48 protein-coding genes, 1 tRNA gene, 8 rRNA genes, 1 other RNA gene and 1 other annotated feature (2 of these 59 cut by a window edge) are annotated in these 57,671 nt (G+C 40.4%); of the genes, 49 read left to right on the forward strand and 9 right to left on the reverse strand.

Annotated elements, in window-relative coordinates; all coding sequences use genetic code 11:
- The 9 genes from MKY88_RS00055 to asnB form a co-directional block, all read left to right on the forward strand.
- Window positions 1-2,571: ribosomal RNA gene (locus tag MKY88_RS00055) — 23S ribosomal RNA — on the forward strand (it extends 357 nt beyond the left edge of the window).
- A gap of 111 nt (window positions 2,572-2,682) precedes the next feature.
- Window positions 2,683-2,798: ribosomal RNA gene (gene rrf / locus MKY88_RS00060) — 5S ribosomal RNA — on the forward strand.
- Window positions 2,799-3,138: 340 nt separating this feature from the next.
- Window positions 3,139-4,032, forward strand: a complete 894-nt coding sequence (locus MKY88_RS00065; RefSeq protein ID WP_193834089.1) for a patatin-like phospholipase family protein — start codon at window positions 3,139-3,141, stop codon at window positions 4,030-4,032.
- Window positions 4,033-4,329: 297 nt separating this feature from the next.
- Window positions 4,330-5,881: ribosomal RNA gene (locus MKY88_RS00070) — 16S ribosomal RNA — on the forward strand.
- 180 nt (window positions 5,882-6,061) lie between these two features.
- A 23S ribosomal RNA gene (locus tag MKY88_RS00075) occupies window positions 6,062-8,989 on the forward strand.
- 111 nt (window positions 8,990-9,100) lie between these two features.
- A 5S ribosomal RNA gene (rrf, locus tag MKY88_RS00080) occupies window positions 9,101-9,216 on the forward strand.
- The 16S, 23S and 5S rRNA genes sit together here, the layout of an rRNA operon.
- Before the next feature lie 298 nt (window positions 9,217-9,514).
- A complete protein-coding gene (gene guaB / locus MKY88_RS00085; RefSeq protein ID WP_008179648.1) occupies window positions 9,515-10,978 on the forward strand; it encodes an IMP dehydrogenase in 1,464 nt (487 codons plus the stop codon).
- Between the two features lie 142 nt (window positions 10,979-11,120).
- Window positions 11,121-12,452: a D-alanyl-D-alanine carboxypeptidase family protein gene (locus tag MKY88_RS00090; protein ID WP_083244759.1), complete on the forward strand. Its 1,332-nt coding sequence runs from the start codon at window positions 11,121-11,123 to the stop codon at window positions 12,450-12,452.
- Between the two features lie 100 nt (window positions 12,453-12,552).
- A complete protein-coding gene (asnB, locus tag MKY88_RS00095) occupies window positions 12,553-14,388 on the forward strand; it encodes an asparagine synthase (glutamine-hydrolyzing) (RefSeq protein WP_340812815.1) in 1,836 nt (611 codons plus the stop codon).
- Window positions 14,389-14,405: 17 nt separating this feature from the next.
- On the opposite strand, the gene pdxR is transcribed toward asnB, so the two are convergent.
- Window positions 14,406-15,833 (reverse strand): MocR-like pyridoxine biosynthesis transcription factor PdxR, encoded by a 1,428-nt coding sequence (gene pdxR / locus MKY88_RS00100; protein ID WP_340812816.1) that lies wholly within the window; start codon window positions 15,831-15,833, stop codon window positions 14,406-14,408.
- A 103-nt stretch (window positions 15,834-15,936) separates the two neighbouring features.
- Here pdxR and pdxS point away from each other — a divergent pair, with 103 nt between their 5' ends.
- The 6 genes from pdxS to MKY88_RS00130 all read left to right on the forward strand — a co-directional run bounded on the left by pdxS (window position 15,937) and on the right by MKY88_RS00130 (window position 19,819).
- Window positions 15,937-16,821: a pyridoxal 5'-phosphate synthase lyase subunit PdxS gene (gene pdxS / locus MKY88_RS00105; protein WP_069483088.1), complete on the forward strand. Its 885-nt coding sequence runs from the start codon at window positions 15,937-15,939 to the stop codon at window positions 16,819-16,821.
- A 1-nt stretch (window position 16,822) separates the two neighbouring features.
- On the forward strand, window positions 16,823-17,386 hold the full coding sequence (pdxT, locus tag MKY88_RS00110) for a pyridoxal 5'-phosphate synthase glutaminase subunit PdxT (protein ID WP_340812817.1): 564 nt from the start codon (window positions 16,823-16,825) through the stop codon (window positions 17,384-17,386).
- A 49-nt stretch (window positions 17,387-17,435) separates the two neighbouring features.
- Window positions 17,436-17,652 (forward strand) — a binding site (T-box leader).
- Window positions 17,653-17,806: 154 nt separating this feature from the next.
- Window positions 17,807-19,087 (forward strand): serine--tRNA ligase, encoded by a 1,281-nt coding sequence (serS, locus tag MKY88_RS00115; protein WP_340812818.1) that lies wholly within the window; start codon window positions 17,807-17,809, stop codon window positions 19,085-19,087.
- Window positions 19,088-19,227: 140 nt separating this feature from the next.
- Entirely contained in the window at window positions 19,228-19,353 is a 126-nt protein-coding gene (locus MKY88_RS00120) for a hypothetical protein (protein WP_328205609.1), read from the forward strand.
- Window positions 19,328-19,684 carry a hypothetical protein gene (locus MKY88_RS00125; protein WP_328205607.1) on the forward strand — a complete coding sequence of 119 codons (357 nt, stop codon included), beginning with the start codon at window positions 19,328-19,330 and terminating at the stop codon, window positions 19,682-19,684. The genes MKY88_RS00120 and MKY88_RS00125 overlap by 26 nt, the downstream gene beginning before the upstream one ends.
- Window positions 19,685-19,729: 45 nt before the next feature.
- Window positions 19,730-19,819, forward strand: a complete 90-nt coding sequence (locus tag MKY88_RS00130) for a sigma 54-interacting transcriptional regulator (protein ID WP_340812819.1) — start codon at window positions 19,730-19,732, stop codon at window positions 19,817-19,819.
- Between the two features lie 88 nt (window positions 19,820-19,907).
- Here the strand turns inward: MKY88_RS00130 and MKY88_RS00135 are convergent, their stop codons facing one another.
- From MKY88_RS00135 to tadA, 3 genes are all read right to left on the reverse strand, one after another.
- Window positions 19,908-20,150, reverse strand: a complete 243-nt coding sequence (locus MKY88_RS00135) for a TM2 domain-containing protein (protein WP_204162659.1) — start codon at window positions 20,148-20,150, stop codon at window positions 19,908-19,910.
- A gap of 230 nt (window positions 20,151-20,380) precedes the next feature.
- Window positions 20,381-21,517, reverse strand: a complete 1,137-nt coding sequence (locus MKY88_RS00140) for an SPFH domain-containing protein (RefSeq protein WP_340812820.1) — start codon at window positions 21,515-21,517, stop codon at window positions 20,381-20,383.
- Between the two features lie 179 nt (window positions 21,518-21,696).
- Complete coding sequence (gene tadA, locus MKY88_RS00145; protein WP_193833513.1) at window positions 21,697-22,209, reverse strand: tRNA adenosine(34) deaminase TadA; 513 nt, start codon at window positions 22,207-22,209, stop codon at window positions 21,697-21,699.
- Between the two features lie 168 nt (window positions 22,210-22,377).
- Between tadA and MKY88_RS00150 the strand changes: the two genes are divergently transcribed.
- From MKY88_RS00150 to MKY88_RS00195, 10 genes are all read left to right on the forward strand, one after another.
- Window positions 22,378-22,707, forward strand: coding sequence for an ArsR/SmtB family transcription factor (locus MKY88_RS00150; protein WP_025117719.1), 330 nt, complete (start codon window positions 22,378-22,380; stop codon window positions 22,705-22,707).
- Window positions 22,708-22,725: 18 nt separating this feature from the next.
- Entirely contained in the window at window positions 22,726-23,673 is a 948-nt protein-coding gene (locus tag MKY88_RS00155) for a cation diffusion facilitator family transporter (protein WP_193833514.1), read from the forward strand.
- Between the two features lie 69 nt (window positions 23,674-23,742).
- Window positions 23,743-24,075, forward strand: a complete 333-nt coding sequence (locus MKY88_RS00160; RefSeq protein WP_008179668.1) for a metal-sensitive transcriptional regulator — start codon at window positions 23,743-23,745, stop codon at window positions 24,073-24,075.
- Between the two features lie 34 nt (window positions 24,076-24,109).
- Entirely contained in the window at window positions 24,110-24,316 is a 207-nt protein-coding gene (gene copZ, locus MKY88_RS00165) for a copper chaperone CopZ (protein ID WP_036121975.1), read from the forward strand.
- A gap of 81 nt (window positions 24,317-24,397) precedes the next feature.
- Window positions 24,398-26,809, forward strand: a complete 2,412-nt coding sequence (locus MKY88_RS00170) for a heavy metal translocating P-type ATPase (protein ID WP_193833515.1) — start codon at window positions 24,398-24,400, stop codon at window positions 26,807-26,809.
- Window positions 26,810-27,002: 193 nt separating this feature from the next.
- Window positions 27,003-27,638 (forward strand): deoxynucleoside kinase, encoded by a 636-nt coding sequence (locus MKY88_RS00175; protein ID WP_193833516.1) that lies wholly within the window; start codon window positions 27,003-27,005, stop codon window positions 27,636-27,638.
- Window positions 27,638-28,306 (forward strand): deoxynucleoside kinase, encoded by a 669-nt coding sequence (locus MKY88_RS00180; protein ID WP_008179676.1) that lies wholly within the window; start codon window positions 27,638-27,640, stop codon window positions 28,304-28,306. Before MKY88_RS00175 ends, MKY88_RS00180 begins: the two co-directional genes overlap by 1 nt.
- An 89-nt stretch (window positions 28,307-28,395) precedes the next feature.
- Complete coding sequence (locus tag MKY88_RS00185; protein ID WP_445669159.1) at window positions 28,396-28,923, forward strand: LOG family protein; 528 nt, start codon at window positions 28,396-28,398, stop codon at window positions 28,921-28,923.
- Window positions 28,924-28,987: 64 nt separating this feature from the next.
- Window positions 28,988-29,896 carry a methyl-accepting chemotaxis protein gene (locus MKY88_RS00190; RefSeq protein ID WP_328205603.1) on the forward strand — a complete coding sequence of 303 codons (909 nt, stop codon included), beginning with the start codon at window positions 28,988-28,990 and terminating at the stop codon, window positions 29,894-29,896.
- Window positions 29,897-30,031: 135 nt separating this feature from the next.
- Window positions 30,032-30,652, forward strand: coding sequence for an RraA family protein (locus MKY88_RS00195; protein ID WP_328205601.1), 621 nt, complete (start codon window positions 30,032-30,034; stop codon window positions 30,650-30,652).
- A gap of 44 nt (window positions 30,653-30,696) precedes the next feature.
- Here MKY88_RS00195 and MKY88_RS00200 read toward each other — a convergent pair whose 3' ends face one another.
- The 4 genes from MKY88_RS00200 to MKY88_RS00215 form a co-directional block, all read right to left on the reverse strand.
- Window positions 30,697-31,971 (reverse strand): cation:dicarboxylate symporter family transporter, encoded by a 1,275-nt coding sequence (locus MKY88_RS00200; RefSeq protein WP_008179685.1) that lies wholly within the window; start codon window positions 31,969-31,971, stop codon window positions 30,697-30,699.
- A gap of 90 nt (window positions 31,972-32,061) precedes the next feature.
- Window positions 32,062-32,940 carry a response regulator gene (locus MKY88_RS00205; protein WP_008179686.1) on the reverse strand — a complete coding sequence of 293 codons (879 nt, stop codon included), beginning with the start codon at window positions 32,938-32,940 and terminating at the stop codon, window positions 32,062-32,064.
- The gene (locus MKY88_RS00210; protein ID WP_193833519.1) at window positions 32,941-34,200 is read right to left on the reverse strand and encodes a sensor histidine kinase; all 1,260 of its coding nucleotides are present in this window, start codon (window positions 34,198-34,200) and stop codon (window positions 32,941-32,943) included. It abuts the gene before it with no gap.
- Window positions 34,201-34,328: 128 nt separating this feature from the next.
- Window positions 34,329-34,421: transfer RNA gene (locus MKY88_RS00215), tRNA-Ser, on the reverse strand.
- A gap of 165 nt (window positions 34,422-34,586) precedes the next feature.
- Here MKY88_RS00215 and ffs point away from each other — a divergent pair.
- The 20 genes from ffs (at window position 34,587) to rsmI (ending at window position 51,837) form a co-directional block, all read left to right on the forward strand.
- Window positions 34,587-34,854, forward strand: an RNA gene (ffs, locus tag MKY88_RS00220) — signal recognition particle sRNA large type.
- Between the two features lie 143 nt (window positions 34,855-34,997).
- Window positions 34,998-36,785: a DNA polymerase III subunit gamma/tau gene (gene dnaX, locus MKY88_RS00225; RefSeq protein WP_193833520.1), complete on the forward strand. Its 1,788-nt coding sequence runs from the start codon at window positions 34,998-35,000 to the stop codon at window positions 36,783-36,785.
- Window positions 36,786-36,805: 20 nt separating this feature from the next.
- On the forward strand, window positions 36,806-37,120 hold the full coding sequence (locus MKY88_RS00230; protein ID WP_069483075.1) for a YbaB/EbfC family nucleoid-associated protein: 315 nt from the start codon (window positions 36,806-36,808) through the stop codon (window positions 37,118-37,120).
- A gap of 11 nt (window positions 37,121-37,131) precedes the next feature.
- Window positions 37,132-37,728: a recombination mediator RecR gene (gene recR, locus MKY88_RS00235; RefSeq protein WP_036122001.1), complete on the forward strand. Its 597-nt coding sequence runs from the start codon at window positions 37,132-37,134 to the stop codon at window positions 37,726-37,728.
- 13 nt (window positions 37,729-37,741) lie between these two features.
- On the forward strand, window positions 37,742-37,957 hold the full coding sequence (locus tag MKY88_RS00240) for a YaaL family protein (RefSeq protein WP_036122003.1): 216 nt from the start codon (window positions 37,742-37,744) through the stop codon (window positions 37,955-37,957).
- A 73-nt stretch (window positions 37,958-38,030) separates the two neighbouring features.
- Window positions 38,031-38,303, forward strand: coding sequence for a pro-sigmaK processing inhibitor BofA family protein (locus MKY88_RS00245; RefSeq protein WP_008179699.1), 273 nt, complete (start codon window positions 38,031-38,033; stop codon window positions 38,301-38,303).
- A gap of 282 nt (window positions 38,304-38,585) precedes the next feature.
- A 16S ribosomal RNA gene (locus MKY88_RS00250) occupies window positions 38,586-40,137 on the forward strand.
- A gap of 180 nt (window positions 40,138-40,317) precedes the next feature.
- Window positions 40,318-43,245, forward strand: a 23S ribosomal RNA gene (locus tag MKY88_RS00255).
- A 188-nt stretch (window positions 43,246-43,433) separates the two neighbouring features.
- Window positions 43,434-43,549: ribosomal RNA gene (gene rrf, locus MKY88_RS00260) — 5S ribosomal RNA — on the forward strand.
- A gap of 113 nt (window positions 43,550-43,662) precedes the next feature.
- A complete protein-coding gene (locus tag MKY88_RS00265) occupies window positions 43,663-44,103 on the forward strand; it encodes an SRPBCC family protein (protein WP_258270515.1) in 441 nt (146 codons plus the stop codon).
- 195 nt (window positions 44,104-44,298) lie between these two features.
- The gene (locus MKY88_RS00270; RefSeq protein WP_445669160.1) at window positions 44,299-45,723 is read left to right on the forward strand and encodes an aminotransferase class I/II-fold pyridoxal phosphate-dependent enzyme; all 1,425 of its coding nucleotides are present in this window, start codon (window positions 44,299-44,301) and stop codon (window positions 45,721-45,723) included.
- A gap of 18 nt (window positions 45,724-45,741) precedes the next feature.
- Window positions 45,742-46,371 carry a dTMP kinase gene (gene tmk / locus MKY88_RS00275; protein WP_340812821.1) on the forward strand — a complete coding sequence of 210 codons (630 nt, stop codon included), beginning with the start codon at window positions 45,742-45,744 and terminating at the stop codon, window positions 46,369-46,371.
- A gap of 146 nt (window positions 46,372-46,517) precedes the next feature.
- Complete coding sequence (locus MKY88_RS00280; protein ID WP_004229230.1) at window positions 46,518-46,847, forward strand: cyclic-di-AMP receptor; 330 nt, start codon at window positions 46,518-46,520, stop codon at window positions 46,845-46,847.
- Window positions 46,848-46,968: 121 nt separating this feature from the next.
- The gene (locus MKY88_RS00285; RefSeq protein WP_008179711.1) at window positions 46,969-47,409 is read left to right on the forward strand and encodes a YaaR family protein; all 441 of its coding nucleotides are present in this window, start codon (window positions 46,969-46,971) and stop codon (window positions 47,407-47,409) included.
- A 299-nt stretch (window positions 47,410-47,708) separates the two neighbouring features.
- Window positions 47,709-48,713, forward strand: coding sequence for a DNA polymerase III subunit delta' (holB, locus tag MKY88_RS00290; RefSeq protein WP_069483071.1), 1,005 nt, complete (start codon window positions 47,709-47,711; stop codon window positions 48,711-48,713).
- Window positions 48,706-49,521 (forward strand): PSP1 domain-containing protein, encoded by an 816-nt coding sequence (locus MKY88_RS00295; protein WP_008179715.1) that lies wholly within the window; start codon window positions 48,706-48,708, stop codon window positions 49,519-49,521. The genes holB and MKY88_RS00295 overlap by 8 nt, the downstream gene beginning before the upstream one ends.
- A 27-nt stretch (window positions 49,522-49,548) precedes the next feature.
- Window positions 49,549-49,905 carry a DNA replication initiation control protein YabA gene (gene yabA, locus MKY88_RS00300; RefSeq protein WP_025116340.1) on the forward strand — a complete coding sequence of 119 codons (357 nt, stop codon included), beginning with the start codon at window positions 49,549-49,551 and terminating at the stop codon, window positions 49,903-49,905.
- Between the two features lie 63 nt (window positions 49,906-49,968).
- The gene (locus tag MKY88_RS00305) at window positions 49,969-50,718 is read left to right on the forward strand and encodes a tRNA1(Val) (adenine(37)-N6)-methyltransferase (RefSeq protein ID WP_328205594.1); all 750 of its coding nucleotides are present in this window, start codon (window positions 49,969-49,971) and stop codon (window positions 50,716-50,718) included.
- Window positions 50,702-50,965, forward strand: a complete 264-nt coding sequence (locus MKY88_RS00310) for a GIY-YIG nuclease family protein (protein ID WP_069483069.1) — start codon at window positions 50,702-50,704, stop codon at window positions 50,963-50,965. Before MKY88_RS00305 ends, MKY88_RS00310 begins: the two co-directional genes overlap by 17 nt.
- Entirely contained in the window at window positions 50,962-51,837 is an 876-nt protein-coding gene (gene rsmI / locus MKY88_RS00315; RefSeq protein WP_328205591.1) for a 16S rRNA (cytidine(1402)-2'-O)-methyltransferase, read from the forward strand. Before MKY88_RS00310 ends, rsmI begins: the two co-directional genes overlap by 4 nt.
- Window positions 51,838-52,021: 184 nt before the next feature.
- Here the strand turns inward: rsmI and MKY88_RS00320 are convergent, their stop codons facing one another.
- On the reverse strand, window positions 52,022-52,300 hold the full coding sequence (locus MKY88_RS00320; protein WP_004229214.1) for an AbrB/MazE/SpoVT family DNA-binding domain-containing protein: 279 nt from the start codon (window positions 52,298-52,300) through the stop codon (window positions 52,022-52,024).
- Window positions 52,301-52,634: 334 nt separating this feature from the next.
- On the opposite strand from MKY88_RS00320, the gene metG reads away from it, so the two are divergent.
- The 4 genes from metG to rnmV all read left to right on the forward strand — a co-directional run.
- On the forward strand, window positions 52,635-54,626 hold the full coding sequence (gene metG, locus MKY88_RS00325) for a methionine--tRNA ligase (protein WP_445669161.1): 1,992 nt from the start codon (window positions 52,635-52,637) through the stop codon (window positions 54,624-54,626).
- A gap of 253 nt (window positions 54,627-54,879) precedes the next feature.
- A complete protein-coding gene (locus tag MKY88_RS00330; protein ID WP_193833526.1) occupies window positions 54,880-55,650 on the forward strand; it encodes a TatD family hydrolase in 771 nt (256 codons plus the stop codon).
- A gap of 135 nt (window positions 55,651-55,785) precedes the next feature.
- Window positions 55,786-56,997 (forward strand): G5 and 3D domain-containing protein, encoded by a 1,212-nt coding sequence (locus MKY88_RS00335; protein WP_069483065.1) that lies wholly within the window; start codon window positions 55,786-55,788, stop codon window positions 56,995-56,997.
- A gap of 194 nt (window positions 56,998-57,191) precedes the next feature.
- On the forward strand, window positions 57,192-57,671 hold the 5' portion of the coding sequence (rnmV, locus tag MKY88_RS00340) for a ribonuclease M5 (RefSeq protein WP_069483064.1). Its footprint extends 87 nt past the window's final position; only the first 480 of its 567 coding nucleotides appear in the window; the start codon lies at window positions 57,192-57,194; the stop codon falls past the right edge of the window.

A 57,671-nucleotide genomic window follows, 5' to 3' on the forward strand; every position in this document is an offset into this window, starting at 1 on the left:
CCGCCAGAGCAGGTAAAAGCCCTGTAGTCGAAAGTTCGTTCTCTCCTGAGTGGATCCTGAGTACGGCGGAACACGTGAAATTCCGTCGGAATCCGGGAGGACCATCTCCCAAGGCTAAATACTACCTAGTGACCGATAGTGAACCAGTACCGTGAGGGAAAGGTGAAAAGCACCCCGGAAGGGGAGTGAAAGAGATCCTGAAACCGTGTGCCTACAAGTAGTTAGAGCCCGTTAATGGGTGATAGCGTGCCTTTTGTAGAATGAACCGGCGAGTTACGATTACGTGCGAGGTTAAGCTTTAGAAGGCGGAGCCGCAGCGAAAGCGAGTCTGAATAGGGCGAAATAGTACGTGGTCGTAGACCCGAAACCAGGTGATCTACCCATGTCCAGGGTGAAGGTAAGGTAACACTTACTGGAGGCCCGAACCCACGCACGTTGAAAAGTGCGGGGATGAGGTGTGGGTAGCGGAGAAATTCCAATCGAACTTGGAGATAGCTGGTTCTCTCCGAAATAGCTTTAGGGCTAGCCTCGTGATGAGAATACTGGAGGTAGAGCACTGTTTGGACTAGGGGGCCATCCCGGTTTACCGAATTCAGACAAACTCCGAATGCCAGATATTTATACACGGGAGTCAGACTGCGAGTGATAAGATCCGTAGTCAAAAGGGAAACAGCCCAGACCACCAGCTAAGGTCCCAAAGTAATCGTTAAGTGGAAAAGGATGTGGCGTTGCACAGACAACCAGGATGTTGGCTTAGAAGCAGCCATCATTTAAAGAGTGCGTAATAGCTCACTGGTCGAGTGACGCTGCGCCGAAAATGTATCGGGGCTAAACGATTCACCGAAGCTGTGGATTGACATCTACGATGTCAGTGGTAGGAGAGCGTTCTAAGTGCGTTGAAGTCAGACCGGAAGGACTGGTGGAGCGCTTAGAAGTGAGAATGCCGGTATGAGTAGCGAAAGACGGGTGAGAATCCCGTCCACCGTATGACTAAGGTTTCCTGAGGAAGGCTCGTCCGCTCAGGGTTAGTCGGGACCTAAGCCGAGGCCGATAGGCGTAGGCGATGGACAACAGGTTGATATTCCTGTACCACCTCCTCACCGTTTGAGAAATGGGGGGACGCAGTAGGATAGGGTAAGCGCGCTGTTGGTTATGCGCGTCCAAGCAGTAAGGCGTGTGTGTAGGCAAATCCGCACACTGTAACGTTGAGCTGTGATGGCGAGTCCGTATGGACGAAGTTCCTGATTTCACACTGCCAAGAAAAGCCTCTATCGAGGTGAGAGGTGCCCGTACCGCAAACCGACACAGGTAGTCGAGGAGAGAATCCTAAGGTGTGCGAGAGAACTCTCGTTAAGGAACTCGGCAAAATGACCCCGTAACTTCGGGAGAAGGGGTGCTCTTGAGCGTGCAAGCGCATGAGAGCCGCAGTGAATAGGCCCAGGCGACTGTTTAGCAAAAACACAGGTCTCTGCAAAACCGTAAGGTGACGTATAGGGGCTGACGCCTGCCCGGTGCTGGAAGGTTAAGAGGAGTGGTTAGCGCAAGCGAAGCTGCGAATTGAAGCCCCAGTAAACGGCGGCCGTAACTATAACGGTCCTAAGGTAGCGAAATTCCTTGTCGGGTAAGTTCCGACCCGCACGAAAGGCGTAACGATCTGGGCACTGTCTCAACGAGAGACTCGGTGAAATTATAGTACCTGTGAAGATGCAGGTTACCCGCGACAGGACGGAAAGACCCCGTGGAGCTTTACTGTAGCCTGATATTGAATTTTGGTACAACTTGTACAGGATAGGTAGGAGCCAGAGATCTCGGAGCGCCAGCTTCGAAGGAGGCGTCGGTGGGATACTACCCTGGTTGTATTGAAATTCTAACCCATGCCCCTTAGCGGGGCAGGAGACAGTGTCAGGCGGACAGTTTGACTGGGGCGGTCGCCTCCTAAAAGGTAACGGAGGCGCCCAAAGGTTCCCTCAGAATGGTTGGAAATCATTCGTAGAGTGTAAAGGCACAAGGGAGCTTGACTGCGAGACCTACAAGTCGAGCAGGGTCGAAAGACGGGCTTAGTGATCCGGTGGTTCCGCATGGAAGGGCCATCGCTCAACGGATAAAAGCTACCCCGGGGATAACAGGCTTATCTCCCCCAAGAGTCCACATCGACGGGGAGGTTTGGCACCTCGATGTCGGCTCATCGCATCCTGGGGCTGTAGTCGGTCCCAAGGGTTGGGCTGTTCGCCCATTAAAGCGGTACGCGAGCTGGGTTCAGAACGTCGTGAGACAGTTCGGTCCCTATCCGTCGTGGGCGTAGGAAATTTGAGAGGAGCTGTCCTTAGTACGAGAGGACCGGGATGGACACACCGCTGGTGTACCAGTTGTCTTGCCAAAGGCATCGCTGGGTAGCTATGTGTGGACGGGATAAGTGCTGAAAGCATCTAAGCATGAAGCCCCCCTCAAGATGAGATTTCCCATTACGCAAGTAAGTAAGATCCCTCAAAGACGATGAGGTAGATAGGTTCGAGGTGGAAGTGTGGTGACACATGGAGCTGACGAATACTAATCGATCGAGGACTTAACCAAAAAAAGTTTGAAACATTCAATGAACCGTTTATCCAGTTTTGAAAGAACAATTCTTTCAACAAGAGAGCTTCTAGACACAGCAATACGCCGTGTATGGAAGGTCGACCATAGTCTAGTGATGATGGCAAAGAGGTCACACCCGTTCCCATACCGAACACGGAAGTTAAGCTCTTTAGCGCCGATGGTAGTTGGGGGCTTCCCCCTGTGAGAGTAGGACGTCGCTAGGCAATAAAAACAGTCAGCTGTGTGCTGGCTGTTTTTTTTATTTCATATTAAATGCTTTTATTTTTAGTATTTGATATGAAGTAGTTTATATAGATCTCCACTTATTTATATAGCATAAATCATGAAACGAATGTCAAAATTAATAAGTTGGAAGTGTTAATGGGAACTATATAACCGATTGTAAAAGAGGACACCAATCTATGAAATTGTACCATTATCCTAAATACTATAATAATTCTTTTTAAGCAATAGTTTGATTTCGACACTAAAATACAAATTTTAGTTCTAATCGTCTATTTTGATTCTTATAATGTAAAGATTACGAAAAAAAGGAGAGGGAGTATGTGGATTGATGGTGTGTTTTCTGGTGGAGGTTTGAAGGGCTTTGCACTTGTAGGAGCATATCAAGTACTAGAAGCTGAAAATTTTCGTTTTAAACGTGTGGCTGGTACAAGTGCTGGAGCAATTTTAGCTGCGTTCATTGCTGCAGGATATAGCGGTAGTGAAATTGAAACTATGCTAGAAGAGTTAGATGTACCTTCATTACTCGATTCTAGAAGAACAATATTACCTTTCCCTTTTATGAAATGGATAAATGTTTATAACCATTTAGGTCTGTATAAAGGAAAGGCATTAGAAAAGTGGTTCTTCAAAAAATTGGCCGAAAAAGGAGTCTATACTTTTGGAGATCTACCTAAAGATTCACTAAAGCTAGTCGCATCAGATATAACCAATGGTAGAATAATTGTATTACCAGACGATTTACACAAATATCAAATAGAAGCCAATAATTTTTCAGTTGCTTGTGCTTTACGTATGAGCTGCGGTATACCATTTTTCTTTGAACCGGTTACATTAAAGACAGGAAAAGGTGAATCGGTAATTGTAGATGGAGGTGTTTTAAGTAATTTCCCTTTATGGATTTTTGACGATAGGGAGGGGAGAAAAGTACGACCCATTTTAGGACTTAAGTTAAGTAGAAGGAGAGAGGAACAGTGTCCTCATGAAATTAAAAATGGATTAAATTTATTTGAAGCATTATTTTCAACTATGAAAGATGCACATGATGAAAGATATATATCAAGAAGACATGAAAGAGATATTATTTTTATTCCTGTAGAAGATTACAGTGCTACGCAATTTGATTTAAATGAAGAAACAAAAGAAACGCTCTTAGAAATAGGAAGAAATCGTACCATTCAATTTTTACGAAACTGGCCACGATTAAGATTATAAAAAAGATTATAAAAACTATTGACCATTAAAAATAAGCATGTTATTATATAAAAGTTGCTGTTGAGATATGCAGCTACTAAAATATAAAAAAAAATAACTGTTTGACAAACATTATAAAACATGTTATTATATAAAAGTTAGCTCTTAACAAAGTAGCGAACTTCAAAATGAACCTTGAAAACTGAACAAGCAAAACGTAATCAATAAATTTTTTAGTAGCTAGCTTGCTAGTGAACGAAACAAAATTTGGACATCAAAATTGATGCCAGCAAAACAATTTGAGCTAATCAAATTTCTTTTATGGAGAGTTTGATCCTGGCTCAGGACGAACGCTGGCGGCGTGCCTAATACATGCAAGTCGAGCGAACAGAGAAGGAGCTTGCTCCTTTGACGTTAGCGGCGGACGGGTGAGTAACACGTGGGCAACCTACCTTATAGTTTGGGATAACTCCGGGAAACCGGGGCTAATACCGAATAATCTGTTTCACCTCATGGTGAAACACTGAAAGACGGTTTCGGCTGTCGCTATAGGATGGGCCCGCGGCGCATTAGCTAGTTGGTGAGGTAACGGCTCACCAAGGCGACGATGCGTAGCCGACCTGAGAGGGTGATCGGCCACACTGGGACTGAGACACGGCCCAGACTCCTACGGGAGGCAGCAGTAGGGAATCTTCCACAATGGGCGAAAGCCTGATGGAGCAACGCCGCGTGAGTGAAGAAGGATTTCGGTTCGTAAAACTCTGTTGTAAGGGAAGAACAAGTACAGTAGTAACTGGCTGTACCTTGACGGTACCTTATTAGAAAGCCACGGCTAACTACGTGCCAGCAGCCGCGGTAATACGTAGGTGGCAAGCGTTGTCCGGAATTATTGGGCGTAAAGCGCGCGCAGGTGGTTTCTTAAGTCTGATGTGAAAGCCCACGGCTCAACCGTGGAGGGTCATTGGAAACTGGGAGACTTGAGTGCAGAAGAGGATAGTGGAATTCCAAGTGTAGCGGTGAAATGCGTAGAGATTTGGAGGAACACCAGTGGCGAAGGCGACTATCTGGTCTGTAACTGACACTGAGGCGCGAAAGCGTGGGGAGCAAACAGGATTAGATACCCTGGTAGTCCACGCCGTAAACGATGAGTGCTAAGTGTTAGGGGGTTTCCGCCCCTTAGTGCTGCAGCTAACGCATTAAGCACTCCGCCTGGGGAGTACGGTCGCAAGACTGAAACTCAAAGGAATTGACGGGGGCCCGCACAAGCGGTGGAGCATGTGGTTTAATTCGAAGCAACGCGAAGAACCTTACCAGGTCTTGACATCCCGTTGACCACTGTAGAGATATGGTTTCCCCTTCGGGGGCAACGGTGACAGGTGGTGCATGGTTGTCGTCAGCTCGTGTCGTGAGATGTTGGGTTAAGTCCCGCAACGAGCGCAACCCTTGATCTTAGTTGCCATCATTTAGTTGGGCACTCTAAGGTGACTGCCGGTGACAAACCGGAGGAAGGTGGGGATGACGTCAAATCATCATGCCCCTTATGACCTGGGCTACACACGTGCTACAATGGACGATACAAACGGTTGCCAACTCGCGAGAGGGAGCTAATCCGATAAAGTCGTTCTCAGTTCGGATTGTAGGCTGCAACTCGCCTACATGAAGCCGGAATCGCTAGTAATCGCGGATCAGCATGCCGCGGTGAATACGTTCCCGGGCCTTGTACACACCGCCCGTCACACCACGAGAGTTTGTAACACCCGAAGTCGGTGAGGTAACCTTTTGGAGCCAGCCGCCGAAGGTGGGATAGATGATTGGGGTGAAGTCGTAACAAGGTAGCCGTATCGGAAGGTGCGGCTGGATCACCTCCTTTCTAAGGATATTTTCGGAATACAAACCTTGGGTTTGTAAGATTACGTTTTGCGTTCAGTTTTGAAGGTTCATTCTTTCTGAATGAAATACTTCAAAACTTGTTCTTTGAAAACTGGATAAAACGACATTGAAATTGTAACAAACACATTTATTTTTAAGTTTTTTATAGGCTTAATAACTTGGTTAAGTTATTAAGGGCGCACGGCGAATGCCTTGGCACTAGGAGCCGAAGAAGGACGGCACTAACACCGATATGCTTCGGGGAGCTGTAAGTGAGCTTTGATCCGGAGATTTCCGAATGGGGGAACCCACTACGTTTAATCGCGTAGTATCTTGACGTGAATACATAGCGTCTTGAAGGCAGACCCAGGGAACTGAAACATCTAAGTACCTGGAGGAAGAGAAAGAAAAATCGATTCCCTGAGTAGCGGCGAGCGAAACGGGAAGAGCCCAAACCAAGAGGCTTGCCTCTTGGGGTTGTAGGACACTCAATACGGAGTTACAAAAGAGCGAGTTAGATGAAGCGACTTGGAAAGGTCCGCCAGAGCAGGTAAAAGCCCTGTAGTCGAAAGTTCGTTCTCTCCTGAGTGGATCCTGAGTACGGCGGAACACGTGAAATTCCGTCGGAATCCGGGAGGACCATCTCCCAAGGCTAAATACTACCTAGTGACCGATAGTGAACCAGTACCGTGAGGGAAAGGTGAAAAGCACCCCGGAAGGGGAGTGAAAGAGATCCTGAAACCGTGTGCCTACAAGTAGTTAGAGCCCGTTAATGGGTGATAGCGTGCCTTTTGTAGAATGAACCGGCGAGTTACGATTACGTGCGAGGTTAAGCTTTAGAAGGCGGAGCCGCAGCGAAAGCGAGTCTGAATAGGGCGAAATAGTACGTGGTCGTAGACCCGAAACCAGGTGATCTACCCATGTCCAGGGTGAAGGTAAGGTAACACTTACTGGAGGCCCGAACCCACGCACGTTGAAAAGTGCGGGGATGAGGTGTGGGTAGCGGAGAAATTCCAATCGAACTTGGAGATAGCTGGTTCTCTCCGAAATAGCTTTAGGGCTAGCCTCGTGATGAGAATACTGGAGGTAGAGCACTGTTTGGACTAGGGGGCCATCCCGGTTTACCGAATTCAGACAAACTCCGAATGCCAGATATTTATACACGGGAGTCAGACTGCGAGTGATAAGATCCGTAGTCAAAAGGGAAACAGCCCAGACCACCAGCTAAGGTCCCAAAGTAATCGTTAAGTGGAAAAGGATGTGGCGTTGCACAGACAACCAGGATGTTGGCTTAGAAGCAGCCATCATTTAAAGAGTGCGTAATAGCTCACTGGTCGAGTGACGCTGCGCCGAAAATGTATCGGGGCTAAACGATTCACCGAAGCTGTGGATTGACATCTACGATGTCAGTGGTAGGAGAGCGTTCTAAGTGCGTTGAAGTCAGACCGGAAGGACTGGTGGAGCGCTTAGAAGTGAGAATGCCGGTATGAGTAGCGAAAGACGGGTGAGAATCCCGTCCACCGTATGACTAAGGTTTCCTGAGGAAGGCTCGTCCGCTCAGGGTTAGTCGGGACCTAAGCCGAGGCCGATAGGCGTAGGCGATGGACAACAGGTTGATATTCCTGTACCACCTCCTCACCGTTTGAGAAATGGGGGGACGCAGTAGGATAGGGTAAGCGCGCTGTTGGTTATGCGCGTCCAAGCAGTAAGGCGTGTGTGTAGGCAAATCCGCACACTGTAACGTTGAGCTGTGATGGCGAGTCCGTATGGACGAAGTTCCTGATTTCACACTGCCAAGAAAAGCCTCTATCGAGGTGAGAGGTGCCCGTACCGCAAACCGACACAGGTAGTCGAGGAGAGAATCCTAAGGTGTGCGAGAGAACTCTCGTTAAGGAACTCGGCAAAATGACCCCGTAACTTCGGGAGAAGGGGTGCTCTTGAGCGTGCAAGCGCATGAGAGCCGCAGTGAATAGGCCCAGGCGACTGTTTAGCAAAAACACAGGTCTCTGCAAAACCGTAAGGTGACGTATAGGGGCTGACGCCTGCCCGGTGCTGGAAGGTTAAGAGGAGTGGTTAGCGCAAGCGAAGCTGCGAATTGAAGCCCCAGTAAACGGCGGCCGTAACTATAACGGTCCTAAGGTAGCGAAATTCCTTGTCGGGTAAGTTCCGACCCGCACGAAAGGCGTAACGATCTGGGCACTGTCTCAACGAGAGACTCGGTGAAATTATAGTACCTGTGAAGATGCAGGTTACCCGCGACAGGACGGAAAGACCCCGTGGAGCTTTACTGTAGCCTGATATTGAATTTTGGTACAACTTGTACAGGATAGGTAGGAGCCAGAGATCTCGGAGCGCCAGCTTCGAAGGAGGCGTCGGTGGGATACTACCCTGGTTGTATTGAAATTCTAACCCATGCCCCTTAGCGGGGCAGGAGACAGTGTCAGGCGGACAGTTTGACTGGGGCGGTCGCCTCCTAAAAGGTAACGGAGGCGCCCAAAGGTTCCCTCAGAATGGTTGGAAATCATTCGTAGAGTGTAAAGGCACAAGGGAGCTTGACTGCGAGACCTACAAGTCGAGCAGGGTCGAAAGACGGGCTTAGTGATCCGGTGGTTCCGCATGGAAGGGCCATCGCTCAACGGATAAAAGCTACCCCGGGGATAACAGGCTTATCTCCCCCAAGAGTCCACATCGACGGGGAGGTTTGGCACCTCGATGTCGGCTCATCGCATCCTGGGGCTGTAGTCGGTCCCAAGGGTTGGGCTGTTCGCCCATTAAAGCGGTACGCGAGCTGGGTTCAGAACGTCGTGAGACAGTTCGGTCCCTATCCGTCGTGGGCGTAGGAAATTTGAGAGGAGCTGTCCTTAGTACGAGAGGACCGGGATGGACACACCGCTGGTGTACCAGTTGTCTTGCCAAAGGCATCGCTGGGTAGCTATGTGTGGACGGGATAAGTGCTGAAAGCATCTAAGCATGAAGCCCCCCTCAAGATGAGATTTCCCATTACGCAAGTAAGTAAGATCCCTCAAAGACGATGAGGTAGATAGGTTCGAGGTGGAAGTGTGGTGACACATGGAGCTGACGAATACTAATCGATCGAGGACTTAACCAAAAAAAGTTTGAAACATTCAATGAACCGTTTATCCAGTTTTGAAAGAACAATTCTTTCAACAAGAGAGCTTCTAGACACAGCAATACGCCGTGTATGGAAGGTCGACCATAGTCTAGTGATGATGGCAAAGAGGTCACACCCGTTCCCATACCGAACACGGAAGTTAAGCTCTTTAGCGCCGATGGTAGTTGGGGGCTTCCCCCTGTGAGAGTAGGACGTCGCTAGGCAACAAAAACAGTCAGCTGTGTGCTGGCTGTTTTTTTATTATCTTAAGAATATCCTTCATAAATTACAGGATTTTATACAAAAATTATTCATTATAAAAAGATTTAATTGTAAGATTTCATATAACTATAGTATGGTCGCTAGTAGTTTTTTATATAGCTATTTATTTGGATTTTCAATTAAAATTTGCTATGATTAAAAGTCTGAATTGTCTTTCTTTTATAAGTTTCTTGACAGTAGCAGTCCACGTTGTTAATCTTACAATTAATATTCTTTTAACTATAGGAGGACGTTACGAAAATGTGGGAAACTAAATTTGCCAAAGAAGGTTTAACTTTTGATGATGTATTATTAGTACCAGCTCATTCTGAAGTATTACCGAAAGATGTTGATTTATCTGTTCAATTAACACCAAAGATTAAATTAAACATTCCAATGATCAGCGCAGGTATGGATACAGTTACAGAGTCTAAAATGGCTATTGCTATGGCACGACAAGGCGGTATCGGTATTATCCATAAAAACATGGGTATCGACGAACAAGCTGAACAAGTAGAAAAAGTAAAACGTTCTGAAAATGGTGTTATTACAAACCCATTCTTCTTAACTCCGACTCATCAAGTTTTCGATGCTGAGCATTTAATGGGTAAATACCGAATCTCCGGTGTACCTATTGTTGATAGTATGGAAAACCAAAAACTAGTAGGGATCATTACAAACCGTGATTTACGTTTTATCTCGGATTACTCTTTAAAAATTGAAGATGTCATGACGAAAGAAGATTTAATTACAGCTCCTGTTGGAACGACTCTAGAGGATGCAGAAAAAATTCTTCAACAATATAAAATCGAAAAACTTCCGATTGTTGATGAAGAGGGTCGCTTAACTGGACTTATCACAATCAAAGATATTGAGAAAGTTATTGAATTCCCTAATGCTGCTAAAGATACACATGGTCGCTTACTTGTAGGTGCAGCAGTTGGTGTATCGAAGGATACAATGGTACGTATTGAGAAGCTTGTAGAAGCACAAGTTGACATTGTAGTAATTGATACAGCACACGGACATTCAGAAGGTGTATTACAGACAATCCGTTCAATCCGCGAAACTTACCCAGAACTAGAAATCATTGCTGGTAACGTAGCCACTGCAGAAGGTTCACGTGCCTTATTCGAGGCTGGTGCAGATGTTGTTAAAGTAGGAATTGGCCCAGGCTCAATTTGTACTACACGTGTTGTGGCTGGCGTAGGTGTACCGCAAATTACAGCAGTATATGATTGTGCTACAGTAGCTCGTGAGCTTGGTAAAACGATTATTGCTGATGGTGGTATTAAATACTCTGGCGATATTGTGAAAGCTTTAGCAGCTGGTGGAAATGTTGTAATGCTAGGATCACTTCTTGCAGGTACTTCCGAATCTCCAGGAGAGACAGAAATCTTCCAAGGTCGTCGCTTCAAAGTATACCGCGGTATGGGATCTATTGGAGCAATGGAAAAAGGCTCAAAAGATCGTTACTTCCAAGAGGATGCGAAAAAGTTAGTGCCTGAGGGTATTGAAGGTCGCCTTCCTTATAAAGGACCATTAGCTGATACAATTTATCAACTGATTGGTGGTATCCGAGCTGGTATGGGTTATTGTGGAGCACCGCATCTTGAGTATCTACGAGAAAATGCCCAATTTGTTAAAATGACTGGTGCAGGTCTTCGTGAATCACATCCACATGATGTACAGATTACAAAAGAGTCACCAAACTATTCCATGTAATATATTACTTGCAACTTTTATGCTTTCGCATCGTCTACAAAGATGGCGCGAGAGCATTTTTTTATGATAGAGAGTCAACACGTATGTTGATATCTATGATAAAATGTCGAGGACAAGATTATTTTTTTGGAGGGCTTTAAAGGTGAAAAAGAAAATGAACACCGTATTACGCTTACTCCTAATTCCCGTTTTATTAATTGGTATTTTTGCAGGTATTCCTGCAAAGGCAAATGCAGAGACGGATTTAGGACTAACAGTGGATGCTGCAATTTTAATTGACGCAGATTCAGGGAAAATTTTATATGAACAAAATGCAGATACTTCACTAGGTATTGCAAGTATGACAAAAATGATGACTGAATACCTGTTATTGGACGCTATTGATGCAGGGACAGTTAAATGGGATCAAGAATACCACGTAACCGATTATACGTATCGTATGTCTCAAAATCGTGCATTAAGTAATGTACCTTTACGTCGTGATGGTTCTTACACGATTCGAGAATTGTATGAGGCAATGGCTATTTATTCAGCGAATGCTGCAACTGTTGCTATAGCTGAAACAATTGCTGGAACAGAGACTGAATTTTTGAAATTAATGAACAAAAAAGCAGAAGAACTTGGCCTAGAGGGTTATAAGTTTGTCAATTCCACAGGTCTAAATAACGCGGATCTTTTTGGGATGCAGCCAGCAGGGACAGGACCAGAGGATGAGAATGTGATGCCTGCAAAATATGTGGCAAAACTAGCCTATCATCTATTAAAGGATCACCCAAAGGTACTAGAAACTTCTCAAATTACTAAGAAGACATTCCGTGAAGGTACAGAGGATGCCATTGAAATGTCTAACTGGAACTTTATGTTACCAGGGTTAGTTTTTGAATATCAAGGTGTAGATGGATTAAAAACAGGTACTACAAACTTTGCAGGCCATTGCTTTACAGGTACTGCAGAGCGTAATGGTACTCGATTAATTGCAGTGGTCATGAAAGCAGTTGATGCAAGTGGACAAGGATCATATAAAGCTCGTTTTGATGCAACAGCAAAATTATTTAACTATGGTTTTTCACAATTCTCAAAACAAGAAATTCTACCAGCGAACTATACGTTTAAAGATCAAAAAACAGTAAAAGTGACAAAAGGTAAAGAAGACAAAGTAGAGATTGCTGTAAAAGAACCTATTTCATTTATGATCAAGTCTTCCGATAAGGATCTTTATAAACCTAAATTGGTTTTAGATAAAAAGAGTCTTGAGGCAGGAGTTAAAAAAGATACTGTTGTAGGGAAAGTCGTTATTGAGCGCACAGAGGGCACAGATTACGGCTTTATCGATGGTAAGGATATTTCATCCGATATTGTTACTACAGGGGCTGTAGAGCGTGCTAGCGGTATCTCATTGTTCTTCCAAGGGGTTGGGAACTTCTTCGGCAATTTATGGAGTGGGATTTCTGACTTCGTTGGAGGACTATTCTAATCATTAATTAAAGGGCACATGAATGTTAGCAAACATTCATGTGCTTTTTCACATTTTGGACCCGTACAGCATACGCTAATAGGCGAAAGGATGTGGATAAATGTGTGGCATTACAGGATGGGCTAACTTTCAAAAGGATTTAAAAGCAAGTGAAAAAGTTTTGCAAGCAATGACACGAACATTAAACAAGAGAGGGCCAGATGATGAAAATATTTGGTGTAGTGAGCATATTGCATTTGGCCATCGACGGTTAGCGGTTATCGATTTAATAGGTGGCAAGCAGCCGATGAAAAAAATACATGATGGGGTAAACTATGTCATTACATATAATGGCGAACTTTATAATACCGAAGAGCTGCGTAAAGAGCTGCAGAAAAGAGGTTATACTTTCACAACACATTCAGATACCGAAGTGCTATTGACTGCCTATATTGAATGGAAAGAGCAATGTGTAGACTTTCTAAATGGTATTTTTGCCTTTGGCATTTGGGATGAACAGGGGCAATCTCTTTTTTTATGCAGAGATCGATTAGGCGTGAAGCCCCTTTATTTTACAGAGCAACAGGGGGGTATTCTTTTTGCATCGGAAGTAAAGGCTTTACTAGCACATCCAATGATTGAAGCTGCCATTAATATGGAGGGATTGGCAAGTATGATGGCTGTAGGCCCCTCTAGAGCTCCAGGTAAGACCCTTTTCCAAAATATTGAGGAGTTACGACCAGGATATGCAATGCGCTTCTCTAGAGAAGGTTTAAGAAAATGGCAATATTGGCAGCTACAAAGCCGCAAGCATGAAGAATCATTGGAAGAGACGATAGAACATGTTCGTTTGCTGTTAACGGATGCTATTGAACGACAGCTTGTTTCGGATGTACCAATCTGTACATTTCTATCAGGAGGTCTCGATTCTAGTATTATTACAGGAATTGCTGCAGAAAGATTCAAACAACAGAAAAATAAGTTGCATACGTATTCAATCGATTATGAGGATAACGAACGTTTTTTCAATCCCCATGCCTTTCAAACTTCAACAGATACGTATTGGATTCAAAAAATGACTGAAACTTTTAAAACGATACATCATGCAGAGGAAATTACTCAGCAACAACTGATTGATTTGCTAGTAGATTCGGTTATAGGTAGAGATTCCCCAGGTATGGCGGATGTAGATTCTTCGTTACTATGGTTTTGTCGGGAAATTAAAAGAGACTTTACTGTAGCACTATCTGGGGAATGTGCAGATGAAATTTTTGGTGGATATCCATGGTTTAAAGAAAAAACTACGGGTTTCCCCTGGATTCGATCATTGGCTGAAAGAAATGCATTACTCCAAGAGAAGTGGGATAAAAAATTAAAAATTGAATCCTACGCACAGCAGCTTTATACACAAACAATTGCAGAAGTCCCGTTGCTAGATGGCGAAAGTCCCGCAGAGGTAAAACATCGTGAAATGTTTTATTTAAATATGCAATGGTTTATGCAGACCTTGCTAGAGCGGAAAGATCGTATGAGTATGGGAGCGAGCTTAGAGGTACGAGTTCCTTTTGCGGATCATCGCCTTGTGGAATATGCATGGAATATTCCTTGGGAAATGAAGGATTTAGATGGCATAGAAAAGGGGTTACTACGCAAGTCCATGGCACATTTATTGCCTGATGAAGTATTGTATCGTAAAAAAAATCCATATCCTAAAACATACCATCCAGTTTATACAGCAGGTGTGCAAACATGGTTAAGAGAAATTCTTAAAGATAAGAACTCTATCTTACATGAATTATTTGAGCACAAAAAACTTGCGGAATTAATAGAATCTGGAGGTAGCTCATTCAAAATTCCATGGTATGGACAATTAATGGCGGGACCTCAACTTTTAGCATATCTAGGGCAAATTCATACTTGGTTTGAGCATTATCATATTCAACTTATTGAATCTTAATGGGGGTCACCGATCTACTACTTGGTTGTAGTAGATCGGTGATTCTTTTGTATTCCCCAACAATCCATTAATTGTTCTATCGATTGTTCAATTACATGAACAGGTATACCCCCAAAGCCAAGTAAAAATTGTGCTTGTGAAGATTCAACGTAATCAAGTTGATAATCAGATAATGGATAAATACCTATTCCTGCTTGGAAGGCAAGCTGATGTAATTGTTTTTCCGGCAACTTGTGCTCAACGTCTAATAATATATGCATTCCTGCTTGCTCACCTGTAATTTTAATGGATGATGAATATTTTTCTAAAATAGAAGTAAGCTTATCATGTTTTTTACGATAAACTTTACGCATCCGATTAAGATGTTTTGCAAAATGACCATCATGCATAAAATTTGCTACGATATGCTGATCAAAGCGAGGTACGGTTGATGAATAGTAATTAAAGACATCATTATATGTAGCAAGTAATTGTGGTGGAAGTACAAAATAGGCTACGCGCAAAGAGGGCATTAACGATTTTGTAAAAGTGCTCATATAAATGACTTTATCGTTTCTATCGAGAGCATGAAGAGCAGGAATTGGTTTTCCAGTATAACGAAATTCCGAATCATAATCATCTTCAATGATATAACGAGATGAGCTTTGTGCCGCCCAATTTAAAGCCTGTGCACGTCTAGTAGCGGATAATACTGCACCAGTAGGAAATTGATGTGATGGTGTAATATAAACAACATTAGCTTGTGTTTGCTCTAGCTCTTGAATGATGATTCCTTCTTCGTCGACGGCAATAGGATAAACTTTTCGTTTATGCTGAGAGAACATACGATGCACTGCCGGATACCCTGGGTTTTCCAGTGCAAAGCATGTATCATCACTAAAAAGACGTAAAATCATAGGTAGAAGCTGCTCAGTACCAGAGCCAACGACGATTTGCTCGGGATTACAGACCACTCCACGTGATTGATATAAATAATTGGCAATTTCAGTTCGCAAAGAAAGCTCCCCTTGAGGTTCCCCTGTTAATAATAATTTCTTTGAAGCTTCATCAAACAGCTCCTTTGCATATTTTCTCCAAATCTGAAATGGGAAAGCATCGATATCAATAGAACCAGGATTAAAATCTATTTTGTATGATTTTTTCTTAGGATGCTCATTGAATTGAATTACGGTGTCCTGCTGGATGTAGGGTAGTTCATCTATTTCTTCTACAAAATAACCAACACGTGATTTGGATATAATATAGCCTTCTGCAAGAAGCTGTGCATAGGCAATTTCAATCGTTGTTTGAGAGATATTCAAAAAATCGGCTAATTTTCTTTTTGATGGTAATTTTTCTCCCACTGCTATTTTCTTGGAAATGATAGCTTCTTTAATACCGTTGTAAAGCTGATCATATAGAGGTTTATCGCCATCCCGTTCAAGCTGAAATAAAAGCATATCCATATGATAAAAACCTCCTGACCTTATGATTTTTTAAAAAACTGGATATTTTTATATGGTCAATTTCTATTATACTAAATTTCATCATAAAGGTGGAGGTTAGACAATGAAACAGACAGGTACAAATTTGGTGAAGCGTGGTATGGCTGAGATGCAAAAGGGCGGCGTCATTATGGACGTGATTAATGCTGAGCAAGCAAAAATTGCAGAGGCGGCAGGAGCAGTAGCAGTAATGGCATTAGAAAGAGTACCTTCAGACATCCGCAAAGCAGGAGGTGTTGCTCGTATGGCAGATCCTCGTATTGTAGAGGAAGTACTAGGAGCAGTCTCCATTCCTGTTATGGCCAAAGCTCGTATTGGTCATATTGTAGAAGCTCGTGTTTTAGAAGCAATGGGGGTTGATTATATTGATGAAAGTGAAGTGCTCACACCAGCAGATGAAGAGTATCACTTATTAAAAAGTGATTATACCGTACCATTTGTGTGTGGCTGTCGTGATCTAGGCGAAGCAGCCCGTCGTATTGGTGAAGGAGCAGCTATGCTACGGACGAAAGGTGAACCAGGAACAGGGAATATAGTGGAGGCAGTTCGACATATTCGTAAAGTAAATGCCCAAGTTCGTAAAGTGGTAGGCATGACAGAGGATGAATTAATGACAGAGGCAAAATTACTAGGAGCACCTTTTGAATTATTAAGAGAGATCAAACGTCTTGGGCGTTTACCAGTCGTTAACTTTGCAGCTGGTGGTGTGGCTACACCAGCTGATGCAGCATTAATGATGGAGCTTGGGGCTGATGGTGTTTTTGTTGGGTCAGGTATCTTCAAATCCGATAATCCTGAAAAGTTTGCACATGCGATTGTGGAAGCGACGACACATTACAAGGATTATAAGCTTATTGCTGAAATATCAAAGGAACTAGGCGTACCAATGAAAGGTATAGATATTGCACAGCTTGGGCAACATGAGCGCATGCAAGAGCGAGGCTGGTAGGATGAAACGAATTGGCGTTTTAGCCTTACAAGGGGCGGTACGAGAGCATGTTCAAATGCTAGAAAATCTTGGCTGTGAAGCTTTAGAAGTAAAACAGAAGCGGGATTTAATAAAACTAGATGGACTTGTATTACCTGGTGGTGAGAGCAAGACAATGAGAAAGCTGTTGGATCGTTTTGAACTACTAGAGCCTATACGAGAACTAGCACAACGAGGCTTGCCTATGTTTGGGACATGTGCAGGATTAATTTTAATGGCTAATACTTTAGTAAATGATGAACCGCATTTAGCAGTTATGGATGTGACAGTTGCAAGAAATTCATTTGGGCGCCAGGTTGACAGCTTTGAAGTAAAGCTCGATATTCCTAAAATAGGTAAGTCAATTCCAGCAGTTTTTATTCGAGCACCTCATATGGAGACAGTTGGAAAAGATGTTGAAATTCTCGCAGAGCATGAAGGTAAAATTATTTTAGCCAGGGATAGACATTTACTAGGTTGTTCGTTTCATCCTGAATTAACATCAGACACACGTATTCTTGAATTTTTTATAGCATCTATGGTATGACTTGCAAAATTTGTTTTCATATAGTACAGTATGGTTAAAATTTAATTAACTGAACACGATGATGGGAAGTAGTAGCAAGCACGTTTTTTTTAGAGAGTCAGCGGTTGGTGGAAGCTGATAAAAGCACTTGTGAATCCGTCCTGGAGTTGCACAGTCGAAGTCAATGAAGTAGGCTGCTGCCGGCTGGAATGCCGTTATAAAATAAGAGGATTAGACATAGTGTCTAGTCAATTAGGGTGGCAACGCGGGTAGCTCTCGTCCCTTTATGGGATGGGGGCTTTTTTGTGTTTATCTTGATACAGCCAAATGCTGCTCCTCTACATTGCTATTTATTTTGATGTTCAAATGACCACTAAATCAAGATAAAGAAACAAGATGCAACAATTTCCTATCATTAAGAAACTACTGGAGGTATGATCGATGTTAGATATTAAACGCGTGCGCGATAATTTCGCGGAAATTAAAGAGATGCTATTAACACGTAATGAAGATTTAGGGAATTTAGATGACTTTGAAAATTTAGATGCAAAGCGTCGAGAACTAATTGCTAAAACGGAAGAACTGAAAGCAGAACGAAATAAAGTATCTGAGCAAATTTCTGTTATGAAGCGCAACAAAGAAAATGCAGATGAAGTGATTGCACGTATGCGTCAAGTGGGTGATGAAATTAAAGAGCTTGATATTCAATTAAATGATGTGGAAGAGCGCTTTAAAGATATGATGATGCGCCTGCCGAACGTTCCTCATGAATCTGTACCAGTGGGTACGACAGAAGATGACAATGTTGAGGAATATACATGGGGTGAAATTCCGGCATTTGATTTTGATATTAAAGCGCACTGGGATTTAGCTACAGATCTAAAAATTGTGGACTTCGAACGTGGTGCCAAAGTAACTGGTAGCCGATTCTTATTCTACCGCGGCCTTGGGGCACGCTTAGAACGTGCGTTAATGACATTTATGATGGATTTACATGCAGAAGAGCATGGCTATGAGGAAATGCTGCCACCTGTGATTGTAAATCGCGATAGCTTAACGGGTACTGGACAGCTACCTAAGTTTGAGGAAGATGTATTTAAATTAGAGGAAACAGATTATTTCATGATTCCAACAGCGGAAGTACCAGTAACAAACTTCTACCGTGATGAAATTTTAACTGCTGAAGCTTTACCACAAGGTTTTGCTGCATACAGTGCATGTTTCCGTTCAGAGGCAGGCTCTGCAGGTCGTGATACACGTGGTTTAATCCGTCAGCACCAATTTAACAAAGTGGAATTAGTTCGTTTTGTAAAACCTGAGGAGTCATATGAGCAGTTAGAGCTGTTAACGGGTCATGCTGAAAAAGTACTGCAATTACTAGGCTTACCATATCGTAAATTAAAAATGTGTACAGCCGATTTAGGCTTTACTGCTGCGAAAAAATATGATTTAGAGGTTTGGATTCCTGCACAAAATATGTACCGTGAAATTTCTTCTTGTTCAAACTTTGAGGACTTCCAAGCACGACGAGCAAATATTCGTTTCCGTCGTGACCCAAATGCAAAACCAGAATATGTTCACACATTAAACGGTTCAGGTCTTGCGATTGGTCGTACAGTTGCCGCTATACTAGAAAACTATCAACAAGCTGATGGAAGCGTAGTAATTCCTGAAGTTTTAAGACCATATATGGGTGGAAAAGAACTAATTGCCCCAAAATAAACAACTGATCAAGGCTATTTTAGACTAACCTTTACACGGTAATCTAAAATAGCCTTTTTTCTTTTGCAAAATTGATAACTCTCATAATTTTTGAAAATTCGTTATAATGGGTAATATTCATGGGGACAAGGGGGGAATTCATGGATTTACAGCAATTTACTCAGGCTTTAAATGAATTTGACAATGACTTAATTACAGACGATAAAGGCTGTGCAATATTTTATGATTTAGCATATATTATTGGAAATCGGCTTAACACCAGATGAATTTTTTCACAGTACTGTGACTGATAATTATCAAAATTTATCACCTGAAACAAGTACCATTTTTAAAGTATTGCAAACGGGACAACCAATTTTATATTACGAACAACAATTAACGACCTTGAATGGTTTTAGTTACTTATCACTATGTTCGACCTACCCGATAATGGAACAGGGCAAATCCGTTGGTGGAATTGAGTTTTCAAAGCATTTTTATGAAAGTAAGCAAATAAAATACTTAGATAATTTCCTGGGATATAAACTATATCGACATAATCATACGACGTATCGCCTAGAGGATTTTATTACGACAAACGCCGACACGAAGGAGTAGCTTGATAAGGCACGCCGTAGTGCTAAGAAAAATGCTCCAATTTTATTGACAGGGGAAACAGGGATAGGAAAAGATATTATTGCACAGGGTATTCACAATGAGACGAGCGCTTTACAAAACCATTTATTACACTGATTAAATATAGAAAAGAAGGTGTCTCACTAGGAGGCACCTTCTTTCATGTGAAAATATCTTTTAGTTAGAAACTACTGTTAAAAAAATATTAGCGAGTGCGCACTCGATGTTTCACAGAGAAATTGTGTTCACTAGAGAGTAAGTAAATAATACCCTCAATAAAAGATATAATGACAGGTATATAAGTCCAGCAAAAAACTAAATAAAGGATCCCTTGAAAAACCTTCCCTAAATAAAATTTATGAATACCGATACCACCAAAAAATATAGCGAGGACCCCAGCTAAACCTTTACTTTTTATAGGCCAAGAAGGATCAATACCATCATACATAGGAGCTTGTTGTGGCTGTGCTTGATACACAGGCTGTACCGATTGTTGAAAAGTAGGTTGTTGCACTATTGGTTGTTCGCTTTGGAAACTGAATTTTTCCCCGCAATATTTACATTGAGATAATGTGATATCAGCAGGTGCACCACATTGTGGACATTCGATATTGCTCATGTTAATACCTCCAATTGTTTTCTAAGTACATAGTCGAAAAATTAGTGTGATTAAAACTGTTAAATGGGATGAACCTGAGCACCACAATTATTACAAAACTTAGAATTAACATCTATTTCTTGTCCACATGAACAAACCGGTTTCAGTAAACTAGTTCCACAAGTACTGCAGAATTTTGAAGATTCTTCGTTTTCATTGTGGCAGGAATGACAAGTAATAACTTTTCGCACTAAATTTTCTCCACATAAATTGCAAAACTTACTGCTAGAAGAAATACTGCCATGACAAGAAGGACAAATCTTATGCGTAGGCTGATGACCAGGTTGCTGTACTTGTTGGTTCATCATGGATGTCATGCCTTGTCCTACACTCAAGCCAACTCCACCAGTTGCAAATATACCAGCTACTCCATTTTCATTTGATGCGGCTGACTCATAAACATCAAAGCTACGTTGGGTAACATAACGATTGTCTCCCATAATTTCAAACTTAGCTTTATCCTGTAAAATTTCATTAATTTCTTCAAAATCTTCTTCAGGGAAATTAATAGATTGAATATGGAAATTCGCTGTTATAAAGCCATACTTAATAAATTCTTCAGATACTTTTTCTTTTAAACTATTTGAAATGTTTTGAAGCTCTGGCGTTATTTCCAACGCAGAAATTTTTTCATTAATAATCTTATTGGCTAGTTCGGTTTTTACAGATGTAATAAGAGAACCTTTAAAATAATCCTGTACTTTTTCGAAGCTAACAATATCATCTTTATTCATAGAGCCGATCACTTCTGAAAAGAATACTAAGTAATCATCAAGTCGTAGAGCTAATTGCCCAAATGCTCTTATACGCAATTTTACAAAGTATTTTGGATCAATTAACTGAATAGGATCAGTGGTTCCCCAATATAAATCCATTTTCACAGTGAGATTAATAAAGTAAATCTCTGCTGAGAAAGGAGTTTCCCCTCCATATGCTAAATTTACAATGTTATGAAGTATCGGTAGGTTATTCGTAGATAAAACGTGTGTTCCCGCATTAAAAACATCACACATTTGACCACCTTTTACAAAAATGGCTACTTGTCCTTCATGGACGATAAGTGTGGTACCAAGTACTAACTTGTCAGTTGGATGCTTGTAAATTAACCAATCACGTGAGCGTAATCCGTCAAATTTCACTCTATCAAAAATAGGCATGAACATTAAACCCCCTATTTATTTACTAATAAATCAAAATTATAACTAGTTATATTCTCCCTTTTGAGTTTATGTATGTCAATGTTTTATCGCGCAGAAATTTGGTGCTGCCATATTAAAAAAGTGTCTTCATAATGAAAGACACCTACTTTTTATATTCACATTTTATATTCATTCGGCTATTCCCTTTCAGCCATTGCTGCTTGTCTTGCCTTTTTCTCTGCCTTCTTTCGTTCACGTAAAGCTCGGAAAAAATCGGTAAGGATTTGTCCACATTCATCAGCTAAAATTCCTTCAGATACTTCGCATTCATGGTTAAAGCGAGCATCATTTAATAAACGATAGAGTGAATCTACACAGCCTGCTTTCATATCCCTCGCACCATAAACGACACGTGGTACACGGGATTGTAGGATTGCACCTGCGCACATGGGGCAAGGCTCAAGCGTAACGTAAAGTGTTGTTTTTTCGAGACGCCAACTGCCAATTTTTCGACAAGCCTCTTGAATAACCATTAATTCAGCATGTGTTGTTGCATTTTGTGTTGTTTCTCGTAGGTTATGAGCTCTTGCAATAATTTGCCCATCATAAACAAGGACAGCCCCTATAGGTACTTCCCCAAGTATAGCTGCTTTTTTTGCTTCCTCTAATGCTTGTTTCATAAATAGACGATCTGTTTCAAAAATATCCACTAAATATCTCTCCTTAAAAGTAGTTTATCCTGCTTAATAGGTAATTGCTACTTTTAACTTCATGCAGAATTCCAAAGCATGATGTATTGACATTCCTAAAATAACCATTTATATTTATATATGAGCACATGCTCATATATAAATATAAATTATTGGGGGTAAACTAATATGGATGAACAAATAAAAATAACGAATGTGGAAAATAGTCAGCATTTAGACGATGAGACATTATTCGTTGTGTCACAAACTTTTAAGGCATTAAGTGACCCGACACGAATCAGAATTTTAAATTTACTATGCGCAGATGAGCATTCCGTCAACGACATTGCTGAAATTTTAGATTTAGGACAATCAACCGTTTCTCATCAATTACGGTTTCTAAAAAATTTGCGATTAGTGAAATTTAGACGAGAAGGTACCACTTTATATTACTCCAAAGATGACGATCACATTATGAATTTATTGAAGCAGGCAATTGAGCATGCTGCACATAACTAAAGAACGGAGGAATTAATGATGGGACATAATCATGATCATGGCCATGATCATACACATGGCGCTAATAAAAAGGTGTTAATAGTATCATTTATTATTATTACTAGTTATATGGTTGTTGAAGCAATTGGTGGTTTTTTAACGAATAGTTTGGCTCTTTTATCGGATGCCGGTCATATGTTAAGTGATTCCATCTCATTAGCTATCGCCTTACTTGCGTTTGTTTTTGGAGAAAAAGCAGCAAGCTATAGTAAAACATATGGATATAAACGATTTGAAATATTAGCGGCAGTATTAAATGGCGTTACATTAATTGGGATTGCATTATTTATTTTCTATGAAGCGATCGAACGTTTTGCAAATCCTCCTGAAGTGGCTACTACAGGTATGCTTATTATTAGTACAATTGGTCTTTTGGTTAACATCTTAGTTGCATGGATTATGATGCGTGGTAGTGATACAAAGGACAATTTAAATATGCGTGGGGCTTTTTTACATGTACTGAGTGATATGCTTGGATCCGTAGGGGCTATTGTGGCCGCCTTACTAATTATGTTTTTTGGTTGGGGATGGGCTGATCCTCTAGCGAGTGTTATTGTCGCCTTATTAGTAGTAAGAAGTGGCTACTATGTTACAAAATCCGCTATTCATGTCTTAATGGAAGGAACACCTTCAAATGTCGATGTTCAGGAGATAATTCAATTAATTGAACAAACCGATGGGATAGAAAGCATCCACGATTTACACATCTGGACAATTACTAGTGGAACCAATGCTTTGTCTTGTCATGCAGTTGTAAATAAGCACTTAAACATTGTAGATGGTGAGCATATTCTACGAAAAATTGAACATAATCTTGAGCATAAGGGTATTAAACATGTAACCATTCAATTAGAAACGGCTTCCCATCCACATGAAAGCTCGATTTTATGTCAATTGAAAAATGTTCATGAACATCATCATGAATAAAAAAAATTTTATGGCTTGCATACCCTTCGTGGGTATAGTATGATGAAACTGAAATAGGAGGTGTAGTGAATGGAGGACATAGTAAAAGAGGATGCTTGTCATACAGAGGGAGCTACGTCTTGTCGAAAAAGCCATCACCCTGAGCGTGTAAAAAAGGATTTAACAACTCGTTTAAACCGTATAGAAGGTCAAATCCGAGGCATTAAGGGAATGATCGAAAAAGACGTTTATTGTGATGATGTTATTACGCAACTATCTGCGACGCAATCAGCTTTGAATAGTGTAGCGAAAATTTTATTAGAAGGTCATTTAAAGGGTTGTGTTGTGGATCGTCTATCGGAGGGCGATGATGCGGTTTTAGATGAATTAGTAGTAACGATTCAAAAGTTAATGAAAAAATAGATGTTTATAAAAAAATTAAAAGGAGAGATTTATTATGCAAAATGTAACATTAAATGTACAAGGAATGTCATGTGGTCATTGTGTAAACGCGGTTGAAAAAAACGTTGGTGCTTTAGCTGGTGTTGAACAAGTAAAAGTAAATTTAGCAGAAGGTTTAGTTGATGTTGCATTTGACGATGCACAAGTATCACTTGATCAAATTAAAGAGACAATTGATGATCAAGGCTATGAAGTAAAATAAAATTTGTAGAGTGCTTCTGTGGCACTCTCTTATTTTCAAAAATATATACCCCCAGTCGGTATAAGGAGAGGTGAAAGGTAAATGAGTTCTGATCATAAGGAAGCTAATTTGCAAATTACAGGGATGACATGTGCGGCCTGTGCCACTCGCATAGAAAAAGGGTTAAATAAAATGGATGGAGTAGAACAAGCAACAGTTAATTTAGCGCTTGAAAAATCATCTATTAAGTACGACCCAGCAAAGCTAAGTGAAGCAGATTTTGAAAAAAAGATAGAAGCGCTTGGCTATGGAGTAGTTAAACAAAAAACTGAACTTGATATTACAGGAATGACATGTGCGGCCTGTGCTACTCGAATAGAAAAAGGATTAAATAAAATGAGCGGCGTATCATCTGCCAATGTCAACTTAGCTCTTGAAAAAGCAATGATTGAGTTTAACCCATCAGAGGTGAACATTGCAGATATTATTGCTAAGGTTGAGAAGTTAGGATATGGCGCTCATCAAAAAGCAGATGAGCAGGAAACAGAGGATCATCGAGAAAAGGCTATTAAGCAGCAACAACAAAAATTTATTTTATCAGCTATTCTATCCCTACCACTGCTCTGGACTATGGTTGGACATTTTTCATTTACATCGTTTTTATATGTGCCGGAAATCCTTATGAATCCATGGATTCAAATGGTGTTGGCTACACCCGTACAATTTATTATTGGTAAGCAGTTTTATGTAGGGGCATATAAGGCATTACGAAATGGCAGTGCAAATATGGATGTACTTGTTGTGATGGGGACATCAGCGGCTTATTTCTATAGTGTTTATCAAGCAATCGTGACGATAGGATCACATCATGGCCCGCACCTCTATTTTGAAACAAGCGCTGTATTAATTACATTAATTTTATTAGGTAAATTATTTGAGGCAAAAGCAAAAGGACGTTCATCTGAGGCGATAAAAAAACTGATGGGACTTCAAGCCAAAACAGCCATTGTTGTACGTGACGGTCTAGAGATGGAAGTGCCTTTAGAAGAAGTGATGATTGGTGATATCATCCTAGTTAAACCAGGAGAAAAGATACCCGTTGACGGAGAAGTTTTAGAGGGAACAACGGCTGTTGATGAATCCATGTTGACAGGAGAGAGTTTACCAGTCGATAAAAAGCAGGGCGATTCATTATTTGGATCGACTATTAATAAAAATGGTTTTATAAAAATGACAGCGACAAAGGTTGGTCGTGATACGGCACTAGCACAAATTATTAAGGTGGTAGAAGATGCTCAAGGATCAAAAGCACCGATTCAACGTTTAGCAGACCAAATCTCAGGGGTTTTTGTACCAATTGTTGTGGGCATTGCGATTGTGACATTTATAGTTTGGATTATTTGGGTACGTCCAGGAGAATTTACGCCTGCTTTAGAGGTCTTAATTGCAGTACTTGTAATTGCTTGCCCATGTGCACTTGGTTTAGCCACACCGACCTCTATAATGGCTGGTTCGGGTCGCGCTGCTGAATTTGGAATTTTATTCAAAGGTGGCGAGCATTTAGAACAAACACAAAGTATTGATACGGTCGTTGTAGATAAAACAGGGACAGTGACACATGGTAAGCCAGTACTAACGGATGTTCTTTTAGCGCCAGACCAAGAGGAAACACGCTTTTTATCATTAATTGGTGCGGCTGAGAAACAGTCGGAGCATCCACTTGCAGAGGCGATTGTTCATGGTATAGAAGAACGTGGGATTGCTTTAGGGGAAGTTCAATTTTTTGAGGCTATTCCAGGTTACGGTGTGCAGGCAACAGTCTCAGGTCAAGGTGTTGTCATTGGTACACGAAAATTAATGCAACAGTACGGCATCCAGCTGGATGATATTTTACCAACAATGGAGCAACTAGAGCGAAATGGCAAAACAGCGATGTTGGCCGCAATAAATGGCCAATATGCGGGGGTAGTGGCTGTTGCTGATACAGTAAAAGATACGTCTAAGGAAGCCATCCATCGTTTACAGAATATGGGCATTACAGTCATCATGATGACGGGAGATAATGAACGTACAGCCCAGGCAATAGGCACAGAGGTAGGCGTGAACCAAGTTATTGCGGAAGTTTTACCTGAAGGAAAAGCAAATGAGGTGAAAAAACTTCAAGCCCAGGGTAAAAATGTAGCAATGGTTGGCGACGGTATTAATGATGCACCTGCGCTGGCAACGGCCAATATTGGTATGGCCATTGGTACAGGGACAGATGTGGCGATGGAAGCGGCAGATATTACGTTAATCCGTGGTGATTTAAATAGTATTGCGGATGCCATTCTTATGAGTAGAAAAACAATGCGTAATATTAAACAAAATCTGTTTTGGGCATTTGCTTACAATACATTAGGTATTCCGATTGCTGCAATTGGTCTGCTTGCTCCGTGGGTGGCAGGTGCGGCAATGGCTTTTAGTTCTGTATCGGTTGTATTAAATGCTCTACGTTTACAGCGAGTGAAATTGTAAAGATGAAAAGGCGTTGGGATGCATATTCTCAATGCCTTTTTTCTATTTATACGGAGGGAAATCTCCTGCTTAATTTTCTAGAATAATAGGTTGATTCTGTTTTTCATTTTCTCACTATGATAAAATGAAAGGTACTGACTCATTTATGTAGAACACAATGATCGAATCCATAGAACAAAAGGAGGAGCTTCTGGTGACGGTTCCATTTGTTACGGTAGAAGGTCCGATTGGTGTTGGTAAAACCTCTTTATCAAAAGAGATAGCGGCGACATTTAATTACCATCTATTAAAAGAAATTGTAGACGAAAACCCTTTTTTAAATAAGTTTTATGAAAACATTGAGGAGTGGAGTTTCCAAACGGAAATGTTCTTCCTTTGTAATCGCTATAAGCAATTAACGGACATTAAAAAATTCCGATTTGCTCATGCCAAGCCAGTTGTAGCAGATTATCATATTTTTAAAAATTTAATATTTGCGAAGCGTACACTGGCATCTACCGAATACGAAAAGTATGAGGAAATATATAAAATATTAACAAAAGACATGCCTGTTCCTAACGTAGTTGTTTATTTACATGCAAGTGTTGAAACATTGATGAAACGCATTGCCATGCGTGGACGAGATTTTGAAAAAATGATATCACGCGATTATATGGAGCAGCTCGTAACCGATTATCATTCTTTTATCGAACATTTTGAGAATATGCATCCTGAAATACCAGTTATTCGATTTAATGGAGATCAGCTCGATTTTGTTAAAAATCCAGACGATTTAAATTATGTTTTAAAAATTATTAAGGATACGTTACAAAAAAGGAGTTTGCAATAATGAATTTAAGAGAGAAATACGATATTCCTCCACAAACGGTCATCACGATTGCCGGTACTGTAGGCGTAGGAAAGTCTACGATGACAAAAGCTTTAGCAGAAGCATTAAATTTCCGAACATCATTCGAAAAAGTAGATACAAATCCGTATCTTGATAAATTTTATGAGGACTTTGAAAAATGGAGCTTCCATTTACAAGTCTACTTTTTGGCAGAGCGTTTTAAGGAACAGAAACGTATTTTTGAGTATGGTGGAGGATTTATACAAGACCGTTCTATTTATGAAGATACTGGGATATTCGCTAAAATGCATTACGATAAGGGAACAATGAGCCCAACAGATTATGAAACATACACAAATTTATTTGATGCTATGGTCATGACACCGTATTTCCCACATCCAGATTTACTTGTTTATCTAGAGGGGCCGATTGATGCTGTTATTGGGCGTATACAAGAACGTGGGCGTGCAATGGAGCAACAAACGCCAAATGATTATTGGATAGAAATGCATGAACGTTATGAAAACTGGGTTAATAATTTTAATTCCTGTCCAGTTCTACGTTTAGATATTAATGATTATGATTTATTAAAAAATCCGGATGCAATTGAATCAATTGTGAGCCGTATCAGTCATATGCTAAAACAAACAAGCCATTTAAGAAAATAGAAGAGCAAGAAACGACCAAAGAACGTGAAACAATACATAGCCGATTGTTTCACGTTTTTTGAATAGGAGGGATTACTATAAGAATTGCAGTGTATTGCGGATCTGGTATAGGTAAAAGTCCAGTGTATGGGGAGAAAGCTACAGAGCTAGGTACAGTATTAGCTAAGCACGGACATAGTGTTGTTTACGGTGGTTCCAAGATGGGGTTAATGGGAAAGGTCGCAGATGCTGTTTTAGCCGCAGGTGGAGAGGTTATTGGTGTTATGCCAACCCATTTACAAAAGCGGGAACTGGCTCATGCTTCATTAACAGAAATTCATTTTGTTGAGTCTATGCATATTCGAAAAGCTAAAATGGTGGAGCTGGCTGATGCATTTATTGCTCTTCCAGGAGGTGCAGGAACTTTAGACGAATATTTCGAAGTTTTTACTTGGGCACAAATTGGCCTTCATGAAAAACCTGTCATTTTATATAATGTAAATGGTTTTTATGATGCACTCTTACAGCATTTTAAAATAATGCTAGAGGAAGGATTTATACGACCTGAACAAAAGTCCTTTTTCCGTATAGCAACTACTCCAGAGGAAATAGTACGTTTACTAAAAAAACATGGGTGAACATTGCCCATGTTTTTTATAATATAAAATAAACGGTAAAAAATAGAAATGGATGAGGTGGATTATGCAAGGTGCAGATACTCAAGTAACCGATGATTTAGTAGTACAAGCCATTGAACGAAATATAGCAATTATACGTTTTGATATGGATCGAAGGGTAGCCTATGTGAATGAACTATTTGCTAGAACATTAGGCTATACAGTACAAGAGATGTTAGGAAAGAATCATAAAGATTTTTGTTTACCAAATTTCGTTCACAGTGCAGCATACGAACAATTTTGGCGCAATTTAGTAGCAGGAAATAGTTATCAGGACAAAATTGAGAGAATTGATGCAAATGGCCAAAGGATTTGGCTTGAGGCTACGTATATGCCTGTTTTCGCTAACCACACAAATAAAGTAATTGGTGTTTCAAAAATTGCTACAAATATTACTGAACGTCAAAATGAAATAACAAATGTAGCCGATCAATTGAAGGAAATGTCTAATGAGCTTCATCAACGCTCAGAGGCTGGTATTCAAAATAGTCAAGAATTACTGAGCACCATTCAAGCGGTTTCTCAGGAGTCAAAAGAAAATGTTAGCAATCTGGCACAGCTAAAAAATCAATCTGTTTCCATTAAAGTGATTGTGAAAACCATTCAAGAAATTGCTTCCCAAACAAATTTATTAGCTTTAAATGCAGCTATTGAAGCTGCACGAGCTGGGGAGTATGGCCGAGGCTTTGATGTAGTGGCAAAAGAGGTGCGCAAGCTTTCTGTCAGGGTAGAGCAATCCATTTCAGAGGTGAAGGATCATATAGAGGGGATAGAGCGGGAAATTAATCAAGTGACAGACAGTATTACAAAGATAGCTGAAAAAGTAGAAAAAACAAATGAACAAATTACTATTACAACTAAAGATTTTAATGAAATTGCATCTGCGGCTGAAGCTTTAGACGAGCAGTCCAAGCAATTTATTGAAATTATTTAACGTTGCATATTGCCCATCCGCAGACTAGATGGTGGACTAATTTACAATATTTTGGTAGATGTGTTGAAATAGTATAAGTTTTTTCATTACAATATTTGTGTAAGACGTTCATTAATCATAATAGGGGTGTTATGGATGACAAAAGTGGAAGTAAGTTTTCAGCATCTACCAACAACAGCTATTTCAGATGCGACAGGTGGACATACGAATTTGTGTAGTACGATTAAACCTCTAGCCAATCATTTTAAAGTTGCTGGGCGTGCGGTAACTGTACGATTACCAGATGGTGAAAATGGTGCAGTGTTGGAGGCTATTCAAGCGGCTAATGAAGGAGATATTTTGGTTATTGATGCAAAAGGAAACACCAATCGAGCGGTAGCAGGAGATTTTGTGGTGTCCTTAGCAAAAGGTATTGGTGTACAAGGCTTTGTAGTTGACGGTGTAATTCGTGATATTGCCGCTATTCGTGAGCTAGATTTCCCTGTATTCGCTTTAGGTACTACAGTAGCTGCTGGTAATAAAAATGGTGGTGGCAAAGTAAATGTTCCCATTGCCATTGGAGGAGTAACAGTTCACCCAGGCGACTATATAATTGGAGATGTGGATGGTGTCATTGTTGTATCACAGCAAGATGCTGAAAAAGTGATCGAAGCTGCGGAGGAAAAGATACTAAAAGATGAAAAGCGTGCTCAAGAAGCACATGCAAATGGCAAAGAATCCATTGTTGCATATTTAAATAAAGTGCTTGGAAAATAAAAAAACGCTCACGATGCCATCCAACATCGTGAGCGTTTTTTATTTTATGCTAAATTTTCATTTTCATTAAAATAATTCTTCATTTTTTCGCGATCAAAACGGCCTTCCCATTTCGCCATAACTAATGACGCTAATGAGTTACCAATTACGTTAACAACTGTACGTCCCATATCAAGAATACGGTCAATACCAGCGATAAATGCTAGACCTTCTAACGGAATGCCGACAGTACCTAAAGTGGCTAGAAGCACTACGAAAGATACCCCTGGAACCCCTGCAATCCCTTTCGATGTAACCATCAATACAAGCATTAACGTAATTTGTTCACCAATGCTTAGGTGAATACCGTACATTTGCGCAATAAATAATGCTGCAATCGCTTGGTATAGCGTTGATCCGTCTAAGTTAAAGGAGTAACCGGTTGGGATAACAAAGGATACAATATCCTTCGGAGCCCCTAATTTCTCCATTTTTAACATAATACGCGGTAATACAGCTTCAGAACTTGCTGTTGAGAATGCTAAGATTAGCTCATCTTTCAGCACTTTAATTAAATAGAAGATGCTGATTCCTGCGAATTTTGCCACAAGGCCAAGAACAACAAAGATAAAGAATAACATAGTTGCATAAACAAGAATGGCTAATTTGGCAAGTGGTACCAGTGAGGCAAACCCATATTTGGAAACGGTTACACCAATTAAACCAAATACCCCGATTGGAGCAAACTTCATTACGAGGTTAGTTACCCAGAACATCGCATCTGCTACCCCTTGGAAGAAGTCTAAGACTGGCTTTCCTCGATCGCCAACAGCTGCAACTCCTAAACCAAAAATAACTGAGAAGAAAATAATCGCAAGCATATTACCCTCAGCCATAGACTGAATAATATTTGTTGGGACAATACCTACAATTATATCGAAGGGCCCCTCATGCTGTACTTCCTCAGTCGTTGTAACATATTTCGAAATATCTCCTTGAGATAATTCGTTCATGTTTATTCCTGCACCAGGTTGGAAAATATTAGCGGAAAGTAATCCGACTAAAATAGCTACAGTCGTAATAATTTCAAAGTAAATAATGGATTTCCCGCCTAATCGCCCAAGCTGCTTCATGTCTCCAGTACCAGCAACACCTACGATTAATGTAGAAATAATAATCGGTACAACAATCATCTTAATAAGATGTAAAAAGATATCCCCTAATGGTTGTAAATATGTCTCAATCTTGGGGTTTCCATAAAAAATACCACCAACAATGATCCCTAAAATCAAGCCGATTAAAATTTGAGCGGCTAGACTGATTTTAAATTTCTTCTTCAAACCCTTTGTACCCCCTGATATTAAATTTTTAGGACACGCCTTACTTTAATAATACGGAGGACTTATGGAATCCGACAAAATCCGAGAAAATTAATTTAATTTTGTTAAAATGTCTGAATATAGCACTTGAATAAACTTCTTAATATTTACCTTTGCTTTACGATTGTCATGGTCTTCAATCTGAGTCATGAGTTGACGAATTTCTTTAAAATCGAAGTAGCGAGGGGCATAGTATTCAAACTCAGAGTTGGTGTAATCGACAACACCTAAGTTTGCAAGATTAATCATGGCAGCTAATATCGTTCTGCGCACACGCTGTTCTATGGCTTTACTTTCCTTTAAAATGTCATCAGGTGTAGCCTTTGTTACAGCAGCGATTTCTTCATAAAGCTCCTTTAATGGAGGGAGGGGTGCAATCTTATGCTGATGAGCAAGTAAAGTTTCGATAATAGCTATAATATCCTCGCTCCCAATCTCACCGACAATACCCATATCATTTAATATGGACTGAATATGGTCTCGTGAAGTTGCTTTATTTGCTTTTTGCTCACTTAATTCAATATTTGTAAGTGATTGACGAATAACTAACAATGAATTTTTCAGCCGAAATTGTTCTGTAGTTTTTTTCAAAACATTTTCAACCTCAATGCGGTTAATCGGTTTATGAATGAAGAAATCTATTCCCTGCTCATAAGCCTCACCAACCATTTCTTTATTCACAACCTGAGAAATCATTATAAATTGACCCTCAAAGCGATTTTGAATAAGATGTTCGACTGTTGCTATACCATCAAGCTTTGGCATCAGTAAATCGATTAGCACAATCTCAGGCTGGGTCATTAAAATTTGTGGTATGGCATCCTCTCCATTGCGAGCTTCGCCAATCACTGTACCTAACCCACTATCTTCAATAATTTGTTTTAACATGACACGACTTGCGCGATCGTCGTCTACAATAAAATACCTCATTTAAGTCTCTCCCGTTTGAATAGTTTGCGTAGGAATTATGATTTTAAACGTTGTGTATTGATTGTTTGATTCAACGGTTATGGAGCCTTTTAATTTTTCTATTAGTTCAGCAACATGTGAAAGGCCAATCCCAGTAGCTGCGACACCTTCTACATTATATTTTGTGGTAAATCCAGGTTCAAAAATAATAGAAAAATCATTTTGTGAAATTCCCTTTCCATTGTCACATATTGTTACTACAGTATTATCCTCTTGTCGTTGAATAGCAATAGAAATGATACCTTGTTCTTCGATAGCCTCCACTGCATTGGCAGTTAAATTATTTAAAAGCGCAAGCAGTGCAATATGTTCCTTTGTTTGAAAATCGAAGTCTATACTTGTTTCAAACTGTATATTCTTCCCAAGTAATTCAGCGTACTTACTATTGCCGTCTTCAATATAATGTAATAATTCTGATAATATAAAAGGCCCGAAGCTTCTCTCACCAACAATCTTTGAAATGCCCGCATAGATGCGTTGTGAATCCTTTTTCACTTCATGAATTTCCTGGGCAATATGAAGAGCTTGCAAGCTTTCCGCTCGATATCCTTGAGCTTTTAATTGCCGATATAATTCAAAACCGCTAGCTGTTATGGTTTCAATATGGTTCATGGATTTTTTTAAATACAGAGTCTCAACGTAGAGGTCAGATCCAATATTCAGCATCTCTTGTACACGTTTTTTTTGTTCGGCGATCAATATAGAGCTATATATACCAACTACAAAAAAGCTTCGTAATAAGGCCACTGCTAATAGGATCAAAAGGTCGTGAAGAAATAAAAATGTATAAGTTTGTACAAAAAACCGGAAAATTTGTTCGGCTAAGTTACTAATGACCTCACTAAAAGCGACGAGTAAACCAAGCTTTAGTGGTTTTTCTCTATATGTTTGAACATCTAAAATTTGTAGGCATATAGCAAACAATACATAAAATAATCCTGCTGGTAAATGGTTAAATATGCTCTCTAATACGGGTATATCGTGTAAATAGGAATTAAAAACACGAAAAATGATTGTCACTATACTTGTAGCAAACCCAGCTAAAATAATGGGAGTGGGTTTAATTAATGTGCATAAGAAAAAGATAATGGTGCCTAAACCAAAGCGAAATGTCGTATTGGCAAACGGCATAATTTTAATTTCACTACCAATTGCGGTCAAAACAGCAATCAAAATAACCCAAGTGAGGGAAGTGCGAGCTATATTTTTTTTCGATGGCAATTTGACAACCTCCCATAAGCGATATAATAAAAAAATACCACAACCGAGACGGAAGTGGTATTTAACAAGTCATACATACAATTTTGGCAAAAAAAAAACGGCTACATTCGTAGTCGGAAATTAAAAACTGGAGGAGGTAGAGGGATTCGAACCCCCGCGCGGTGTTACCCGCCTGTCGGTTTTCAAGACCGATCCCTTCAGCCAGACTTGGGTATACCTCCATGTTATATTGCTTTGCTGTCTTTCGACAAAAATAAATTTATCATAACTTAAAACCCAAGTCAATAATTTTTTTACAAAATATTGTGATGTTAAAAATACATAGGTAATAAATAATTTGTGCATTAAGTTGCAATTTATACAAACAGTCAGTATACTAGTTATTGCCGTGCTAGGTGGGAAGGTAGCGGTGTCCTGTAACTCGCAATCCGCTCTAGCGAGACTGAATTCCTTTTTCGAGGCTGTCCGTATTGTTTGGTCTGCCTTCTGCACGTAGTGTTGACGATTGGGTCCTGCGCAATGGATACCCATGAACCATGTCAGGTCCGGAAGGAAGCAGCATTAAGTGGTCATATCCATGTGCCGCGGGGTTGCCTAATCTGAGCTAACGACAGGAGTAACGCTTATGTGCGGCTGTCAAGGAAAGGTGCACGGCATTAAATTGCCAACTCAAAGCATCCGTCTACTATAAGGCGGGTGCTTTTTTTATTTTTTATTTAGTAACTTCATTTTATATATAAGACAGCAAATGCTATAATAAGACTATTCTATTTAATGGAGAAGGAGAGAGAAAAACAGTGACGTATCAAGCATTTTACCGTGTGTATCGGCCGCAATCTTTTCGAGAGATGTCCGGTCAAGCGCATGTCAAAAGAACGCTACAAAATGCTCTCCTAGCGAATAAAACGACGCATGCTTACCTTTTTTCTGGGCCACGTGGTACAGGGAAGACAAGTACAGCTAAAATTTTTGCAAAAGCTTTAAATTGTGAACATGCGCCTGCGAAAGAGCCTTGTAACGAATGTGCTACATGTATAAGTATTACGGACGGTTCGCATCCAGATGTCATTGAATTTGACGCAGCTTCAAATTCACGTGTTGAAGAGATTAGAGATATTATAGAAAAAGTTCGTTTTGCTCCTGCCAGCAGCAGATACAAGGTGTACATTATTGATGAAGTGCATATGCTTTCTACAAGTGCTTTTAACGCTCTTTTGAAAACATTAGAAGAGCCGCCTCCTCATGCAGTATTTATTTTAGCAACAACAGAACCTCATAAATTGCCTGCAACAATTATTTCTCGTTGTCAGCGCTTTGATTTCAAAAGACTTTCTACCAATGATATTATTGAACGTATGAAAGTTGTCTTAGAAGATATTGAGCTGCCGTATGAAGAGCAAGGCTTAAAGGTAATAGCGCAATCTGCTGCAGGGGGAATGCGTGATGCTTTAAGTTTATTGGACCAAGTAGTATCTTTCAGCGGAGAGAAGCTAAAGCTTGAGGATACATTGCTAGTTACAGGTTCAATAAGTCAGGATGTTTTTTATGATTTAGCCGAGGCACTCAAAGCGAAAGATGTTGCACAAATGCTTGCGCTATTAGAACAACTAATTGCTGATGGTAAAGATCCACTGCGTCTTTCAGAAGATTTAATTACATTTTTCCGTGATTTATTATTACTTCAAACAAGTGATGATTTAGCTGAATTATTAGAGCTCGTGTCTCCTGAGGAACGTGTATTATCCTTGGCGCATGAATTTGCACCGAATATGCTTTATGGCTATATTGATATACTTGCGAAAACTCAGCAAGAAATGCGATTTTCTCACCATACGAAAATCTATTTAGAAACGGCATTACTTAAAATGGTACAGTTTTCGGGAGGGAGCGCTAATCAAGCGGTAACTACAACGAGCGATACGGCTATTAGCCCTGATCTTGCTCAAAAAATTGTAGCGCTTGAGCAGATGGTTCAACAATTATCCGTACAATTACAATCTGGGGCTCCTGTGCAAGCATCGCAAACACCAAAAGAGCAAAGACCACGTGCTAAAAATCCAAACGGGTATAAGGCTCCGACAGGTCGTATTCAAGAGGTACTAAAGGACGCTACAAAGCAAGATGTTCAACGTATAAAATCGATTTGGGCACAAGCACTAAATCAATTGCAAAAATCTCAATCTGCGCTTTTAGCTGAAGCTGAACCGGTTGCGGCATCTTCAAGTGCTTTTGTGTTAAAATTCAAGTATGATATTCATTGTCAGATGGTTGCAGATAATCAGTCTTTAAAGGGCCACTTTACCCAGTTAATTGCCGGACAAACTGGTACCATGTACGAGATGCTTTGTATACCAGAGGAATCTTGGTTAAAGATGCGTGAAGAATTTATCCGTGATCATAGTATGCAGCACAAAAAAACATCAGCTGCATCAGAGAATGGTGAGGAATTATTAGAACCACCACCGGCAGAAATGTCGGATGAGCCATTTATCGATGATGCTCAGCCACTTGCCTCACAGGACCCACTTGTGACAGAGGCTGAAAATCTCTTTGGTAAAGATTTTGTTGAAATTATGGAAGATTAAATTTTAGGAGGAAAACATGTATGCGCGGAATGGGAAATATGCAAGGTATGATGAAAAAAATGCAAAAAATGCAAAAGGAAATGATGGAGGCTCAAGAGGCTCTCAATGCAGAGCAATTTGAAGGTGTTGCAGGTGGCGGCATGGTAAAAGTAAGTGTGTCTGGTCAACGTGAAGTTGTGTCAGTAAATCTTGATGAATCTGTAGTAGATCCAGAGGATATTGAAATGCTACAAGACTTAATCGTTATTGCTACTAATGAGGCATTAAAAAAGGTAGAAGAAAAAACGAACTCAACGATGGGTAAATTCACTCAAGGCTTAAACCTTCCATTCTAGGAGGTATTCATATGTACTACCCAGAACCAATATCAAAATTGATCGATAGTTTTATGAAATTGCCAGGTATCGGGCCGAAAACTGCGGCTCGTCTGGCGTTTTTTGTGTTATCAATGAAGGAAGAAGATGTCTTATCTTTTTCTAAAGCATTAGTTGATGCTAAACGAAATTTAAGCTACTGTTCCGTTTGTGGCAATATTACGGATGTAGACCCATGTCACATATGTACAGACAAACAACGAGATCATTCGATTATTTGTGTTGTTCAAGATACAAAAGATGTGATTGCGATGGAAAAAATGCGTGACTATAATGGCATGTACCATGTGCTACAAGGTGCGATATCACCAATGGATGGCATTGGTCCAGAGGATATTAATGTCGCTTCCTTGTTGGTCCGGTTGCACGATGAAAGTGTCCAAGAGCTTATTCTAGCTACGAATTCAACTATTGAAGGCGAGGCAACAGCTATGTATATATCTCGCCTTGTCAAACCATCAGGTATTCGTACGACCCGCATTGCGCACGGATTGCCAGTAGGTGGGGATTTAGAATATGCTGATGAGGTAACGTTATCTAAGGCGATGGAAGGTCGACGTGAGCTGTGAGTGAGGGATTAATATGTTCTTCCGTAGTAAAGGAAAGCTAAAAAAAGAGTTCGATAATAGGCTCGTAAATCTTATAAAAGAAACAAAAGAGGATTTACAACAGGCTAAGATAATAGAAGAATTAATGGACGACTATGATCTGGGGGCGATCGCTCAACGAAAAGCGGCAGAAAGCATTCATTTTTATTTATTTAAAGAAGCTAGAATTCGCAGAGTGTTAATTAAATAGTTCTATTGGCCATTCATAGAAGCAATACAGGAAACATAAACTTTCATAATTATTTTTTTGAGGGGGTAACCATATGTCTTGGTTAGTAATTATGAGTATTTGTGTTCCTGTAGGGCTTCTTTTTCTTTATGTCATAATAAGACATGCTAAGCTTGGCAAAATCTTAGAAGGATTATCTGTTTTTTGGTTTCGATTTGCATTTGCCTTCCTATTATTATTTATGATTCATTTAGGTATCGGTTATATAGGATATAATGTGCCGATTAATCTTTTCTCTGTCTTAACAATTGCCGTTTTAGGTATTCCGGGGGTTCTAGGAATAACGGCTTTAATATTTATTTTATAAAATGCTTGCAATATAATAATATTATGGTATAGTTATAGAAGTCGCCAATACAACTGGTTGAAACGAAAATTTGTTAAAAAATTTATGTTGACACAGTTTGGGTGACATGATATTATATAAGAGTTGCTGTTGAAAAAACAACAACGAACAACATGAACCTTGAAAACTGAACAAGCAAAACGTAATCAATAAATTTTTTAGTAGCTAGCTTGCTAGTGAACGAAACAAAATTTGGACATCAAAATTGATGCCAGCAAAACAATTTGAGCTAATCAAATTTCTTTTATGGAGAGTTTGATCCTGGCTCAGGACGAACGCTGGCGGCGTGCCTAATACATGCAAGTCGAGCGAACAGAGAAGGAGCTTGCTCCTTTGACGTTAGCGGCGGACGGGTGAGTAACACGTGGGCAACCTACCTTATAGTTTGGGATAACTCCGGGAAACCGGGGCTAATACCGAATAATCTGTTTCACCTCATGGTGAAACACTGAAAGACGGTTTCGGCTGTCGCTATAGGATGGGCCCGCGGCGCATTAGCTAGTTGGTGAGGTAACGGCTCACCAAGGCGACGATGCGTAGCCGACCTGAGAGGGTGATCGGCCACACTGGGACTGAGACACGGCCCAGACTCCTACGGGAGGCAGCAGTAGGGAATCTTCCACAATGGGCGAAAGCCTGATGGAGCAACGCCGCGTGAGTGAAGAAGGATTTCGGTTCGTAAAACTCTGTTGTAAGGGAAGAACAAGTACAGTAGTAACTGGCTGTACCTTGACGGTACCTTATTAGAAAGCCACGGCTAACTACGTGCCAGCAGCCGCGGTAATACGTAGGTGGCAAGCGTTGTCCGGAATTATTGGGCGTAAAGCGCGCGCAGGTGGTTTCTTAAGTCTGATGTGAAAGCCCACGGCTCAACCGTGGAGGGTCATTGGAAACTGGGAGACTTGAGTGCAGAAGAGGATAGTGGAATTCCAAGTGTAGCGGTGAAATGCGTAGAGATTTGGAGGAACACCAGTGGCGAAGGCGACTATCTGGTCTGTAACTGACACTGAGGCGCGAAAGCGTGGGGAGCAAACAGGATTAGATACCCTGGTAGTCCACGCCGTAAACGATGAGTGCTAAGTGTTAGGGGGTTTCCGCCCCTTAGTGCTGCAGCTAACGCATTAAGCACTCCGCCTGGGGAGTACGGTCGCAAGACTGAAACTCAAAGGAATTGACGGGGGCCCGCACAAGCGGTGGAGCATGTGGTTTAATTCGAAGCAACGCGAAGAACCTTACCAGGTCTTGACATCCCGTTGACCACTGTAGAGATATGGTTTCCCCTTCGGGGGCAACGGTGACAGGTGGTGCATGGTTGTCGTCAGCTCGTGTCGTGAGATGTTGGGTTAAGTCCCGCAACGAGCGCAACCCTTGATCTTAGTTGCCATCATTTAGTTGGGCACTCTAAGGTGACTGCCGGTGACAAACCGGAGGAAGGTGGGGATGACGTCAAATCATCATGCCCCTTATGACCTGGGCTACACACGTGCTACAATGGACGATACAAACGGTTGCCAACTCGCGAGAGGGAGCTAATCCGATAAAGTCGTTCTCAGTTCGGATTGTAGGCTGCAACTCGCCTACATGAAGCCGGAATCGCTAGTAATCGCGGATCAGCATGCCGCGGTGAATACGTTCCCGGGCCTTGTACACACCGCCCGTCACACCACGAGAGTTTGTAACACCCGAAGTCGGTGAGGTAACCTTTTGGAGCCAGCCGCCGAAGGTGGGATAGATGATTGGGGTGAAGTCGTAACAAGGTAGCCGTATCGGAAGGTGCGGCTGGATCACCTCCTTTCTAAGGATATTTTCGGAATACAAACCTTGGGTTTGTAAGATTACGTTTTGCGTTCAGTTTTGAAGGTTCATTCTTTCTGAATGAAATACTTCAAAACTTGTTCTTTGAAAACTGGATAAAACGACATTGAAATTGTAACAAACACATTTATTTTTAAGTTTTTTATAGGCTTAATAACTTGGTTAAGTTATTAAGGGCGCACGGCGAATGCCTTGGCACTAGGAGCCGAAGAAGGACGGCACTAACACCGATATGCTTCGGGGAGCTGTAAGTGAGCTTTGATCCGGAGATTTCCGAATGGGGGAACCCACTACGTTTAATCGCGTAGTATCTTGACGTGAATACATAGCGTCTTGAAGGCAGACCCAGGGAACTGAAACATCTAAGTACCTGGAGGAAGAGAAAGAAAAATCGATTCCCTGAGTAGCGGCGAGCGAAACGGGAAGAGCCCAAACCAAGAGGCTTGCCTCTTGGGGTTGTAGGACACTCAATACGGAGTTACAAAAGAGCGAGTTAGATGAAGCGACTTGGAAAGGTCCGCCAGAGCAGGTAAAAGCCCTGTAGTCGAAAGTTCGTTCTCTCCTGAGTGGATCCTGAGTACGGCGGAACACGTGAAATTCCGTCGGAATCCGGGAGGACCATCTCCCAAGGCTAAATACTACCTAGTGACCGATAGTGAACCAGTACCGTGAGGGAAAGGTGAAAAGCACCCCGGAAGGGGAGTGAAAGAGATCCTGAAACCGTGTGCCTACAAGTAGTTAGAGCCCGTTAATGGGTGATAGCGTGCCTTTTGTAGAATGAACCGGCGAGTTACGATTACGTGCGAGGTTAAGCTTTAGAAGGCGGAGCCGCAGCGAAAGCGAGTCTGAATAGGGCGAAATAGTACGTGGTCGTAGACCCGAAACCAGGTGATCTACCCATGTCCAGGGTGAAGGTAAGGTAACACTTACTGGAGGCCCGAACCCACGCACGTTGAAAAGTGCGGGGATGAGGTGTGGGTAGCGGAGAAATTCCAATCGAACTTGGAGATAGCTGGTTCTCTCCGAAATAGCTTTAGGGCTAGCCTCGTGATGAGAATACTGGAGGTAGAGCACTGTTTGGACTAGGGGGCCATCCCGGTTTACCGAATTCAGACAAACTCCGAATGCCAGATATTTATACACGGGAGTCAGACTGCGAGTGATAAGATCCGTAGTCAAAAGGGAAACAGCCCAGACCACCAGCTAAGGTCCCAAAGTAATCGTTAAGTGGAAAAGGATGTGGCGTTGCACAGACAACCAGGATGTTGGCTTAGAAGCAGCCATCATTTAAAGAGTGCGTAATAGCTCACTGGTCGAGTGACGCTGCGCCGAAAATGTATCGGGGCTAAACGATTCACCGAAGCTGTGGATTGACATCTACGATGTCAGTGGTAGGAGAGCGTTCTAAGTGCGTTGAAGTCAGACCGGAAGGACTGGTGGAGCGCTTAGAAGTGAGAATGCCGGTATGAGTAGCGAAAGACGGGTGAGAATCCCGTCCACCGTATGACTAAGGTTTCCTGAGGAAGGCTCGTCCGCTCAGGGTTAGTCGGGACCTAAGCCGAGGCCGATAGGCGTAGGCGATGGACAACAGGTTGATATTCCTGTACCACCTCCTCACCGTTTGAGAAATGGGGGGACGCAGTAGGATAGGGTAAGCGCGCTGTTGGTTATGCGCGTCCAAGCAGTAAGGCGTGTGTGTAGGCAAATCCGCACACTGTAACGTTGAGCTGTGATGGCGAGTCCGTATGGACGAAGTTCCTGATTTCACACTGCCAAGAAAAGCCTCTATCGAGGTGAGAGGTGCCCGTACCGCAAACCGACACAGGTAGTCGAGGAGAGAATCCTAAGGTGTGCGAGAGAACTCTCGTTAAGGAACTCGGCAAAATGACCCCGTAACTTCGGGAGAAGGGGTGCTCTTGAGCGTGCAAGCGCATGAGAGCCGCAGTGAATAGGCCCAGGCGACTGTTTAGCAAAAACACAGGTCTCTGCAAAACCGTAAGGTGACGTATAGGGGCTGACGCCTGCCCGGTGCTGGAAGGTTAAGAGGAGTGGTTAGCGCAAGCGAAGCTGCGAATTGAAGCCCCAGTAAACGGCGGCCGTAACTATAACGGTCCTAAGGTAGCGAAATTCCTTGTCGGGTAAGTTCCGACCCGCACGAAAGGCGTAACGATCTGGGCACTGTCTCAACGAGAGACTCGGTGAAATTATAGTACCTGTGAAGATGCAGGTTACCCGCGACAGGACGGAAAGACCCCGTGGAGCTTTACTGTAGCCTGATATTGAATTTTGGTACAACTTGTACAGGATAGGTAGGAGCCAGAGATCTCGGAGCGCCAGCTTCGAAGGAGGCGTCGGTGGGATACTACCCTGGTTGTATTGAAATTCTAACCCATGCCCCTTAGCGGGGCAGGAGACAGTGTCAGGCGGACAGTTTGACTGGGGCGGTCGCCTCCTAAAAGGTAACGGAGGCGCCCAAAGGTTCCCTCAGAATGGTTGGAAATCATTCGTAGAGTGTAAAGGCACAAGGGAGCTTGACTGCGAGACCTACAAGTCGAGCAGGGTCGAAAGACGGGCTTAGTGATCCGGTGGTTCCGCATGGAAGGGCCATCGCTCAACGGATAAAAGCTACCCCGGGGATAACAGGCTTATCTCCCCCAAGAGTCCACATCGACGGGGAGGTTTGGCACCTCGATGTCGGCTCATCGCATCCTGGGGCTGTAGTCGGTCCCAAGGGTTGGGCTGTTCGCCCATTAAAGCGGTACGCGAGCTGGGTTCAGAACGTCGTGAGACAGTTCGGTCCCTATCCGTCGTGGGCGTAGGAAATTTGAGAGGAGCTGTCCTTAGTACGAGAGGACCGGGATGGACACACCGCTGGTGTACCAGTTGTCTTGCCAAAGGCATCGCTGGGTAGCTATGTGTGGACGGGATAAGTGCTGAAAGCATCTAAGCATGAAGCCCCCCTCAAGATGAGATTTCCCATTACGCAAGTAAGTAAGATCCCTCAAAGACGATGAGGTAGATAGGTTCGAGGTGGAAGTGTGGTGACACATGGAGCTGACGAATACTAATCGATCGAGGACTTAACCAAAAAAAGTTTGAAACATTCAATGAACCGTTTATCCAGTTTTGAAAGAACAATTTCTTTTATGAAGGGTTTCAAGATACGAGTAGTTCGAGGAAGCAATGGAGAGAGGGAAGGAGCGTACTCAAGTACGTGACTGACTGAACGACAGAAGCTGACGAAGAAATGCGATGTATATTGAAAGCCGACTATAGTCTAGTGATGATGGCAAAGAGGTCACACCCGTTCCCATACCGAACACGGAAGTTAAGCTCTTTAGCGCCGATGGTAGTTGGGGGCTTCCCCCTGTGAGAGTAGGACGTCGCTAGGCAATTGTAACCGCTGAGATATATTATCTCTGCGGTTTTTATTTTTGTCTGTCTTTGTAAGCATAAACAATGGTAAAATCAAATGGTAAAAATTGGGTAAAGGGGATGAAATAGAGTGGCAACAGGATTATATACTAGTGAAGCAATTTATATACAGAGAGAAAAGTTAGAGAGCTTTATTCAAAATAGAGAAAAGTGGGCTGTTTTAATACCAGGTTATTTGCATCATGAATTGCTAAATGAAAATAATATGATTTGGGTCTTTCAAGGTGACTTTGGCATCATTCAAAAGGCTGTGAAAGTCGAGCTTCAAATGAAATCTTCAGAACCGCATCAAGTCTTATTTGATTTAGTCGGCTTATCTGATCCGATAAATGGTGATGGCTCATTTGAAATTAAACAGCATCAAGATGAATCACTCCAACTTACAGGTAGCTTAACAATGAAGGCCAGTGGTTTTTTAGCAGGAATGATGAATCCCGTATTAGAAAAATTTGTTCCACAATTGGTGGAGCAACTCGTTAGACAAATGGCTTTGACGGTAGCAAAAGAATAATAGTTTCATTTTTAAAGGGTGGAGAACCGATTATTGCAGAGGTGGCAATGGTCGGTTTTTATAATAGTAAGGCATTTTACCTGAAAAATTATAACTTTACCTGTAAATAAAGAGCACCTTGCTGAGAGATGACTTTTTTATCGCGTTATAATCTCGTATAATTAGGTGAGAATATAATGAAAATGGGTGTTTGTTTTGCAAAAGAAAAAGCCGATTATAGAGGGATTAGAACGTTTTCGACAACAACAAAATATTTCTTTTCATGTCCCAGGCCATAAGCATGGCGAACTGTCTCATCTTCCGCAAGCATTTAAGGATGTTATGCGTTATGATATAACTGAATTATCAGGACTGGATGATTTGCATTATCCTGAGGAAATGATCTTAGAAGCAGAGCATTTATTAGCTGATACATATGGAGCGATGAAAAGTTTCTTTTTGGTAGGTGGCTCTACCGTTGGAAATTTAGCAATGATTTATGCTACTTGTCAAAAAGGCGATACCATTATTGTTCAAAGGAATGCGCATAAATCTATTTTTCATGCCATCGAACTTGTTGGAGCCAAGCCTATTTTCGTGTCACCGATATGGGATGAACGAACATTAACCGCAACACATGTTACTTTTCAGGATTTAAAGGAAGCTGTAGAAAATTATTCAGAGGCGAAAGCGGTTGTTTTAACATATCCTACTTATTATGGGGTGACCTCTAATGAAATACAGCAACAAATTGCTTATTGCCATGAAAAGGGGATCCCTGTATTGGTGGATGAAGCACATGGCGCTCACTTTGGTGCATGTTCATTATTTCAACCATCAGCTTTGTCTCTTGGGGCAGATGTTGTCGTACAATCAGCGCATAAAACACTACCTGCGATGACGATGGCATCCTTTATGCATGTGAGATCGGAATTAATAGAAGCTGAAAAAATCCATCACTACTTACGTATGCTACAATCTAGTAGCCCATCTTATGTTTTATTAGCTTCACTAGATGATGCTCGTTATTATGTACAGACATATATGGAGAGTGATGGGGCATATATAATAGAAAAAAGGAATCAATGGGTTGAAGCATTACGATCGGTTGGCTCTTTGGAAGTTATTGAAGTAGATGACCCTCTCAAATTACTTTTACGTGTCAAAGATTATAGTGGCTTTCAATTACAGAAGGCACTAGAGGCAGAGCATGTCTATGGGGAGCTAGCTGATAGGAATCAAGTTTTATTCATATTACCATTACTCAAGCAAGGACATACCTATCCATTTGCTGAAATAAGAGTCCGAATAAAGGAAGCCGTAACATTGCTATTAGAAACAGCAAAAACTGATAGCAGCCAGGCTTCTCAAGCAGCTTATAAGTTTATTCCGATAACAGAGCCTATTTATACCTTCAATGAGATTGCATCTTTAAATAAAGAATGGTTACCATATATGCGAACAATGGGACGAATATCAGCAAGTATGATTATTCCTTATCCACCTGGCATTCCATTGCTAGTGCCCGGAGAAAGAATAACAGTAGCAAAATTAAGTCAATTAGAAGAACTACTAGCAGCAGGTGCAACATTTCAAGGAAATCACCGTTTAACAGAAAAAATGATTCAGGTCATTAAATAGTTGGAGGCAATTAACAGCATGAAGAGCAATTTATTTATAACATTTGAAGGTCCAGAGGGAGCAGGGAAAACAACAGTCATTCAAAAGATCGCAGAGCGGTTAGCAGAAAAAAATATTGATGTTCTAGCAACAAGAGAACCTGGTGGAATTGAAATTGCAGAAAAAATAAGAACGATTATTTTAAATCCTGCACATACAGCAATGGATGAACGAACAGAAGCATTGTTATATGCTGCAGCAAGAAGCCAGCATTATTTTGAACAGGTTCAACCTGCTTTAGATGCTGGGAAGTTGGTAATATGTGATCGTTTTATCGATTCATCTTTAGCCTATCAAGGTTATGCAAGAGGTATAGGTATTGATGAGGTGCTTTCCATTAATGAATTCGCTATCGGAAAGAAATTACCTGATATGACGATATTATTTGATATTGCACCAGAAGTAGGGTTAGCACGTATTTATGCAACGGGAAATCGCGAAGTAAATCGTTTAGATGTTGAAAGTTTACCGTTTCACCAAAAGGTGCATGAAGGATATTTACTACTCGTTGAGCGTTATCCAGAACGTATACGTATTGTGAATGCTGACCAAGATATTGATAGTGTTGTTGAAGATGTATGGTCATTATTATTGGACGCAATACAGTAAATACATGAAGTTGTCTATAACTATGTGATATAATGATACTATCCATTATTTTATCTTCAATTAGATTATTAATAGTGGAAGTATTAAAAGTTTAGGAATAATATTGAAACCTATTTAGGTTAATTTTATAAAAGGGGTGAGTGCGAATGAAGTTAGTCGTAGCTGTAGTGCAGGATCAGGATAGCAGCCGCTTATCAAATGCTTTAACGAAAAATCAGTTTCGCGCAACTAAATTAGCGAGCACAGGAGGATTTTTACGTTCAGGAAATACGACGTTTCTTATAGGAACTGAAGACTCTCTCATACCCAAACTTTTAGATATTATTCGGGATAATTGTCGTGCTCGGGAGCAGATGGTTGCGCCAGTTTCTCCATTAGGGGGAAATGCTGATTCCTATATTCCTTATCCTGTGGAGGTTGAGGTAGGAGGAGCCACTGTCTTTGTTTTACCGATTGAACAATTCCATCATTTTTAAAAAAGAGCCTCCTCATAAACATTAGGGTTCACTGTTTGAAAGGCAGAATCAAGGCCTATTTGTTATCCTAAAGCAATCATGCTGAGGAGAAATAGATAAAGATCGTGGGGGCGAAACAAGCTTGAAAATTAATCAAGATATACGCGTCGGGTTAAATACAAATCGTAAAGAGCCACTACAAAATAATAATCAAAATAACCGATTTGGGGATATGGTCGTCAAGCAAGGAACAAAGTTGCAAACTGAGCAATTGACAAGGTTGTTAGGGGATATATCTACTGCAGGTGACCGAGTTGCGAGATCGCGTAATTTACGAGAACTTGCTAGGTTTAAAATGCTAGTTAAACGATTTCTACAAGAGACAGTAGAACATGGTATGGAATTAAAGCAATCTCATACTTGGAATCGTTTTGGTGAAGGAAGACGTTTAAAAATCATTGATACGATTGATACACGTCTGGTTGAACTTGCGCAAGATCTTTTAGACGAAGAGAAAGAAGCGATTGACCTCCTTGATAAAATCGGTGAGATTAAAGGCTTACTAATTAACTTATATATGTAAAACCCGTGTCTCATTCTCCTATAGGCGCGGGCTTTTTTCGAATATTTACCTTCATTCAATAATAGTAGACCCATGATCAATTGAAAACCAATAGCGTTTAAATACTACTCATTTCAATTTGGAGTCAAGAATATCTGTTAATTAAGAACGCAGTGATTATCTTCCCGAATGTGAGGCGACGGTGGCAATTTTACGCAAAACGCAATCGCCAATAAAGAACTACTGCAATGTTTCTATCGAAAGTTAAGAGTGGGAACAGTCCCATCTTTACAATAGAAACAGGAAGGAATTTTAAATATATGGCCAAGAATGTTGAAGAGCTATTCGCGCTACAACCAGTTGTAATGAAGCAACTTCAAACGATTTTTGTCAAAAATAGATTAGCACATGCATACATTTTTGATGGTGAAAAAGGGACAGGCAAAGCAGATATTATGCATTTTTTTGTCAAACTAATGCTATGTGAGCACCCAAATGAAAATGTTCCATGTGAAACATGTCGAAATTGCAGACGTGTTGATTCAGGAAATCATCCAAATATTCATCAAATTTATCCAGAGGGTCAATTTATTAAGATTGATCAAATGCGTGAATTAATTGGTGAAATGAAAATGATGGGCGTGGAAGAGGGACGCAAAATCTATGTTCTTCATCATGCAGATCGTCTCAACACGGCCTCAGCCAACATGATACTTAAATTTTTAGAGGAGCCGGATGGTGAGGTTACTGCTATTTTATTAACAGAGCAAATGCAATCGATACTACCAACGATCCGCTCGCGTTGCCAACACATAAAATTCCAAAAAATGCCCCGTCATGTTTTATTACAGCATTTACAGGAAAATAATATTTCGCATTCGATGGCTTCAACCGTAAGTATGATGACGAACGAGCTCGAAATGGCGATATTTTTAGCAAGTGATGAGCAGTTTGCACTTGCTCGAAAAACAGTGTTAAAATTAGTAGAAGCTATTCGGCAAAATGTACATGAGGCCATGCTTATTGTGCACGAGGAGTGGCTACCACACTTTAAAGAAAAAAGCGAAATAGAGCAAGCATTGGATTTACTACTATTTGCTTACCGTGATATAGTGTCAATAAAAGCTAATCCCGAGGCAGCTTGTACTTATCCAGACATGTTACCACTATTCAAAGAAGTCGCGTTATATTCCACTTATGAGCAATTGTCTAAGCAAATGGAATCTATTTTACAGGCGCGTGCATCTTTACAGCGTAACATGAATAGGACGTTATTGATGGAGCAGTTAATGCTAAATCTGCAGGAGGGATATACATTTGTATAATGTAGTAGGAGTCCGCTTTAAAAAAGCGGGTAAAATATATTATTTTGATCCAGCATCATTTCTATTAGAAGATAGTCAATATGTTATTGTTGAGACAGCGCGTGGCGTCGAATATGGTAAAGTAGTTGTCCCTCAAAAAGTAGTAGGTGATAATGATGTCGTATTACCACTTAAACAAGTACTTCGACCAGCGGATGATCGTGATCGTATACAAGTAGAAGAAAACGCTGCTGAGTCAAAACGAGCATTTGAACTTGCAAGTACTAAAATTATAGAACATAATCTAGAAATGAAGCTTGTAGATGTTGAATATACATTTGACCGTAATAAAATCATTTTTTATTTTACAGCTGAAGGACGAGTTGACTTCAGGGATCTTGTAAAAGATTTAGCTTCGGTATTTAGAACACGTATCGAACTTCGCCAAATCGGTGTTCGTGATGAAGCAAAATTATTAGGAGGCATTGGGCCTTGTGGTCGTATGCTATGTTGCTCTACATTTTTAGGAGATTTTGAGCCAGTTTCTATAAAAATGGCTAAAGATCAAAACTTATCTTTAAATCCTTCAAAAATATCAGGACTTTGCGGACGTTTAATGTGTTGCTTAAAGTATGAGAATGATGAGTATGAAGAGGCAAAAGAAGGTATGCCAGATTTAGGTGAAGTAGCTATGACACCAGATGGCCGCGGTAAAGTTGTAGGTTTAAATGTGCTGGAAAGACTTATTCAAGTATATTTACAAGAGCAGGAGCGCACAGTTGAGTATACACTAGAAGAACTGCTAGCATGCGAAAAAAATCTTATTTAAGATAGAGAATTTAACGAGGTGGCTTGGGTGAAGGACCGTAATTTCTTAGATACCGTTATGGAGTTCGAACAACAGCTCGAAGCAATGCAGGAGCAATTTGGTGCATTGAAACAATTTGTAGCGTTAATGATGGAAGAGCATAAGGCACTTGAAACAGAAAATCATCATCTTCGCACACGTCTAGAAGAACTACTTTCAAATACACACTCCGTACAAGCTGCTGAAGTAAAGAAAGAGAGTCCGCTAGATATAGGTGAAGGCTATGATAACCTAGCTCGTCTATACCAGGAAGGTTTCCATGTTTGTCATGTTCATTTTGGAAGCTCTCGAAAAGGTGAAGATTGTCTGTTTTGTCTATCATTTTTAAATAAACAAAATGTATAATAGAAGGCTGATTCCCACCACGGTGGTATCAGTCTTTTCTTTTGTAGCATAGGAGGAATTAGCATGGAAAAATGGCTAAAAGGTGATGAACGTCTAGACTATTTATTGGCTGAGAATTTACGTATTATTCAAAGTCCATCTGTCTTTTCATTTTCATTGGATGCGGTATTGCTTTCAAAGTTTGTCAATATTCCCTATCATAAAGGAAATATTGTAGATTTATGCTCGGGAAATGGTGTAATCCCTCTCTTTTTAAGTGCACGAACGAAGGGGCAAATAACGGGAGTTGAGCTTCAGCCACGCCTGTTTGATATGGCAGAAAGAAGTATTCGCTATAATCATTTAGAAAATCAAATACAAATGATTCTTGGAGATGTAAAAGAAATACCGAAACAACTGGGCATTGAAAAATATGACGTTGTTACATGCAATCCCCCTTATTTTTTAGCACATGAAGCAAGTGATAAAAATCTTAGTGAACATCATGCCATTGCACGACATGAACTCTATTTAACATTAGAAGAGGCCATTCACTCAGCAAGTAAATTATTAAAGCAAGGTGGAAAAGCAGCATTTGTGCATCGACCAGGTCGATTATTAGATATAGTTACTGCAATGCGTGCGAATCGTTTAGAGCCAAAACGAATGCAGCTTATTTATCCGAAAGAAGGAAAAGAGGCCAATACATTATTAATAGAAGGAATAAAGGATGGGAAGCCTGATTTAAAAATATTACCACCAATATATGTCTATAATGAAAATAATGAATACACAGCAGAAGTGAGAGAGATTCTTTATGGAAAAGAGCAATAGTCACTATTTTTACGTGCTAGAGTGTGCGGATCAATCACTTTACGCAGGCTATACAAATAATTTAGAAAAGCGTGTAGCTGTACATAATGCTGGTAAAGGGGCAAAATATACAAGAGCTAGAGTGCCAGTAAAGTGTATTTATAAGGAAGAATTTGAAACAAAGGAAGAGGCAATGCGCGCGGAATATGCTTTTAAGCAACTAACAAGAACTCAAAAAATAGTGCATATAAGGAGGGGTGAATCGTGAAATCACAAAAAAGTACAATACACGATCAGACAGGCTGTTTATATCTTGTAGGGACACCTATTGGAAATCTAGAGGATATTAGTGTGCGGGCGCTCCGTATTTTAAAAGAGGCGGATATTATTGCAGCAGAGGATACTAGAAATACAAAAAAATTATGTAACTATTTTGAAATTGACACACCTTTAATTAGCTACCATGAACATAATCTAGCTGTAGGTGGAGAAAAATTATTAACTTTTCTACAGGAAGGGAAGATCATCGCATTAGTGAGTGATGCAGGTTTACCTTGTATTTCTGATCCTGGTGCAGATATAGTTGAAAAAGCAATTGCTCAAAACTTTCCGGTTGTGCCTATACCAGGTCCAAATGCAGCAATAACTGCATTAATAGCTTCTGGATTAACACCCCAGCCATTTTTCTTTTATGGTTTTTTAAATCGTGGGAGAAAAGATCGTCGTCAGCAATTAGAACAATTAAAAAAACGACAAGAAACGATTTTATTATATGAAGCACCTCATCGCTTAAAGGAAACATTAAAAGATATGGAAGCTATTCTGGGAAATCGTCGTATTGTTTTAGCGCGAGAGCTGACTAAGAAATTTGAGGAATTTTTGCGTGGCACCCTAGCAGAAGCTATAGAATGGTCACAAACAGAAGAAATACGTGGTGAATTTTGTATAGTCCTTGAGGGGAATCAGGAAGTCGAAGTGGAAGATTCTGAAGAGGCTTATTGGCATACACTATCTATTATCGAACACGTGGATTATATCCTTCAACAAAACGATGTAAGTTCTAAAGAAGCCATTAAAGAAGTAGCCAAGGAACGACAACTAGCGAAGAGAGATGTCTATAACGAATATCATAATCAATGACGATTAAGAGTTACCTTAGGGTAGCTCTTAATTTTTTGAATTGATAACAAATGTAAATAATAGTAACCTTACATATAAAGGTCTGACATGGACATTATAAGGGGTTCAAAATTTGGGTATAGTAGATAGTATACATTTATATTAAAAACACCTAAATCACTGTCTTGATTTAGGTGTGTAAGCATTATTTTTTTAAGTTTGATTGAATTTCTTTTACTAACATTTCAGCGCCTTCTGGACTTAAAATTAATTTGCCTCCAACTAGACGGAAGTTATCATCTGAAACTTCGCCAGTAACAGCACATGTCATATTAGGCATATATTTTTTTAAGATGATTTTATCATCATCCACATAGATTTCTAAAGCATCCTTTTCAGCAATACCTAGTGTACGACGTAATTCGATAGGTATAACTACACGACCTAACTCATCGACTTTACGAACAATTCCTGTTGATTTCATAATAGTTTTCCTCCTAATTTATAAAAGTTATATTGGCATTTCGTCAAATTTCGACATCATTTCTTTGTCTGATAGTTATCATACCAAGTAATGCCATAAACGTCAATTAATTAATGCACTAATATTAAGGTTTTTTAAAAATTTTTTTGAGAAGAATGCTGTTATTTTTGTTATTTTAAAAGGTTTTTAATAAATATTTTTGATTATAGTAAAAAAGGTTCTTATTTAAGTCAGTAAATGGATTAAATATATTATTCGACAATTTTCGCGAATGGTAAACTTTCATTGAAACGAATTTCGTACTTCGTTAGAATAGAAAGTATATTGTAAAACAATGGAGGCAGTTCTTGTGAGTGAACAAAAGAAAACATTCTATATAACAACACCCATTTACTATCCAAGTGGGAAGTTTCATATTGGTACGGCATATACGACCGTTGCATCAGATGCGATAGCACGTTATAAACGTTTACGTGGTTATGATGTTCGTTTTTTGACAGGTATGGACGAGCATGGACAAAAAATTCAAGAGAAGGCAGCAGAAGCGGGCAAACATCCTCAAGATTATGTCAATGAAATTGCAGAGGCTGCGAAAAAGCTTTGGGCGTTAATGGATATTTCTTACGATGATTTTATACAAACAACGCAAGAACGACATACAAAAGCTGTCGAAAAGATTTTCCAAAAGTTTTTGGATAATGGAGATATATATAAAGGTGAGTATGAAGGCTGGTATTGTACGCCTTGTGAATCATTCTTTACAGAGACTCAATTAGTTGATGGAAATTGTCCAGACTGTGGTCGCCCTGTCCACAAAGTAAAAGAGGAATCGTACTTCTTTAATATGAAGAAATACGCGGATCGTTTATTGTCTTATTATGAGGAAAACCTTGAATTTATTGAACCAGAGTCTCGAAAAAATGAAATGATCAATAACTTTATTAAACCGGGGTTAGAAGATTTATCAGTATCGAGAACATCCTTTGACTGGGGTATTAAAGTACCTGGGGATCCCAAACATGTTATCTATGTATGGGTAGATGCATTAACGAATTATATTACATCACTAGGATATCTTTCAGATGATGAAACATTGTTCAACAAATATTGGCCAGCAGATGTGCATGTTGTAGGGAAAGATATCGTTCGCTTCCATACGATTTATTGGCCAATTTTCTTAATGGCTTTAGATTTACCATTACCGAAAAAGATTTTTGCACATGGTTTTATTATGATGAAAGACGGGAAAATGTCTAAATCAAAAGGTAATGTCATTTATCCAGAAATGTTAATCGAACGTTATGGCCTTGATGCGACACGTTATTTCCTTTTACGTGAATTACCTTTCGGTTCTGATGGTGTATTCTCTCCAGAATCATTTATTGAACGAACAAACTTTGATCTTGCAAATGATTTAGGTAATTTATTAAACCGTACTATTTCTATGATTAACAAATATTACGATGGCATTATTCCTTCAGAGAATCTTCAATCGACAAAATTTGATGCAGCATTAAAAGAGCAGGCTGAGTCGGTACGTATTAAATATGAAGAAAGTATGGAAAAAATGCAGTTTAGTGTGGTATTGGCAGACTTATGGACATTAGTATCACGAACGAATAAGTATATAGATGAAACACAACCATGGGTATTAGCAAAAGAAGAAGCGGATAAACCAAAATTAGGTACAGTAATGCGAAATTTGGCAGAAAGCTTACACCAAATTGCTGTCATGTTACAACCATTTATGACAACAACACCTAAACGTATGATGGAACAGCTAGGTTTGGATGACAAATTCTTAGCATGGGATACAATTGAAACATTCGGCAATACTATTCCAGCAAACATTAAAGTGGTAGAAAAAGGGATACCTATTTTCCCTCGTTTGGAAAATGAAGTTGAAATAGCTTATATCCGTGAAGAAATGCGTGGTTCTGTAAAGACTTCACAAGAAGAAGAAGTTAAAAATGAGACAAAGTGTGATGAGAACCCAGAAATTCCTGAAATTACTATTGATGATTTCATGAAAATTGATTTGCGTGTCGCGACTGTAACTGCATGTGAAACTGTGCCAAAAGCTGATAAATTATTAAAGCTTCAAGTCGACCTAGGATACGAGCAACGTCAAGTAGTTTCAGGTATTGCGAAATTCTATTCTCCAGAAGAATTAGTTGGTCAAAAAGTGATTGTCGTAGCAAACTTAAAACCAGTTAAATTACGTGGGGAATTATCACAAGGTATGATCCTAGCTGGTGAAAAAGATGGGATTTTAAAATTAGCATCTGTAGATTCAAAACTTGAAAATGGTGCAAAAGTAAAGTAACAAACGAAGATTGGCCTGCTGAATAGATAGTATTCAGCAGGCTTTTCAAATCTGCCAGTAGAAATAGCCTTATTGTTATTTCGGAATAATTTATGTGTTGTAAAAATAATGGTTTTTTAGGTATATAGAACCAACGCGAGCTTTGTCGATTAAGTGGAATGTCACAAACCCGAATCGTTTGTAACAAATTTGTAATGCTTACGAAAAATATGAAATAATAAATTTTAATAAAATCTATGTTAGGAGAATGAAGATGTTTATTGATACACATGTACATTTAAACGCAGATCAATACGAGGAAGACCTTCAAGATGTAATCAATAGAGCTTTAGAAGCTAAAGTAGAAAAAATGGTGGTTATAGGTTTTGATCGTAAAACCATTGAAAGAACTATGGAGCTGATAGAGCAATATGATTTTGTTTACGGTGTTATTGGATGGCATCCGGTAGACGCCATTGATTGCACTCAGGAAGATTTAGAGTGGATTGAGGAATTAGCAGCACATCCAAAAATAGTCGGTATTGGTGAAACTGGGTTGGACTACTATTGGGATAAATCACCAAAGGATGTTCAACAGGCACTTTTCCGCAAACAAATACAGTTAGCGCAAAAGATTGATTTACCAATTATCATTCATAATAGGGATGCAACAGGGGATGTTGTAAATATTTTACGTGAAGAAAATGCAGCATCTGTAGGGGGTGTTATGCACTGCTTTAGTGGGAGTGTAGAAACAGCACGTGAATGTATTGCTATGAATTTTATGATTAGTCTTGGGGGTCCCGTGACATTCAAAAATGCACGTTTGCCAAAAGAAGTGGCTTCGGACATTCCTCTTGAGCACTTGATGATTGAAACTGATGCCCCTTATTTAGCGCCACATCCTTATCGTGGAAAGCGCAATGAACCCGCTTTTGTGCCGTTAGTGGCGGAAGAAATTGCACGTTTGAAAGGGTTGACAATCGAGGAAATTGCACAAGCAACTACCGACAATGCGAAAAAATTTTTTGGGATTGACAGTTAATTAGCTAAGATGCCTCCAATACAGGGTTTATGGTTGGCAAAAACGAAGAAGTCAATTTTCAAAGAAATACTTTCGGGTTGACAGTGCCAAAACTAGTCCGTATAATCCAACCTTGTATTAAGGAGGCGTTTTTTCATGTCAAATAATTCCATGAAAAACTTGTTCTTAGGATCATTGAGGAGTAAGCAAACAGTGATAAGAATTATTTCACTTGTCCTGTTTGTATCTGTAATCTCTTTCGTGCTTTATCAAGGTACGAAAAAAGCCGTAAAGCTTGAAGCAAATGGAGAAACAATCGAATTATCCACACATGCCAAAACTGTAGAACAATTATTACAAGATCAAAATATAGATGTAGCAGCGCATGATAAAATATCACCCTCTCTGAACACCAAAATTGTTAATGGCTTAGCAATTCAATGGGAACAGGCAAAAGAAGTAACAATTTCAGTTGATGGAAATCAGTCAAAAGTATGGACAACTGAAACACTAGTGAAAGACATTTTGAAGGAAGCGAATATTGAAGTATCTGAACACGACTCTTTAGCACAAGGTCTAGATACTGAGCTAGGCGCAGAAAACAAAATCGATATTCAAAGAGCGTTTCAATTAACGCTTGTCGATGGCGTAAACAAAAGACAAGTATGGTCCACTTCGACTACGGTCGCTAACTTTTTAAAACAACAAGGAATTCAGTTAAATGAATTCGATCGTGTCGAAAATAACCTGGAGGACGTTCTTACTCCGGCGAGTAAAATCACAGTAGTTCGCGTAGAAAAGGTTATCGATGTAGTGGAAGACTCTTTAGATTTCGCAGTTGAAAAGAAGCAAGATGCTTCATTGCAAAAGGGGAAAGAAAAGGTAGTAGCAACGGGGCAGAAAGGTTCTGTTTCTCGTACGTATGAAGTTGTCAAAGAAAATGGGAAGGTTGTAGCAAAGAATCTACAATCTGAGGCAGTTTTACAAGAGCCGAAAAAGCAAGTAGTTGCAGTCGGAACTAAAACTGTAGTTGCAAGCGCAGCGACTGTATCGCGTGGTTCAGCAGAGCCGGCAAGCGGTAAAGAGTTCTATGTAACGGCAACAGCCTATACACCATATTGCAACGGTTGCTCAGGTACATCAGCAACTGGTATAAACTTGCGTTCAAATTCCAATTTGAAGGTGGTAGCCGTTGACCCTTCTGTTATTAAGCTTGGCTCAAAAGTTTGGGTTGAAGGGTATGGTACAGCTATTGCTGGAGATACTGGTGGCGCAATCAAGGGTAATAAGATCGATATACTTGTACAAACAGATGCCCAAGCACGTAACTGGGGACGTAAGAAAGTGCGTATTAAAGTATTAAATTAAAAAAATTGTAAAATAAATCAAAATGTTTTTCACTAAGGGCTTTCCTGTTTTGACTGGCGGGAAAGCTTTTTTTTATATTTTTAGCGGCCAATCAATGTTATAAGTATAGGTACGTGTGAGTCTTGTATTCCTGTACAAACAGTATCATGCAGTTGTAAAATGGTCAGAAGATAAGGTAGAAAAGAGGAGCCTTTTTGCAAATAAAAGAAATTATCGTGGTTGAAGGAAAAGATGATACGACAGCTATTAAGCGAGCCGTACAAGCAGATACTATAGAAACAAATGGATCTGCTATATCTGAAGAGACATTGAAACGGATTCAGCATGCGCAGGAGAAGCGTGGAGTTATTGTATTTACGGATCCTGATTATCCAGGGCGTCGCATACGTGCCATTATTGAGGAGCGTGTTCAAGGGGTCAAGCACGCTTTTTTACCGAAAGCAAAGACAATTGCGAAGAATGGCAAAGGATTAGGGATTGAACATGCAGCAGACGTCGATATTCGGGAAGCGCTACGACTTGTCTATACCCCTAATCTGGATGTACCAAACGAAGATGATATAACACTAGAGGATTTAATGACAGCTCGTTTAATTGGACATCCGCAGGCAAAGCATCGTCGTGATCGTCTCGGTGAATTATTAAATATAGGTGCTACAAATGGTAAGCAGCTC

The organism is Lysinibacillus sp. FSL R7-0073, from assembly GCF_038009065.1.
GTDB lineage: Bacteria > Bacillota > Bacilli > Bacillales_A > Planococcaceae > Lysinibacillus > Lysinibacillus fusiformis.

Bases quoted from the DNA above. Each gene is read 5' to 3' on its own strand.
- MKY88_RS00150 (WP_025117719.1), top strand. From the start codon at position 22,378: ATGGATGAACAAATAAAAATAACGAATGTGGAAAATAGTCAGCATTTA.
- MKY88_RS00120 (WP_328205609.1), top strand. From the start codon at position 19,228: ATGGATTTACAGCAATTTACTCAGGCTTTAAATGAATTTGACAATGAC.
- MKY88_RS00180 (WP_008179676.1), top strand. From the start codon at position 27,638: ATGAATTTAAGAGAGAAATACGATATTCCTCCACAAACGGTCATCACG.
- MKY88_RS00135 (WP_204162659.1), bottom strand. From the start codon at position 20,150: ATGTATGATGGTATTGATCCTTCTTGGCCTATAAAAAGTAAAGGTTTA.
- MKY88_RS00170 (WP_193833515.1), top strand. From the start codon at position 24,398: ATGAGTTCTGATCATAAGGAAGCTAATTTGCAAATTACAGGGATGACA.
- copZ (WP_036121975.1), top strand. From the start codon at position 24,110: ATGCAAAATGTAACATTAAATGTACAAGGAATGTCATGTGGTCATTGT.
- recR (WP_036122001.1), top strand. From the start codon at position 37,132: ATGTACTACCCAGAACCAATATCAAAATTGATCGATAGTTTTATGAAA.
- MKY88_RS00330 (WP_193833526.1), top strand. From the start codon at position 54,880: ATGTTTATTGATACACATGTACATTTAAACGCAGATCAATACGAGGAA.
- pdxT (WP_340812817.1), top strand. From the start codon at position 16,823: ATGAAACGAATTGGCGTTTTAGCCTTACAAGGGGCGGTACGAGAGCAT.
- pdxS (WP_069483088.1), top strand. From the start codon at position 15,937: ATGAAACAGACAGGTACAAATTTGGTGAAGCGTGGTATGGCTGAGATG.
- pdxR (WP_340812816.1), bottom strand. From the start codon at position 15,833: ATGGATATGCTTTTATTTCAGCTTGAACGGGATGGCGATAAACCTCTA.
- holB (WP_069483071.1), top strand. From the start codon at position 47,709: ATGGCCAAGAATGTTGAAGAGCTATTCGCGCTACAACCAGTTGTAATG.
- MKY88_RS00160 (WP_008179668.1), top strand. From the start codon at position 23,743: ATGGAGGACATAGTAAAAGAGGATGCTTGTCATACAGAGGGAGCTACG.
- MKY88_RS00195 (WP_328205601.1), top strand. From the start codon at position 30,032: ATGACAAAAGTGGAAGTAAGTTTTCAGCATCTACCAACAACAGCTATT.
- MKY88_RS00140 (WP_340812820.1), bottom strand. From the start codon at position 21,517: ATGCCTATTTTTGATAGAGTGAAATTTGACGGATTACGCTCACGTGAT.
- MKY88_RS00230 (WP_069483075.1), top strand. From the start codon at position 36,806: ATGCGCGGAATGGGAAATATGCAAGGTATGATGAAAAAAATGCAAAAA.
- guaB (WP_008179648.1), top strand. From the start codon at position 9,515: ATGTGGGAAACTAAATTTGCCAAAGAAGGTTTAACTTTTGATGATGTA.
- asnB (WP_340812815.1), top strand. From the start codon at position 12,553: ATGTGTGGCATTACAGGATGGGCTAACTTTCAAAAGGATTTAAAAGCA.
- MKY88_RS00310 (WP_069483069.1), top strand. From the start codon at position 50,702: ATGGAAAAGAGCAATAGTCACTATTTTTACGTGCTAGAGTGTGCGGAT.
- tmk (WP_340812821.1), top strand. From the start codon at position 45,742: ATGAAGAGCAATTTATTTATAACATTTGAAGGTCCAGAGGGAGCAGGG.
- MKY88_RS00305 (WP_328205594.1), top strand. From the start codon at position 49,969: ATGGAAAAATGGCTAAAAGGTGATGAACGTCTAGACTATTTATTGGCT.
- MKY88_RS00065 (WP_193834089.1), top strand. From the start codon at position 3,139: ATGTGGATTGATGGTGTGTTTTCTGGTGGAGGTTTGAAGGGCTTTGCA.
- MKY88_RS00240 (WP_036122003.1), top strand. From the start codon at position 37,742: ATGTTCTTCCGTAGTAAAGGAAAGCTAAAAAAAGAGTTCGATAATAGG.
- MKY88_RS00245 (WP_008179699.1), top strand. From the start codon at position 38,031: ATGTCTTGGTTAGTAATTATGAGTATTTGTGTTCCTGTAGGGCTTCTT.
- metG (WP_445669161.1), top strand. From the start codon at position 52,635: ATGGAGGCAGTTCTTGTGAGTGAACAAAAGAAAACATTCTATATAACA.
- MKY88_RS00205 (WP_008179686.1), bottom strand. From the start codon at position 32,940: ATGAGGTATTTTATTGTAGACGACGATCGCGCAAGTCGTGTCATGTTA.
- MKY88_RS00320 (WP_004229214.1), bottom strand. From the start codon at position 52,300: ATGAAATCAACAGGAATTGTTCGTAAAGTCGATGAGTTAGGTCGTGTA.
- serS (WP_340812818.1), top strand. From the start codon at position 17,807: ATGTTAGATATTAAACGCGTGCGCGATAATTTCGCGGAAATTAAAGAG.
- MKY88_RS00190 (WP_328205603.1), top strand. From the start codon at position 28,988: ATGCAAGGTGCAGATACTCAAGTAACCGATGATTTAGTAGTACAAGCC.
- MKY88_RS00280 (WP_004229230.1), top strand. From the start codon at position 46,518: ATGAAGTTAGTCGTAGCTGTAGTGCAGGATCAGGATAGCAGCCGCTTA.
- MKY88_RS00335 (WP_069483065.1), top strand. From the start codon at position 55,786: ATGTCAAATAATTCCATGAAAAACTTGTTCTTAGGATCATTGAGGAGT.
- MKY88_RS00155 (WP_193833514.1), top strand. From the start codon at position 22,726: ATGGGACATAATCATGATCATGGCCATGATCATACACATGGCGCTAAT.